This window comes from Nocardioides sp., assembly GCF_035703625.1.
Classification (GTDB): domain Bacteria; phylum Actinomycetota; class Actinomycetes; order Propionibacteriales; family Nocardioidaceae; genus Nocardioides.
This window is the reverse complement of sequence record NZ_DASSXS010000043.1, coordinates 1-43,323: the sequence shown is the minus strand read 5'-3', so window position 1 is coordinate 43,323 and position 43,323 is coordinate 1. Positions and strand designations below refer to the sequence as shown.

At 72.4% G+C, this 43,323-nt stretch carries 38 protein-coding genes, 1 tRNA gene and 1 pseudogene; 26 read left to right on the top strand and 14 right to left on the bottom strand.

The features are described 5' to 3' along the window. The 9 genes from VFN12_RS01995 to VFN12_RS01955 form a co-directional block, all read left to right on the top strand. The coding region (locus tag VFN12_RS01995) for a geranylgeranyl reductase family protein (RefSeq protein WP_325116873.1) at nucleotides 1-1,162 on the top strand (1,162 nt) is incomplete at its 5' end. After that, nucleotides 1,159-1,941, top strand: coding sequence for a lysophospholipid acyltransferase family protein (locus VFN12_RS01990; protein ID WP_325116872.1), 783 nt, complete (start codon nucleotides 1,159-1,161; stop codon nucleotides 1,939-1,941). The genes VFN12_RS01995 and VFN12_RS01990, both read left to right, overlap by 4 nt. Before the next feature lie 4 nt (nucleotides 1,942-1,945). Beyond that, a complete protein-coding gene (locus tag VFN12_RS01985) occupies nucleotides 1,946-2,890 on the top strand; it encodes an NUDIX hydrolase (protein ID WP_325116871.1) in 945 nt (314 codons plus the stop codon). Nucleotides 2,891-2,900: 10 nt separating this feature from the next. Continuing rightward, nucleotides 2,901-4,223 (top strand): hydroxyacid-oxoacid transhydrogenase, encoded by a 1,323-nt coding sequence (locus VFN12_RS01980; protein WP_325116870.1) that lies wholly within the window; start codon nucleotides 2,901-2,903, stop codon nucleotides 4,221-4,223. Nucleotides 4,224-4,247: 24 nt separating this feature from the next. Continuing rightward, the gene (locus tag VFN12_RS01975; protein ID WP_325116869.1) at nucleotides 4,248-7,067 is read left to right on the top strand and encodes an FAD-binding and (Fe-S)-binding domain-containing protein; all 2,820 of its coding nucleotides are present in this window, start codon (nucleotides 4,248-4,250) and stop codon (nucleotides 7,065-7,067) included. Nucleotides 7,068-7,272: 205 nt separating this feature from the next. Continuing rightward, nucleotides 7,273-8,505, top strand: coding sequence for an SAM-dependent methyltransferase (locus tag VFN12_RS01970; protein ID WP_325116868.1), 1,233 nt, complete (start codon nucleotides 7,273-7,275; stop codon nucleotides 8,503-8,505). Then, on the top strand, nucleotides 8,505-9,497 hold the full coding sequence (locus VFN12_RS01965) for a hypothetical protein (RefSeq protein ID WP_325116867.1): 993 nt from the start codon (nucleotides 8,505-8,507) through the stop codon (nucleotides 9,495-9,497). Before VFN12_RS01970 ends, VFN12_RS01965 begins: the two co-directional genes overlap by 1 nt. Before the next feature lie 9 nt (nucleotides 9,498-9,506). Further along, nucleotides 9,507-10,505, top strand: a complete 999-nt coding sequence (locus tag VFN12_RS01960; RefSeq protein WP_325116866.1) for a DNA topoisomerase IB — start codon at nucleotides 9,507-9,509, stop codon at nucleotides 10,503-10,505. 4 nt (nucleotides 10,506-10,509) lie between these two features. Beyond that, on the top strand, nucleotides 10,510-11,022 hold the full coding sequence (locus VFN12_RS01955; RefSeq protein ID WP_325116864.1) for an O-acetyl-ADP-ribose deacetylase: 513 nt from the start codon (nucleotides 10,510-10,512) through the stop codon (nucleotides 11,020-11,022). An 88-nt stretch (nucleotides 11,023-11,110) separates the two neighbouring features. Here the strand turns inward: VFN12_RS01955 and serC are convergent, their stop codons facing one another. After that, entirely contained in the window at nucleotides 11,111-12,238 is a 1,128-nt protein-coding gene (serC, locus tag VFN12_RS01950) for a phosphoserine transaminase (RefSeq protein WP_325116863.1), read from the bottom strand. A gap of 105 nt (nucleotides 12,239-12,343) precedes the next feature. On the opposite strand from serC, the gene VFN12_RS01945 reads away from it, so the two are divergent. Both VFN12_RS01945 and VFN12_RS01940 read left to right on the top strand, forming a co-directional pair. Next, the gene (locus VFN12_RS01945; protein WP_325116861.1) at nucleotides 12,344-12,829 is read left to right on the top strand and encodes a GNAT family N-acetyltransferase; all 486 of its coding nucleotides are present in this window, start codon (nucleotides 12,344-12,346) and stop codon (nucleotides 12,827-12,829) included. Between the two features lie 55 nt (nucleotides 12,830-12,884). Further along, complete coding sequence (locus VFN12_RS01940; protein ID WP_325116860.1) at nucleotides 12,885-13,454, top strand: hypothetical protein; 570 nt, start codon at nucleotides 12,885-12,887, stop codon at nucleotides 13,452-13,454. Here the strand turns inward: VFN12_RS01940 and VFN12_RS01935 are convergent. Next, nucleotides 13,441-14,028, bottom strand: a complete 588-nt coding sequence (locus VFN12_RS01935) for a class I SAM-dependent methyltransferase (protein WP_325116859.1) — start codon at nucleotides 14,026-14,028, stop codon at nucleotides 13,441-13,443. The genes VFN12_RS01940 and VFN12_RS01935 overlap by 14 nt on opposite strands. A gap of 65 nt (nucleotides 14,029-14,093) precedes the next feature. Between VFN12_RS01935 and VFN12_RS01930 the strand changes: the two genes are divergently transcribed. Beyond that, nucleotides 14,094-14,492, top strand: a complete 399-nt coding sequence (locus tag VFN12_RS01930) for a VOC family protein (RefSeq protein ID WP_325116858.1) — start codon at nucleotides 14,094-14,096, stop codon at nucleotides 14,490-14,492. Nucleotides 14,493-14,564: 72 nt separating this feature from the next. Here the strand turns inward: VFN12_RS01930 and VFN12_RS01925 are convergent, their stop codons facing one another. After that, entirely contained in the window at nucleotides 14,565-15,668 is a 1,104-nt protein-coding gene (locus VFN12_RS01925) for a citrate synthase 2 (RefSeq protein WP_325116857.1), read from the bottom strand. A 77-nt stretch (nucleotides 15,669-15,745) separates the two neighbouring features. Between VFN12_RS01925 and pdxH the strand changes: the two genes are divergently transcribed. From pdxH to VFN12_RS01910, 3 genes are all read left to right on the top strand, one after another. Next, nucleotides 15,746-16,381: a pyridoxamine 5'-phosphate oxidase gene (gene pdxH, locus VFN12_RS01920; protein WP_325116856.1), complete on the top strand. Its 636-nt coding sequence runs from the start codon at nucleotides 15,746-15,748 to the stop codon at nucleotides 16,379-16,381. 318 nt (nucleotides 16,382-16,699) lie between these two features. After that, on the top strand, nucleotides 16,700-18,292 hold the full coding sequence (locus VFN12_RS01915; RefSeq protein ID WP_325116855.1) for an MDR family MFS transporter: 1,593 nt from the start codon (nucleotides 16,700-16,702) through the stop codon (nucleotides 18,290-18,292). A gap of 4 nt (nucleotides 18,293-18,296) precedes the next feature. After that, the gene (locus VFN12_RS01910; protein WP_325116854.1) at nucleotides 18,297-18,731 is read left to right on the top strand and encodes a MarR family winged helix-turn-helix transcriptional regulator; all 435 of its coding nucleotides are present in this window, start codon (nucleotides 18,297-18,299) and stop codon (nucleotides 18,729-18,731) included. A gap of 82 nt (nucleotides 18,732-18,813) precedes the next feature. Here VFN12_RS01910 and VFN12_RS01905 read toward each other — a convergent pair whose 3' ends face one another. The 3 genes from VFN12_RS01905 to VFN12_RS01895 all read right to left on the bottom strand — a co-directional run bounded on the left by VFN12_RS01905 (nucleotide 18,814) and on the right by VFN12_RS01895 (nucleotide 22,668). Beyond that, nucleotides 18,814-20,382: a glycoside hydrolase family 13 protein gene (locus VFN12_RS01905; RefSeq protein ID WP_325116853.1), complete on the bottom strand. Its 1,569-nt coding sequence runs from the start codon at nucleotides 20,380-20,382 to the stop codon at nucleotides 18,814-18,816. Nucleotides 20,383-20,484: 102 nt separating this feature from the next. Next, nucleotides 20,485-21,252 (bottom strand): hypothetical protein, encoded by a 768-nt coding sequence (locus VFN12_RS01900; protein ID WP_325116852.1) that lies wholly within the window; start codon nucleotides 21,250-21,252, stop codon nucleotides 20,485-20,487. 63 nt (nucleotides 21,253-21,315) lie between these two features. Then, complete coding sequence (locus VFN12_RS01895) at nucleotides 21,316-22,668, bottom strand: deoxyribodipyrimidine photo-lyase (RefSeq protein ID WP_325116851.1); 1,353 nt, start codon at nucleotides 22,666-22,668, stop codon at nucleotides 21,316-21,318. Between the two features lie 134 nt (nucleotides 22,669-22,802). On the opposite strand from VFN12_RS01895, the gene VFN12_RS01890 reads away from it, so the two are divergent. Next, on the top strand, nucleotides 22,803-23,489 hold the full coding sequence (locus VFN12_RS01890) for a metal-dependent transcriptional regulator (protein WP_325116850.1): 687 nt from the start codon (nucleotides 22,803-22,805) through the stop codon (nucleotides 23,487-23,489). Between the two features lie 12 nt (nucleotides 23,490-23,501). Here VFN12_RS01890 and VFN12_RS01885 read toward each other — a convergent pair whose 3' ends face one another. Further along, entirely contained in the window at nucleotides 23,502-24,335 is an 834-nt protein-coding gene (locus VFN12_RS01885; protein ID WP_325116849.1) for a Sir2 family NAD-dependent protein deacetylase, read from the bottom strand. Beyond that, nucleotides 24,332-24,601 (bottom strand): DUF2277 domain-containing protein, encoded by a 270-nt coding sequence (locus VFN12_RS01880; protein ID WP_325116848.1) that lies wholly within the window; start codon nucleotides 24,599-24,601, stop codon nucleotides 24,332-24,334. Before VFN12_RS01880 ends, VFN12_RS01885 begins: the two co-directional genes overlap by 4 nt. A 100-nt stretch (nucleotides 24,602-24,701) precedes the next feature. Here VFN12_RS01880 and VFN12_RS01875 point away from each other — a divergent pair, with 100 nt between their 5' ends. Further along, entirely contained in the window at nucleotides 24,702-25,877 is a 1,176-nt protein-coding gene (locus tag VFN12_RS01875; protein ID WP_325116847.1) for a saccharopine dehydrogenase family protein, read from the top strand. Nucleotides 25,878-25,970: 93 nt separating this feature from the next. Here the strand turns inward: VFN12_RS01875 and VFN12_RS01870 are convergent, their stop codons facing one another. The 3 genes from VFN12_RS01870 to VFN12_RS01860 all read right to left on the bottom strand — a co-directional run bounded on the left by VFN12_RS01870 (nucleotide 25,971) and on the right by VFN12_RS01860 (nucleotide 28,574). Continuing rightward, entirely contained in the window at nucleotides 25,971-27,479 is a 1,509-nt protein-coding gene (locus tag VFN12_RS01870; protein ID WP_325116846.1) for a S8 family serine peptidase, read from the bottom strand. 130 nt (nucleotides 27,480-27,609) lie between these two features. Then, on the bottom strand, nucleotides 27,610-28,410 hold the full coding sequence (locus tag VFN12_RS01865; protein WP_325116845.1) for a hypothetical protein: 801 nt from the start codon (nucleotides 28,408-28,410) through the stop codon (nucleotides 27,610-27,612). A gap of 91 nt (nucleotides 28,411-28,501) precedes the next feature. Then, nucleotides 28,502-28,574, bottom strand: a tRNA-Arg gene (locus VFN12_RS01860). 117 nt (nucleotides 28,575-28,691) lie between these two features. Here VFN12_RS01860 and ppc point away from each other — a divergent pair. The 9 genes from ppc (at nucleotide 28,692) to VFN12_RS01815 (ending at nucleotide 41,902) form a co-directional block, all read left to right on the top strand. Continuing rightward, entirely contained in the window at nucleotides 28,692-31,385 is a 2,694-nt protein-coding gene (ppc, locus tag VFN12_RS01855) for a phosphoenolpyruvate carboxylase (RefSeq protein WP_325116844.1), read from the top strand. Between the two features lie 97 nt (nucleotides 31,386-31,482). Continuing rightward, the gene (locus VFN12_RS01850) at nucleotides 31,483-32,973 is read left to right on the top strand and encodes an MFS transporter (RefSeq protein ID WP_325116843.1); all 1,491 of its coding nucleotides are present in this window, start codon (nucleotides 31,483-31,485) and stop codon (nucleotides 32,971-32,973) included. 8 nt (nucleotides 32,974-32,981) lie between these two features. Continuing rightward, nucleotides 32,982-35,081: a molybdopterin oxidoreductase family protein gene (locus tag VFN12_RS01845; RefSeq protein WP_325116842.1), complete on the top strand. Its 2,100-nt coding sequence runs from the start codon at nucleotides 32,982-32,984 to the stop codon at nucleotides 35,079-35,081. Next, entirely contained in the window at nucleotides 35,078-36,451 is a 1,374-nt protein-coding gene (locus VFN12_RS01840; protein WP_325116840.1) for an FAD-dependent oxidoreductase, read from the top strand. Before VFN12_RS01845 ends, VFN12_RS01840 begins: the two co-directional genes overlap by 4 nt. Continuing rightward, complete coding sequence (gene nirB, locus VFN12_RS01835; protein WP_325116839.1) at nucleotides 36,448-38,961, top strand: nitrite reductase large subunit NirB; 2,514 nt, start codon at nucleotides 36,448-36,450, stop codon at nucleotides 38,959-38,961. The genes VFN12_RS01840 and nirB overlap by 4 nt, the downstream gene beginning before the upstream one ends. After that, a complete protein-coding gene (gene nirD / locus VFN12_RS01830) occupies nucleotides 38,958-39,296 on the top strand; it encodes a nitrite reductase small subunit NirD (RefSeq protein ID WP_325116838.1) in 339 nt (112 codons plus the stop codon). The genes nirB and nirD overlap by 4 nt, the downstream gene beginning before the upstream one ends. Next, nucleotides 39,297-40,454 (top strand): uroporphyrinogen-III synthase, encoded by a 1,158-nt coding sequence (locus tag VFN12_RS01825; RefSeq protein WP_325116837.1) that lies wholly within the window; start codon nucleotides 39,297-39,299, stop codon nucleotides 40,452-40,454. A 63-nt stretch (nucleotides 40,455-40,517) separates the two neighbouring features. Further along, a complete protein-coding gene (locus tag VFN12_RS01820; RefSeq protein WP_325116874.1) occupies nucleotides 40,518-41,729 on the top strand; it encodes an LCP family protein in 1,212 nt (403 codons plus the stop codon). Continuing rightward, nucleotides 41,726-41,902, top strand: a complete 177-nt coding sequence (locus tag VFN12_RS01815) for a hypothetical protein (RefSeq protein WP_325116836.1) — start codon at nucleotides 41,726-41,728, stop codon at nucleotides 41,900-41,902. Before VFN12_RS01820 ends, VFN12_RS01815 begins: the two co-directional genes overlap by 4 nt. A 7-nt stretch (nucleotides 41,903-41,909) precedes the next feature. On the opposite strand, the gene VFN12_RS01810 is transcribed toward VFN12_RS01815, so the two are convergent. The 3 genes and pseudogenes from VFN12_RS01810 to VFN12_RS01800 form a co-directional block, all read right to left on the bottom strand. Beyond that, nucleotides 41,910-42,299 (bottom strand): MscL family protein, encoded by a 390-nt coding sequence (locus VFN12_RS01810; RefSeq protein ID WP_325116835.1) that lies wholly within the window; start codon nucleotides 42,297-42,299, stop codon nucleotides 41,910-41,912. A 9-nt stretch (nucleotides 42,300-42,308) separates the two neighbouring features. Beyond that, the gene (locus VFN12_RS01805) at nucleotides 42,309-42,947 is read right to left on the bottom strand and encodes an SAF domain-containing protein (protein ID WP_325116834.1); all 639 of its coding nucleotides are present in this window, start codon (nucleotides 42,945-42,947) and stop codon (nucleotides 42,309-42,311) included. Between the two features lie 220 nt (nucleotides 42,948-43,167). Continuing rightward, nucleotides 43,168-43,323, bottom strand: a pseudogene (locus VFN12_RS01800) (FmdB family transcriptional regulator); the annotation flags it as partial.

Below are 43,323 nucleotides of genomic sequence, written 5' to 3'. Positions count from 1 at the left end.
CGCGCGCGCGGGGCTGGACACGCTGCTCGTCGACGCGGCCGTGTTCCCGCGCGACAAGACCTGCGGCGACGGGCTGACCCCGCGGGCCATCCACGAGCTGCAGCTGCTCGGGCTGGAGGACTGGCTGCGGGCCCACACCGTCAACCAGGGACTGCGCGCCCACGGGTTCGGCCAGACGCTGCTCCTGCCCTGGCCGGGCGGCTCGCTACCCGCCTGGGGCTCGGCCGTCGCCCGCACCGAGCTCGACGACCACCTGCGCACCACCGCCATCAAGGCGGGGGCCGACGCGGTCGACGGCGCCCGTGCGGTCGACGTACGCCTGGACGGCGGACGGGTCGCCGCGGTGACCTTCCGCCGTGACGGCGAGGTGTTCGAGGTCTCCTGCCGCCGGCTCGTGGTCGCCGACGGAGTGCGCAGCCCGCTGGGCAAGCTCCTCGGGCGGGAGTGGCACAAGGACACGGTGTACGCCGTCGCGGGCCGCTCCTACCTCGCCTCCACGGAGTCGGACGACCCGTGGATCAGCAGTCACCTCGAGCTGCGCGGTGACGAGGGCGAGCTGCTGTCGGGCTACGGCTGGATCTTCCCGCTCGGGAGCGGTGAGGTGAACCTCGGCGTCGGCACCCTCGCCACGCAAGAGCGCCCCGCCAACATCGCGATCCGGCCGCTCATGCAGCGCTACGCCGACGAGCGCCGGGCCGACTTCGGGCTCAGCGGCGACCTCCGGGCACCGACCTCGGCCCTGCTGCCGATGGGCGGGGCGGTCTCGCAGGTCGCCGGGCCCAACTGGGCGCTGATCGGCGACGCCGCGGCATGTGTCAACCCGCTCAACGGCGAGGGCATCGACTACGGCCTGGAGACCGGTCGACTCGTCGTCGACGTGATGAGCGAGCACCACGACCTGTCGGCGGTGTGGCCCGGCCTGCTCCGCGCGAACTACGGCGAGGCCTTCTCGATCGCCCGGCGGCTGGCCGGCCTGGTCACCTTGCCCGGGGTGCTGCGCACCCTCGGGCCCGCCGGCATGCGGTCGGACTGGCTGATGACCCTGGCCCTGCGCTGGATGGGCAACCTGGTGACCGACGACGACCGCGACCGGGCGGCGCGGGTGTGGCGCTGGGCCGGACGACGCTCGCTGGCACGGGACGCACGGCCGCCCTTCTCGTGAGCGACCTGACCTACCGCGCGGTCATCGCCGCAGGACGCGTCGCGTTGCGCGCGCTCGACGTCGGGGTCAGGGCCGGGGGCGTCGAACACGTGCCCGAGGACGGACCGGCGCTGCTGGTCGCCAACCACGTGTCCTTCCCCGACTTCCTCTTCATCGGGCGGGCGCTGCTGGACCGTCGGCCGTTCGTGCGCTTCATGTGCCGACACGACATCTGGGACGTCAAGGGGGTCGGCCGGGCGATGACGGCGATGCGGCACATCCCGGTCGACCGCACCGCTCCCGCGGCGGCGTACCTCACCGCACGCCGGCTCCTCGCCGACGGAGAAGCGGTCTGCGTGTTCCCCGAGGCCGGCATCTCCGCGGCCTACGTCGTCCGTGCGCTGATGCCCGGCGCCGCCGCGCTCGCCCGTGAGACCGGGGCCCCGCTGGTCCCGGTGACCATCTGGGGCAGCCAGCGGATCTGGGCGCAGAAGCGTGACGCGGCCGACGTCCTCCCGCGTCCCGACCTCACCCGGGGCCGGCTCGTCGACGTCCGCTTCGGCGAGCCGGCGACCGTGGGCGACGCGGACCCGGTCGCCTGGACCCGGGAGCACGGACACCGGATGCAGCGCGAGCTCGAGGCGCTGCAGGCGCTGCCGGAGCACCGGCCCCGCCCGGGCGAGCTCGCGCCGTGGTACCCCGCCCACCTGGGCGGACACGCCCTCGACCGGGCCGCGTCCTTCACGCTCGACGGGTCGCCGCGCTCGGCCGTCGCGCCCGAGTGGGGTCCACTAGGTTGAGGGCGTGGGCAGCCTTCCGAAGCGCCAACGGGTCGCGGCGTACGCCGTGATCCTGCGGGTCGCGTCGTCGGGCCCCGACGCCGAGCAGGAGATCCTGCTGAGCCGGCTGGCGGAGCGGATCACGAGCGACGAGCTCTGGACCCTCCCCGGTGGCGGCCTCGACCACGGCGAGGACCCGCGCGACGCGGTGCTGCGCGAGGTCAAGGAGGAGACCGGGCTCGACGCCGAGGTCGGGGAGACCGCCCGCGTCTACTCCGCCCACCTGCCGGGCGTCTGGAGGGACGGCCGTCGGGTCGACGCGCACGCGCTGCGCATCGTCTACGACGGCTGGGTCGCTCCGGATGCCCCCGAGCCCCGTGTGGTCGAGGTGGACGGCTCGACGGCGGAGGCCGCGTGGCACCGGGTCACCGACGTCGTCGACGGGACCCTGCCGGTGGCACCGCTGGTGCTGGAGGCGCTGGCAGACCACCAGCCGTTCCGTCGGCAGCGGGTCGGTGCCTACGCCCTGGTCCGGCGCGAGTCGAGAGCCGCGGACGGTGAGGGCGACGTGCTGCTCGTGCAGTTCTCGCAGCGGGGCTTCCACACCGGCTCCTGGAGCCTTCCGGGCGGCGGGCTGGGGCACGGCGAGTCGCCCCGTCCCGCGCTGGAGCGCGAGGTGCGGGAGGAGTGCGGGCTGGAGTGTGCGGTCGGCGAGCTGATCGCCGTGCACGACGAGGCGTTCAGCGGCACCGCGCCCTCGGGCCGCTTCGAGGACTTCCACGCCGTGCTGCTGGTCTTCGCCGCGACGGTCGATCCCACGGCCGAGCCCTGGGTGGCCGAGGTGGGCGGCACCACCGAGGCCGTGGCCTGGGTCCCGGTGGCCGACGTGCGGGCCCGGAAGCTGCCGGTGCTCGACGTCGTGCACCACGCCCTGGAGGCAGCAGGCAGGATGGGCACCGACCCGGCGTGAGGAGCCAACCATGAGCGACACCGCACGAGCCGAGAGAGCACGGGCCGAGAGAGCACGGGCCGAGACAACGAGGGCCGAGACCGTCTTCACCTACGGAGCGCCGGCGCTGAAGTTCGGGCCGGGCGCGTCCGCGGAGATCGGCTACGACCTGCTCCAGACGGGAGCCAGACGGGTCCTGCTGGTCACCGACCCCGGTGTGGCCGCCACCGGGCACCCCGCCCGGATCGGCCAGCAGATGGAGCACCGAGGCCTCGAGGTGACGACGTACGACGGCGTCCACGTGGAGCCGACCGACGAGTCGATGGGGGCCGCGGTCGACTTCGCCCGGGAGTCCGGCCCGTTCGACGCGATCGTCGCCGTGGGCGGCGGCTCCGCGATCGACACGGCCAAGGCGGTCAACCTCCTGGTCACCAACCCGGGCGAGCTGATGGACTACATCAACGCACCGGTCGGCGCGGCATCGGCCCCGGTCAACCCGCTGCTGCCCCTGGTCGCGTGCCCGACGACGACCGGCACCGGCAGCGAGAGCACCACGATCTGCGTCCTCGACGTCCTCTCCCTCCAGGTGAAGACCGGGATCAGCCACCCCCGGCTGCGCCCCACCCTCGCCGTCGTCGACCCGACCCTGACCCTGACCCAGCCGGAGATGGTGACCGCCGCGGCGGGCATGGACATCCTCTGCCACGCCCTCGAGAGCTACACCGCGCGCTGGTACGCCGGCTTCGACGCCAAGCAGCCCGAGGAGCGGGTGCCGTACTGCGGAGCCAACCCGATCGCGGACATGTGGTCCGAGCGCGCGATGTCACTTCTCGCCGGGGCGTTCCGGGCCGCGGTGAAGGACGGCTCGGACCCGGCCGCGCGGGAGCAGATGGCCCTCGCCGCGACCTTCGCCGGCCTGGGCTTCGGCAACGCCGGGGTCCACATCCCGCACGCCAACGCCTACCCCATCGCCGGAAGGGTCCGGGACTACCGCCCGCCGGGTTACCCGGAGGGCGAGGCGATCGTCCCGCACGGGATGGCGGTCGCGCTGACCGCTCCCGAGGCGTTCCGGTTCACCTTCGACGCCGCCCCCGAGCGGCACCTGCATGCCGCGCGACTCCTCGACCCCTCCTGTGCCGCGGACGGCCCGGACGCCCTGCCCGGCGTGCTGCTGGACCTGATGCGCGACGTCGGGCTCCCGAGCGGTCTCGCCGAGGTGGGGTACGCCGACTCCGACGTCGACGACCTGGTCGACGGATCCCTCAAGCAGCAGAGGCTGCTCGCCACCGCTCCACGCGAGGTGACGCCCGACGACCTCGCGGGCGTGTTCCGGGGCTCCCTGGAGCTCTGGTGACGGGCCCCGCATGAGGGGCCCGTGGTGACGGCGGACCTGGTCTCGGAGCTCCGTCGCCGAGGGGTGACCGACGTCGACGACTCCGCCCTCTCCCGCGCCCTCTACTCCTCCGACGCCTCGCTCTACCGGGTCGTGCCGCAGGTGGTGGCCCGGCCGCGCCACCCCGACGAGATCGTCGCCGTCCTGGATGCGGCGCGAGCCCTCGGCGTGCCGCTGACCATGCGTGGCGCCGGCACCTCGATCGCGGGAAACGCGGTCGGCCCCGGCATCGTCGTCGACACCGCCCGCCACCTCGACCGGATCGTCTCGCTCGACCCCGAGTCGCGGACGGCCGTCGTCTGGCCCGGTGTCGTCCACGCGTCGCTGACCCGGCAGGCGCTGGCCCACGGCCTGCGGTTCGGGCCCGACCCGTCGACCCACACCCGGTGCACGATCGGCGGGATGATCGGCAACAACGCCTGCGGGTCCCGGGCTTTGGGCTACGGGCGGACCGCCGACAACGTCGCGGCGATGAAGGTGGTCTTCGGGACCGGGGAGGTGGCTGAGACCGGCGGCCCGGTTCCGGCGTTTCCAGGCTCGGGCCCTGGCGGCCCTCGCACCTCAACCACCGGGCTGGCCTCGCTCGTGGACGACGAGCTGGCGCACGTGCGGACGTCGTTCGGGCGGTTCTCCCGGCAGGTCAGTGGCTACTCGTTCGAGCACCTCCTGCCCGAGAACGGCCGCCGGGCGGACCGGTTCCTGGTCGGCTCGGAGGGGACGCTCGGACTCGTCCTCGAGGCGACGGTCGAGCTCGTGCCCGACGACCGGGACCGACGGCTGCTGGTGCTGGGGTACCCGTCGATGGCCGAGGCGGCCGACGCGGTGCCGGGCGTGCTGTCGGCGGCCACCGGCCAGGACGCGCGGGTGATCGCCTGCGAGGGGCTGGACTCGCGCATCGTCGACCTGGTGCGGACCCGCGGTCGAGGTGTGCCGCCGCTGCCCCGTGGCTCCGGATGGCTCTTCGTCGAGGTGGCCGGGGCCGAGGCTCCCGCCGCGGTCGAGTCGATCGTCCGCGATGCCGGTGCGCTGGATCGTCGTCTGGTGGACGACCCGGCCGAGTCGGCGGCGCTGTGGCGGATCCGGGAGGACGGTGCCGGGCTCGCGGCGCGCAGCCTGGACCGGCCGGCGTACTCCGGATGGGAGGACGCGGCCGTTCCACCGGACCGCCTGGGCGCCTGGCTCCGCGAGTTCGACGACCTGCTCGGCCGACACGGCCTCGACGGGGTCCCCTACGGCCACTTCGGCGACGGGTGCGTCCACGTGCGGATCGACTTCGAGTTCGACGACGGCGGACGGCGGTTCCGTGACTTCCTGACCGCGGGAGCCCATGCCCTGAAGCAGTACGGCGGCTCGCTGTCGGGGGAGCACGGCGACGGGCGCGCGCGGTCGGAGCTGCTGCCGCTCATGTACGACGAGCGGTCACTGAGGATGTTCGCGGCCGCCAAGGCGATCTGCGACCCCGGCAACCTGCTCAACCCCGGCGTCCTCGTCGACCCCGCCCCGCTCGACGCCGACCTCCGCCCGCCGCGTCCCCGCGCTCCGGTGCGGACCGCCCTGCGGCTCAGCGAGGACGGCGGCTCCCTCGCGGACGCGGTGCACCGCTGCACCGGTGTCGGCAAGTGCGTGACGCCTGCTCCGGGCGGCGTCATGTGCCCGTCGTGGGTGGCCACCCGTGAGGAGAAGGACTCCACGCGTGGTCGCGCCCGCGTCCTCCAGGAGGCCCTGGACGGCTCGCTCGTGCACGGACTGGACGATCCGGCCGTGCATCAGGCACTCGACCTGTGCCTGGCCTGCAAGGGCTGCGCGTCGGACTGCCCCACCGGCGTGGACATGGGGGCCTACAAGGCCGAGGTGCTGCACCAGAGCTATGCGGGGAGGCGACGCCCCCGCTCCCACTACACGCTGGGCCGGCTGCCGGACTGGGTGCGCCGATCGGCACCTCTGGCCGGGCTCGCGAACCGGACCATGAAGGGACCCGCGGCCGGGCTGGTCAAGGCGGTCGCGGGGATCGACCCCCGGCGATCGATGCCCGAGCTCGCCCGCGACACCCTCCGCCGATCGGCCGGGCACTCGACCTCGGCGCCCGACGTGTGGATCTGGGCCGACACGTTCACCGACCACTTCCTGCCCCGGACGGCGCACGCGGCGACGACGGTCCTCGAGGCGGCCGGCCTCCGGGTCGGCGTGATCCCGGACGACGCCTGCTGCGGACTCACCCTGATCACCACGGGTCAGCTCGACCGGGCCCGGAAGGTCGTCTCCCGGACGGTCGCCACGTTGGCGCCGTACGTCGCCTCCGGCGTCCCCGTCATCGGCCTCGAACCCTCCTGCCTGGCCGCCCTGCGCACCGACGCCGTCGAGCTGACCGCCGACCCGCGCGCGGCCGACGTGGCGTCGGGTGTGTGCACGCTCGCCGAGGTGCTCGGCACGCTGGAGTGGCAGCTGCCCGACCTGTCCGGGCTCGAGGTGGTCGCACAACCGCACTGCCACCACGCCTCGGTGCTCGGGTGGGAGGCCGACGAGCGCCTGCTGACCGGCGCCGGGGCCACGGTCACCCGGGTCCCCGGGTGCTGCGGCCTGGCGGGGAACTTCGGCATGGAGCGTGGCCACTACGACGTCTCCGTGGCGGTCGCGGAGTCGCACCTGCTGCCGGCGGTGCGGTCGAACCCCGGGGCCGTCGTCCTCGCCGACGGCCTCTCCTGCCGGCACCAGCTCGCCGACCTCGCCGGCGTGCCGGCGCTGCACCTCGCCGAGCTGATCGCCTCGCGGCTCGGCGACGATCGCGGCGGAAACGTGGGTGACTGACCGGCGAGCGTCGTCGAGCGCCGCAACGCGGGCCGGCAGCAGGCGACCGGCTCGGGCCGCCGTTCGGGTGCGGAGGCTGCCCTCGTCCCGGGTCACTACGATCGGGGCATGAATCCCCGTCGGCGCCGCCTGGTCATCCCGATGGCGCTGGCCGGACTGATCCTCGTCGTCGTCATCGCGGCCCTCCTCAGGTGAGCGCCTCGCCATGACCGAGCCGCTCCTCCGCGTCCTGACCCGCATGCGCGGGCACCTGCTCGACCCGGACACGCTGGTCCGGGCCGTGGCCTCGGGCCGGCAGAAGGGCCAGCAGCCCCGCTGGCGGCGGGTCGAGCTCCGCTACGTCGACCTCAAGGCCGGCCGGCACCTGCAGGTCACGGCGTACGACGAGCAGCAGGCCCACACCGCCAACCACCCCGGCGGCCAGCCGGCGCGGGAGGTGGTCGACGAGCTGCTGGACGAACCGTTCGGCAACTGGCACGTGGAGACCACCACCGAGATCCACCAGGTCCGGGTGACCAAGAGACTGGAGGCGGTGGTGCACTCCAGTGCGCGGGAGACGGAGGTCGAGGTCGACCGCGACCACGACCGGGAGAAGGACCGGTTGTTGCCGGAGGACGATCCGGTCCTCGTGGCGCTGGGGCTGTCCGACCGGAGCGGGCGGATCAAGCCGAGCCGGCAGGCGAAGTACCGCCAGGTCGAGGAGTTCCTGCGGATCCTCGACATCGGCCTGGGCGAGGCCATCGAGAAGGGGCACCTGCGCAGGCCCACTGCCGACGACCCGCTCCGCGTGGTCGACCTGGGCTGTGGCAACGCCTACCTGACCTTCGCCGCCCACCGGTTTCTCACGCAGGTGCGCGGGATCCCGGTGCGGATGACCGGCGTCGACCAGAAGGAGCAGTCCCGGGACCACAACGCAGCGCTCGCCGCGGAGCTCTCCATCGACGCCGACTTCGTGGTGGGCTCGATCGGCCAGGCCCGCCTCGACCTCGCGCCCGAGGTGGTGCTCGCACTGCACGCCTGCGACACGGCAACCGACGACGCCCTCGCCCGAGCGGTCGAGTGGCAGGCGCCGCTGGTCCTGGCGGCGCCCTGCTGCCACCACGACATCGCCGCCCAGCTCCGGCGCAGCCCCACACCCGAGCCCTACGCGATGCTCACCCGGCACGGCATCCTCCGCGAGCGGTTCGCCGACACCCTGACCGACGCGCTGCGGGCGTCGCTGATGAGACTCCAGGGCTACCGCGTCGAGGTGATGCAGTTCGTCGAGAGCAAGCACACGCCGCGCAACACGATGCTCCGGGCAGTGCGTACTGGAGCGCCGGTCAAGGGCGGCGGCGTCCGCAAGGAGTACGACGACCTCGTGACGACCTGGTCCGTCCGCCCGCGGCTGGCCGAGCTGCTCGGCCAGCCCGAGGACCGGGCGCAGGGCACGGCCTGATGCGCCAGCTGGTCGCTCTCGCGGCCGTGGCGCTGCCGTTCCTGATCGGGACCGCGGCCGCGGCGCCGCCGGACGGGGACCAGGTGGTGTTCCGGTTCCAGGACCCGGAGATCGTGGAGGCCAGCGGGCTGGTGGTCCAGGACGGGCTCTTCCTCACCACCAACGACTCGGGCGACACCGGCAGGGTGTTCGCGGTCGACCGGGCCGGGCAGACGTCCGGGGTCACCGGCTGGGCGGACGCCCCCCAGGATGTCGAGGCGCTGGCCCCGGCGGGTGGGGGCGAGGTCTGGGTCGGCGACATCGGCGACAACGCGGAGGAGCGGGACACGATCCGGGTGACCCGGGTGCCCGTGGCGGCGGGGGACCGGGACGACCCGGGAACGTCGTACGACCTGGTGCTGCCGGGCCCGCCGCGCGACGCCGAGACCCTGCTCAGCCATCCGGAGACCGGACAGCTGTTCGTGGCGACCAAGGACATCTTCGACGCTGCCCTGTTCGCGGCACCGACGGAGCTCTCGCCCGAGGGCCCCAACCGGTTGCGCCGCGTCGGCCCGACGCTCACCTTCGCGACCGACGGCGCGTTCTTCCCGGACGGCAGGCACCTGGTGGTCCGCAACTACGCCGAGGCTGTCGTCTACACCTTCCCCGGGCTCGAGCGAGTGGCCTCGCTGAGGCTCCCCGACCAGCAGCAGGGTGAGGCGATCGCCGTCTCCGCGGACGACCAGGTGTTCGTTACCTCCGAGGGCCGACACCAGGCCGTGATCGAGGTGAGCCTGCCTCAGGCCGTGGGCGAGCGGATCTCATCGTCGCCCACGGATCCGGCCGAGGCGACGACCAGCCCGACGACCAGGCCGCGCAACGAGCTCCCCGAGGAGGCACCCCGACCCAGCCGGGACCCGTGGCAGTGGGCGCTGGGCGCCGGCCTGTTCGTCGTCGCCGTGGTGGTGCTCCTCCTCGCGGTGCGTCCGAACGTGCGTCACCCGCGCGGCTAGCATCACCGCATGCCACGCCTGCGCCGGACGTCTCCCGACGACCCGGGGTGGACCAGGCGGCGGGCCGGGAAGGGCTTCGTCTATCTCGACGAGTCCGGCAAGCGGCTGTCGGCGACGCGCGCGCAGCGGGCCAGGGACCTGGTGATCCCCCCGGCCTGGGAGGACGTGTGGATCACACCCCACGAGAACGGTCACCTGCAGGCGGTCGGGACCGACGAGGCCGGCCGCCGGCAGTACCTCTACCACCCCGACTGGCGCACCCGCCGCGACGCCGCGAAGCATGACCGCGTGCTCCAGTTCGGGCGGGCGCTGAGCCGGGCCCGGGAGAAGGTGCTCACCGACCTGGGCACCGAGGGGATGTCGCTCGAGCGGGCCTGCGCGGTCGCCGTACGCCTGCTCGACCTGGGCTACTTCCGGATCGGCAACGACGTCTACGCCGACAAGCACGGCAGCTTCGGGCTCACCACCCTCGAACGGCAGCACGTGCGCAAGCAGGGCACGGTGATGGTGTTCTGCTTCGTCGGGAAGTCGGGGGTCGAGCACCGGATCGAGATCGACGACCCCGCGACGGTGGCGGCGCTCGAGACGATGCGACGGCGGCGCGGAGGTGACCCGCGACTGCTGGCGTGGAAGGAGGGCCGCTCGTGGCGGAGCCTGGACTCCGCCCGGGTCAACGACTACGTCCGCGAGTCGACCGGGCTGGACGCGACGGCCAAGGACTTCCGCACCTGGCACGCCACCGTGCTGGCCACGGCCGCCCTGGCGGAGACCGACGAGCCGGGGGAGTCGAAGGCGTCCCGCAAGCGTGCGGTGTCGGGCGCGATGAAGGAGGTCGCGGAGTTCCTCGGCAACACACCGGCCCAGGCCCGGGCGTCGTACGTCGACCCGCGGGTGGTCGACGCCTACGAGGAGGGCCGGACCATCCACGGCGCCACCCGCCGGAGCTACGAGAAGGTCGACGAGCGGCAGGCGGCGCTGGAGCGGGCGGTCCTGCGTCTGCTGAAGTAGTGGCATGCAGATCAACCTGGTCGAGGGCGACATCACCACCCAGGACGTCGACGCGGTGGTCAACGCCGCCAACTCCCGGATGCGTGGCGGCGGCGGGGTCGACGGGGCGATCCATCGCGCCGGTGGCCCGGCCGTCCTCGAGGACTGCCGCAAGCGCTTCCCCGACGGGCTGGCCACCGGGGACGCCGGTTGGACCACGGCCGGCGAGATGCCGGCGCGGTGGGTGATCCACGTCGTGGGGCCCAACTACCGGGCCGGGCAGACCGATCGCTCGCTCCTGACGTCCTGCTACTCGCGCGCGCTCGAGGTCGCCGACGAGCTGGGTGCCCGCACCGTCGCGTTCCCGCTGGTCAGCGCCGGGATCTACGGCTGGCCGCTGGACGATGCCGTCGACGCCGCTGTGACGACGCTGCGGGACGCGCGGACCCAGGTCGAGGAGGCACGGATCGTGGCGTTCGGGCGCGACACCGCCGACGCGATCCGGGCCCGGCTGTCACAGTTTCATCAAGGTATGTAGCCGAAACCGCACTCCCCGTGGCGAATTCGGCGAGGGGAGTGCAGGTCGACCTGCATACCTTGATGAAACCCCACCCAGCCGGCGCGGGTCAGAGGCGGTCGACCACGTAGTCGATGCAGCCGGTGAGCGCCTCCACGTCCGCGGGGTCGATCGCCGGGTACATCGCGATCCGCAGCTGGTTGCGTCCCAGCTTGCGGTAGGGCTCGGTGTCGACGACCCCGTTGGCGCGCAGGGTCGCCGCGATGGCCGCGGCGTCGATCGACTCGTCGAAGTCGATCGTCCCGATCACCAGCGAGCGGTGCTCCGGCTCCGCGACGTACGGCGTCGTGTACGACGTCTTGTCGGCCCACCCGTAGAGCGCGTCCGACGAGGCCGTGGTCCGCTCCACCATGCCGGTCAGGCCGCCGTTGGCGTTCATCCAGTCCAGCTGCTCGGCCATCAGGAACAGCGTCGCGACCGAGGGGGTGTTGTAGGTCTGGTTCTTCGCGGAGTTGTCGATGGCGGTCGGCAGGTCGAAGAAGGCCGGGACGTGCCGGCCGGTCGCGGCGATCTCCTCGACCCTGGCCAGCGCGCGCGGCGACATCAGCGCGACCCAGAGACCCCCGTCGGAGGCGAAGCACTTCTGGGGCGCGAAGTAGTAGGCGTCGACCTGGGTCAGGTCCACCGGCAGACCGCCGGCTCCCGACGTGGCGTCGACCAGCACCAGCGCGTCGTCGGCGGCGCCCTCGGGGCGGCGTACCGGCGCCATCACCGCGGTCGAGGTCTCGTTGTGCGCCCAGGCGTAGGCGTCCACGCCCTGCTCGGCGACCGGGTCGGGCCGGGTGCCGGGGTCGGACGTGATGACCGAGGGCTCGGCCAGCCAGGGCGCGGCCGCGGCGGCCTTGGCGAACTTCGACGAGAACTCGCCGAAGGACAGGTGCTGGCTCTTCTCCCGGATCAGGCCGAAGGTCGCGATGTCCCAGAACGCGGTGGCGCCGCCGTTGCCGAGCACCACCTCGTAGCCCTCGGGCAGCGAGAACAGGTCGGCCAGTCCGGACCGCACCCGACCGACGGTGTTCTTCACCGGCGCCTGGCGGTGGGAGGTCCCGAGCAGCGACGTGCCGGTCGCGGCCAGCGCGTCGACGTGGCCGGTCTGGATCTTCGACGGCCCGGCGCCGAAGCGTCCGTCGGCGGGCAGCAGGTCGTTCGGGATCGTGAGGTCTGGGGCGTCGGCCATGGTGCACCCTTCGGGTTGTTGGGGGCGGTGGTGAGATGCGACGACGCTGTCAGCGCCGCCTATTCTGGCAGCCGCCCGGTGGGCGGAGAAATCGAAAGGGCTGGCATGGACATGGAGGTCGTCCGCGTAGGCTTCGGGCACCCGGACGCCCTGGCCCTGATCGCCGCGGTGCAGGGGGAGTACGTCTCGCGCTACGGCGGCGAGGACGAGACCCCGCTCGATCCCACCATGTTCGACCCGCCCCGGGGAAGCTTCTTCGTCGGCTACCTCGACGGCCGCCCGGTTGCCTCGGGCGCCTGGCGGCGGCGTGACGACGTCGAGGCGCTGGGCAGCACGCGCACGGCCGAGATCAAGCGCATGTACGTCGACCCGGCGGTGCGCGGGCAGGGCCTCGCCCGGTCGATGCTCGCCCACCTCGAGCGCACGGCGGCCGAGGCGGGCGCGGCGGTGAGCATCCTCGAGACCGGGATGCGGCAGCCCGAGGCGATCGAGCTCTACCGGTCGGCGGGCTACGTGGAGGTCCCCAAGTTCGGGTTCTACTGCCATGCCCCGCTGTCCCGGTGCTACGGCAAGCGCCTCACCGGAGGTTGATGAAATCTTGCGAATCCCCGGACGTGCCGCCTGACCGCACGTAACCTCCTCCGCCGTGACCAGAATCCTCAGCACCGGACTGTCCGGTACGGCAGCCCTGGCGATGCTGCTCGCCCTGGCCGCGCCCGCATCGGCCCAGGTCGAGGACTACGCGGACTACCAGCCGCAGGAGCGTTGCCGCCCCGCCGCCAAGGCCGGCACGAAGGCCCTGGCGCGTTGGCTGGTACGCAGCGGCGGCGGCGACGGCCCGATCTCCCGCAGGTGCGGGTCCGGCGGGACCTCGGAGCACAAGGAGGGCCGGGCCTTCGACTGGATCCTGGACGCGTCCAGGGCCCGTGACCGCCAGACCGCCCGCGAGTTCCTCGAGCTGGCCTTCGCCACCGACCCGGCGGACAACGAGCACGCCAGGGCGCGGCGCATGGGGATCATGTACATCATCTGGAACGACCACATGTACTCCGCATGGGATCAGTTCCAGCGGGAGGACTACCTCAGCTCCAGCTGCAAGAACCTGCGGAAGTGCTCGAAGACGCTGCGCCACCGCGACCACATGCACATCTCGCTGAGCCGCCGGGGCGGCATGGGGCTGACGAGCTGGTACGAGGGCCGGGTCAGCGACGACTGACCACGAGGTAGCGCTCGTCGTCGATCTTGCGGCCCCAGTACGCCGGGTCGGGCAGCAGCCGGAGCTCGGCCTGCCGGCCGAGTCCCTCGACCAGCTCGAGCGTCTGCGCCGCGGTGAGGCCGGCGCCGGTGGACCAGCTGCCCTCGACCAGGAGCAGCCGGCCTCCGGGCGCGAGCAGGTCGACCCACCGACGCAGCACCGCAGGCCGGTCGGGCAGCGCCCAGAGGACGTGGCGGCACAGCACGGCGTCGTAGCCGGACCGCTGCAGGGGCGGGTCCGCGGCGTCGCCGGCCACGAACCGGGCCCGGTCGCCGGCCTTGGCCTCGGCCCGCCTGAGCATCTCGGGAGAGAAGTCGACGCCGGTGACGTCGTACCCCTCCCCGGCGAGGAGCAGCGGCAGGGTGCCGGTGCCGCAGCCGAGGTCGGCGACCCTGGCCGGGGCGGGCGGCAGGGCCGAGAGCAGGAGGTCGCGCCAGGCCGCGCGGACCTCCGGGTCGCGCAGGCCGTGGTCGGCGGCGTCGTCGAAGGTCTCCGCCTCGTCGTTCCACAGCTCGACCGGATCGGGGGACGTCATGGGGCCACCAAACCAGTGGCCGCCGACGGGTGACGTCACGGGGTTGTCCACCTAGCGTGGACGGCATGATCAACGCCCTGCACACACTCGTGTACGCCGAGGACCCCGACGCCGCCCGGGCGTTCTTCCGGGACGTCCTCCAGTTCCCCGGCATCGACGCCGGCGGCGGGTGGCTGATCTTCCGCACCGGTCCGAGCGAGACCGGGGTGCACCCGTCGTCGTGGGAGCACGAGGGCACGTCGGGCGGTACCGACCAGCGGTTCGACGTCTCGCTGATGTGCGACGACCTCGCGGCGACCATGGGCGAGCTGCGCGGCCGGGGCGCGTCGTTCGAGGGCGAGGTGGCCGAGGAGCCCTGGGGCTCGACCGTCCAGCTCACGGTCCCCGGCGCCGGCCCGATCACCCTCTACCAGCCGAAGTACCCCTCGCCCGCGGTCGAGGAGGACGCGCAGCCGATGTGGTGAGCTGGGCAGCGGCGCGCGAGGCACGAGCGCGTCGAAACCCAGGGGCCAGAGGCAGGGCGGTGAGCGCCCTGGTCATGCCGACCAGGCGTCGTCCCACCCGTCGACGTCGTGCGCCCCGCGCTCGGCCGGCCCGGTGTAGATGGCCGACGGACGGATCAGGCGACCGGTCCGCTTCTGCTCCAGGATGTGGGCCGACCAGCCGCCGGTGCGCGCGCAGGTGAACATCGAGGTGAACATGTGGGCCGGCACCTCGGCGAAGTCGAGCACGATGGCCGCCCAGAACTCCACGTTGGTCTCGAGCACCCGGTCGGGCCGTCGCTCGCGCAGCTCGGCAAGGGCGGCCTTCTCCAGCGCCTCCGCCACCTCGTAGCGCGGCGCGCCGAGCTCGCGCGCCGTCCGGCGCAGGACCCGCGCGCGCGGGTCCTCGGCCCGGTAGACCCGGTGGCCGAAGCCCATCAGCCGCTCACCCTTGTCGAGCAGTCCCTTGACGTACGACGTCGCGTCGCCGCCCTTCTCGACCTCCTCGATCATGCCGAGGACCCGAGACGGCGCACCCCCGTGGAGGGGTCCGCTCATGGCGCCGATCGCGCCGGAGAAGGCCGCGCCGACGTCTGCGCCGGTGGAGGTGATGACCCGGGCGGTGAACGTGGAGGCGTTCATGCCGTGCTCGGCCGCCGACGACCAGTAGGCGTCGATCGCCTTGACGTGGTCGGGGTCGGCCTCGCCCTTCCAGCGGATCAGGAACTTGTCGGCGAGCGTCCCGCCCTCGTCGACCTCGCGCTGGGGGACCACCGGCAGGTGCAGCCCGCGCGCGGCCTGGGCGGCGTACGAGAGCACCATGACCGCGACCCGGCTGAGGTCCTCGCGGGCCTGCTCGTCGGAGATGTCGTAGGTCTGCCGGAAGCCGAACGCCGGCGCGAGCATCGCGATCGCCGCCTGGACGTCGACCCGGATGTCGCCGGTGTGGACCGGGATGTTGTAGGCCTCGGCCGGGGGAAGGCCGGGCCGGTAGGCCCCGTCGATCAGCAGCCCCCAGACGTTCTCGAACGGGACCCGGCCGACGATCTCCTCGATGTCGACCCCGCGATAGCGGAGTGCGGATCCCTCCTTGTCGGGCTCTGCGATCTCGGACTCGAAGGCGATGACGCCCTCGAGACCGTGGTGCACCTCGGTCATGTGGTCCTCCGTCTCGGGCGACCGCGCTGGTCGAACCCTTGGCATTCTGCCGCGCGTCGCGGTCTAGTGTCGACGCCATGGATCTGGCGGCACTGCGCGCGGAGTATGCCTTGGGCGGGTTGCACGAGTCCGACCTGGCCCTCGACCCGGTGACGATGTTCGGGCAGTGGATGGCCGATGCGGCCTCCTCCGGGATGCACGAGCCGAACGCGATGGTGCTGGCCACGGTGTCCCGCGACGGCCTCCCGTCCTCCCGGATGGTGCTGCTCAAGGGCGTCGACGACGGCGGTTTCCGGTTCTTCACCAACCTCGGCTCGCGCAAGGGCACCGAGCTTTCCGCCAACCATCACTGCTCGCTGCTGTTTCCCTGGTATCCGCTCGAACGCCAGGTGCGCGTCGACGGGGTCGCCGAGGAGCTTCCCCGCGCCGACGTGGCGGCGTACTTCGCAACGCGGCCGCGGGGTGCCCAGCTCGGCGCCTGGGCGTCGCACCAGTCGAGCGAGGTGAGCTCGCGCCAGGAGCTCGACGACGCGTTCGCCGCGATGGAGGGACGCTTCCCCGACGAGGTGCCGCTGCCGGACTGGTGGGGCGGGTACGTCGTCGTTCCCGACACCGTGGAGTTCTGGCAGGGCCGACCGGGCAGGATGCACGACCGGCTGGTGTACCGCCGCCGGGCCGGAGGCGGCTGGGCCACCTTCAGGCTCGCCCCCTGAGGCATCGGGCCCTAATTCTCTTGAGCAGAACCGGGCCGCCCCTTACCGTTGTGTCCACACGGGAAAGGAGGTGGTCCGAAGAATGAATTCTTGTTGGACGCGTGAGGTGGCTGCCCGCTAGCAGCTGAGGCTGTCGGCGAATACCAGGCAGCCACCCGACCCGCAGGTGATCCGGTAACCACGTCCACCGGAGGCGACCCCGAGGACTCGTTCCGACGGGCCACACCTGCGGGTCGCCCTATTTCGGGGATTGGGACCGCTGGCCGCCCGCGGATATGGTTGCCTTTGTCAACCATTCCGCCGTCCCAGGGGAGTCCCGTGACCGAGGCGCCCGTCGCCGCCGAGCAGTCCGGCCAGATGACCCACCGCGAGGTCCTCGAGGCGCTCAGTGGCCTGCTCCTCGCGATGTTCGTGGCGATGCTGTCGAGCACGGTCGTCACCAACGCCCTGCCGCGGATCGTGACCGACCTCGACGGCAGCCAGACCGGTTACTCGTGGGTGGTGGTGGCCACGCTGCTCACGATGACCGCCACCACGCCGGTCTGGGGCAAGCTGGCCGACCTGTTCAGCAAGAAGCTGTTGGTGCAGTCCGCCCTGGTCATCTACTCGGCCGGTTCGCTGATCGCCGGGCTCGCCCCCAGCATGGAGGTCCTCATCGGCGCCCGCGCCATCCAGGGCCTCGGCGTCGGCGGCCTGACCGCACTGGTGCAGGTCGTGATCGCCTCGATGGTCAGCCCCCGCGAGCGTGGCCGGTACTCCGGCTACATCGGCGCGACCTTCGCCCTGGCGACCGTGAGCGGCCCGCTGATCGGCGGGCTGATCGTCGACACCCCCGGACTCGGCTGGAGATGGTGCTTCTTCCTCGGCCTCCCGGTCGCGGCGCTCGCGTTCGTCGTACTCCAGAAGACCTTGCACCTGCCCGTACGGCGGCGCGAGGTCCACGTCGACTACCTGGGCGCCACCCTGCTGGTCGCCGGGGTCTCGATCCTGCTGGTCTGGGTCTCCCTGGCCGGAACGTCCTTCGCGTGGGGCTCGGCCACCAGCGCACTCCTCGTGGCCCTCGGGCTGGTCGTCGTCGGTGCTGCCATCTACGTCGAGGCCCGGGTCGCCGTCGAGCCGGTGGTCCCGTTGCGGCTGTTCCGCGACCGCACCACCGCCCTCGCGACCGTGGCCTCGGTCCTGGTGGGCCTCGCGATGTTCGGCTCGACGGTCTACCTCAGCCAGTACTTCCAGCTCTCCCGTGGCATGACCCCCACCATGGCCGGGCTGATGTCGGTCGCGATGGTCGGCGGGCTGCTGGTCTCGAGCATCGTCAGTGGCCGGCTGATCACGCGGACCGGCCGCTGGAAGCGGTTCCTGCTGGGCGGCATGGTGCTGGTGATCGCCGGCCTGTCGCTGCTCGCGCGGATCGACGACACCACCAGCCTCTGGTACGTCGGTGCGGGCATGGCCGTCCTCGGCCTCGGCCTGGGGGCGGTGATGCAGAACCTCGTGCTGTCGGTGCAGAACAACGTGGCCCAGGCCGACCTCGGCGCCGCCAGCTCGCTGGTCGCGTTCTTCCGCTCGATGGGCGGCTCCATCGGGGTCGCGGCCCTGGGTGCGGTGCTCACCCACCAGGTTGCGGACGGGGTCACCGCCGCGCTGTCGCGGCTCGGGATCCCCGCAGGGGCGCACCGCAACGGCACCATCCCCGACGTCTCCTCGCTCGACGAGCCGTTCCGCTCGATCTTCGAGCACGCCTTCGGTGAGGCCACCGGCCACCTGTTCCTGGTGGCGGTGCCGTTCGCGGTGCTGGCCCTGGTCTGCGTGCTGTTCATCGAGGAGGTCCCGTTGCGGACCACGATCCTGCGCGCGGACGAGATCGGGCCGGAGGCGGACCCCGACGCTGCGGTCGGGCGACGCAAGGGGTGAGGACATGACCCGGGCCGAGACCGTCCGTGCGCTCGAGCACGAGGTGGGCGTGCTGATCCGGCGGGTCCGGCGCGCGATCGGGGAGCGGGCCCGGTCCGTGCACCCCGACCTCCAGCCGATGTCGTACCTGATGCTCGCGCACCTCGCCGAGGCCGGGCCCCAGCGATCCTCGGCGCTGGCGGAGACCTTCGGGGTCGACAAGGCCGCCGTCAGCCGCCAGGTCCAGCACCTGGCCGACCTGTCGTTGCTGGACAAGAGGCCTGATCCCGACGACGGTCGGGCCACGCTGCTCTCGCCGAGCAAGGACGCCTGCCGGCGGCTGTCCGACGTCAGGCAGCAGCGTCGCCGCCGTCTCGACGAGCGTCTCGGCGACTGGTCCGACGCCGATCTCGACGATCTGGTCGCTGCACTGGGCCGCTACAACCGCACCCTGGGCTGACGGCGCATTTTCCGATAGTCCGGAACGATCTGCACCCTCGACAGGGGCGAGAGGGTGCGAATCGTTCCGGACTATCGTCGGATCAGCTCAGCCAGGCGGCGGTGTCGGGCGGCAGGACCTTCCCGTCGATCGGGCCGCTGCTGTGCAGCACCTCTCCGGCCGGAAGCTCGACCGGCGTCTCGCCGCAGTTGAGCACCACCGTCAGGGGGCCGCGCCGGAAGGCGAGCACGTCCTCGCCGAGCTCGAACAGCTCCACGACCTGCCCGGCCGGGGTGGCGTGCCGACGCCGGTGGTCGAGCGCGGCGCGGTAGAACGACAGGGTCGAGGTGGGGTCGTCCTGCTGGGCCTCGACCGTGAGCGACTTCCACGCGTCGGGCTGCGGGATCCACGGCTGGTCGGCGCCCGGCCCGAAGCCGAACGGCGGCTCGGCGCCGGACCAGGGGATCGGCACCCGGCAGCCGTCACGCCCCGGTTCGCGGGTGCGGAACCACGCCGGGTCCTGCCGGTGCTCCGGCGCGACGTCGACCTCCTCGAGGCCGAGCTCCTCGCCCTGGTACAGGTAGACCGAACCGGGCAGTGCCAGCATGGTGAGGGTGGCGGCACGCGCCCGCGCGAGTCCGCGCTCGCCACCGCCGTACCGCGTGGGGTGACGGGTGACGTCGTGGTTGCTGAGCACCCAGGTCGGGGACGCCCCGACCGGCTCGGTGGAGGCGAAGGTGCGGCGGATGACCTCGGCGAACTCGGGGGCCGACCAGTCCGCGAGCAGCCAGGAGAAGTTGAACGCCTGGTCGAGCTCGTCGGGACGTACGTACGCCGCCAGTGAGGCGCTGTCGGGGACCCACGCCTCGGCGACCGCCATCCGGTCCGGGCCGAACTCGTCCAGGATCTCGGCCCAGCGGCGGTACACGTCGTGGACCTCCGGCTGGTCCCACATCGGCTCGTCCTCGCCGTAGGCCGAGTCCAGCATCCTCTCGATGCGGCGGACCGTCGGATCCTGCTGGTTGGGCAGGCTCTCCACCTTGTAGAGGCCGTGGGCGACGTCGATCCGGAACCCGTCGACCCCGCGGGCGAGCCAGAAGCGGAGCACGTCCTCGAACATCGCGTGCACCTCGGGGTTGCGCCAGTCGAGGTCGGGCTGGGTGGAGTCGAAGAGGTGCAGGTACCACTGCCCGTCGGGCGTGCGGGTCCACGCCGGACCGCCGAAGACCGACTGCCAGTTGTTGGGCGGGCTGTCGGTCTCGCTGTCGCGGAAGATGTATCGGGCCCGCTCGGGGCTGCCCGGCCCGGCCGCCAGGGCCTCCTGGAACCACTCGTGCTGGTCGGAGGTGTGGTTGGGGACGAGGTCGACGATGACCCGCAGCCCGAGGGCGTGCGCGCGCTCGAGCAGGTTGTCGGCATCGGCGAGCTGGCCGAAGAGGGGTTCCACGTTGCAGTAGTCGGCGACGTCGTACCCGTGGTCGTTCTGGGGCGAGGGGTAGAACGGGGTGATCCAGAGGGCGTCGACGCCGAGGTCGGCCAGGTAGGGCAGCCGGGAGGTGATCCCGGGGAGGTCGCCGATGCCGTCGCCGTCACTGTCGGCGAAGCTGCGGACGTAGACCTGGTAGCAGGCGGCGTCACGCCACCAGCCCGTGCTTTGATCGTTCAAACCCATGGTTTCCATCTTTCAGTCGCGTCCTGACCCGGTCAAATCGCTGACCTATGGATACCGGTGGTTGAGGAGCGAGCGAAGCGAGCGTCTCGAAACCCGGGCGGGTCAGCGGAAGGTGGCGGCATCGACGGTGATCCAGAGGTGCTCGGCCACGGCAATGGCGCGGCCGTCGGCGGCGTAGAGGGTGGACGCGGTCCAGGTCTTGCGACCTTCCGCGCTGCGCCGCTCGCCCACGACCACGTGCTCCTCGCCGATCAGTGGCAGCGTGTGGATGCGGGCGGTCATCCGGGCCAGCACCATCATCCGGTCGGTGAGGTCGCCGGCCCAGCCGCCGATGCAGTCGAGCGCCGCCCAGGCCACCGGCAGCGAGGCCCGGGGCTGGTCGTCGTGGTAGGCGTGCCAGTCCTCGAAGAGGCTCGGGTGCGGGGTCCAGGTGGCCGCCACCCGGGTGGCCCCGCCAGCGGTCGGGACCGGACCGGGGAAGATGCGCAGCCCGTCTCCCTCCTCGCGCTCGGTGCCGCACCCGAAGCAGGAGGGGAACGGGTGCTGCCGCAGTCCGGGGTACGACGCCATCGCGGCCCGGGCCTCGTCCGCCGGAACCGGGTCCACCGGCTCCGGAGCCTGGTCGACGACCTCTGCCCGGGCGACCTCCTGGCCATCGAGGGTGGCGGCGGTGACGCCCCCGTCCTCCGCGACCTCCAGAGGCGTGTCCAGCGGGGGCGGACGGCGAAGGGAGACCGCGATCGTGGGCCAGCGGGCGGCGTGGTCGGCGGGCACGTGGTCGACCAGGGAGGCCAGCGCGCCGGCGGTCCAGCCGCCGTTGCCCGAGGAACGCGGACCGCAGAAGCGGCTGGGGACGATCAGCTCGCGCATTTTCGGATCCTCTCACTCTGTCGGTTTCCCCGGCCCGCCGGGGAAACCGACAGGTGATGTCGCTCAGGTGCGGATCTGCTCCCACCGCCGCAGCGCCTCGCGTCGCTCCTCCGCGTGGTCGACGATCGGCGCCGGATATCCGACCCGGGTGCGGGACTGCCCGTCCGGGTCGTGCGGGTCCGTGCCGGCATCGAGGTCGGCCAGCTCGGGGACCCACCGGCGGACGTAGACGCCCTCGGGGTCGAACTTCCTGCCCTGCGTGGTCGGGTTGAACACCCGGAAGTACGGCGCCGCATCGGTGCCGCAGCCCGCCACCCACTGCCAGCCGTGCTGGTTGGACGCCAGGTCGCCGTCGACCAGCCACTCCAGGAAGTGCCGGGCCCCGTGCTGCCACTCCACGTGCAGGTCCTTGACCAGAAAGCTGGCGACGATCATCCGCACCCGGTTGTGCATCCACCCGGTCGCGCGGAGCTGGCGCATCCCGGCGTCCACGATCGGGTAGCCGGTCCGCCCGTCGCGCCAGGCGTCGAACGCGCCGTCGGGGGCGTCGTACTCCATGGCGGCGTACTCCGGCCGGAGGTACTCACGCGCGGTGTCGGGCCGGTGGAGGAGCACGTCGGCGTAGAACTCCCGCCAGGCGAGCTCCTTGCGGTAGGTCGCCGCGCCGGCGCTGCGCAACGGGGCCAGGTCGGCGAGCATCGTGCGCGGGTGGATCTCGCCCCACTTCAGGTGGACCGACATCCGGGACGTGCCGTCGACGCCGGGGCGGTCCCGGTCGTCGTCGTAGGCCGCCACCCCGTCGTCGAGGAAGGCCCGCCAGCGCCGGAGGGCCGCGCCCTCACCTGCCTCGGGCAGGTCGATGCCCTCCGGCGTCCGTGGCTCGGGGAGCTCGACGGTGCCGTCGGCCTCCAGCCACGTCACCCCCCGGGGAGCCTCGACGGGAGCCCTCCAGCCGTGCTCGGCCCACGCCTTGGAGAAGGGTGTGAAGACCTTGAACGGCTGCCCGCCCTGGTTGGTGACCCTCCCGGGTGCGACGGCGTACGCCGAACCGGTGCGGACCAGGTCGACCTCGCGCTCGGCCAGTGCCGCCTCGACCTCCTGGTCGCGCTGGCGGCCGTAGGGACCGTGGTCGGCCGCCACGTGCACCCGGGTCGCTCCCACGGCCCGGGCGGCCCGCCCGACCACCGTGGCCGGATCGCCGCGGCGTACGTGGAGACGCGTGTTGCGCTGCCGCAGCGCCGAGTCGAGCGACTGCAGGGACGCCGTCAGGTAGGCCCGGCGTGGCGCCCCCGCCGCACCCCACAACCGGGGGTCGATCACGAACAGGGGGAGGACGGCCTCCTCGGCGCAGGCCTCGAGCAGCGCCGGGTTGTCGGCGAGCCGCAGGTCGCGCCGGAACCACATCACCGAGGTCATCGGGGCCCACGCTATCCGGGGCGAGGGCGGCATCGGGTACGCCGACCACCGGGCCGCGCGGACATGGGACAGAATGACCGGGTGAACACCCCACCGAACCGCTCGCTGCGCTCACGCTTCGCCGGGGACCCCAGATGAGCGACCTCATCGACACCACCGAGATGTACCTGCGGACCATCTACGAGCTGGTCGAGGAAGGGATCATCCCGCTGCGGGCCCGGATCGCCGAGCGGCTGCACCAGAGCGGTCCGACGGTCTCCCAGACGGTCGCCCGGATGGAGCGCGACGGCCTCCTCACCGTCGAGGGTGACCGGCACCTCGAGTTCACCGACGAGGGTCTGCGGCTGGCGACCCGGGTGATGCGCAAGCACCGGCTGGCCGAGCGGCTGCTCACCGACGTCATCGGTCTCGACTGGGAGCTCGTGCACGCCGAGGCGTGCCGGTGGGAGCACGTGATGTCCGAGACCGTCGAGCGGCGCCTGGTCGCGCTGCTCGACCATCCGACCGAGTCGCCCTACGGCAACCCCATCCCGGGTCTCGACGAGCTGGGGGAGTCGGAGCTGGGCGAGGAGTTCATGGAGGGCGTCGAGCCGCTGTCCGCGGTCGTGGGTGGCGGCGAGGCCCGGGTCCACGTGCGCCGGATCTCCGAGGAGATGCAGAAGGACGAGACCCTGATGAGCGCCCTTCGCCGGGCCGGCGCGCTGCCGGACAAGACGGTCACCGTCGCACCGACCGCCGAGGGGATCCTGGTCGGCTCGGGTGGGGAGACCGCCGAGATCGTGCTCGAGGCCGCCGACCACATCTTCGTGCGCAAGCTCTGAGCCCCGCGAAATCTAGACCTCGGCCAACGACGTCAGGAACTCGCTGCAGCCCACATCGAGCTTGTACGTCGCCAGCTCGTCGCCACGCGTCTCGCCCCGGTTGACGATCACCACCGGGGTGCCCGCGCGGGCCGCCCGGCGGACGAACCGGAAGCCGCTCATGACCGTCAGTGACGAACCGGCCACCAGCAGCGCGCCACCGGTGGTGGCGAGGTCGTCGACGGCGGCGTAGCACCGCTCGACGCGCTCGGCCGGGACGTTCTCACCGAAGAAGACCACGTCCGGCTTGAGCACCCCGCCGCAGTCCCGGCACCCCGGCACCCGGAACGTGGAGGTGTCGTCGAGCTCGACGTCGCCGTCGGGCCGGACCTGCGCCCCGGCGTGCTGGTCGGCGAAGCCCGGGTTGAGCTCGGCGAGCCTGGCCTGCAGGGCCGCCCGCGGCGACGTCGTGCGGCACCCGAGGCAGACGACCTGGGAGATCCGGCCGTGCAGCGCCACCAGCCGCCGCGAGCCGGCCTGCTCGTGCAGGCCGTCGACGTTCTGGGTGATCAGCAGCTCCGGATCCAGCGCCGCGAGTGCCCGGTGCCCGGCGTTGGGTGCGGCGCCCCGCATCCGGCCCCAGCCGAGGTGGCTGCGCGCCCAGTAGCGCCGCTGCGCGGCGGGGCCGGAGCGGAACTCCGCGATCGTCATCGGCATCCGCGACGGCGAGCCGGGGCCGCGGTAGTCGGGGATGCCGGAGTCGGTCGACAGGCCGGCCCCGGTGAGGACCACCAGGGGTCGCCCGACGAGCAGGTCGAGGGCCTCCTCGACCGAGACCTCACGACGCTCGACCAGGGGGGTGGTCACGCGCCGTACCGCAGGGCCGCCCTGGCCCGCGCCTTCTCGGCCTCCACCTCGCGGTTCTTCGGCGGGGCGCTGGTGACCAGCTCCGCGAGCAGGTGCTGGGTGACGTGCGCGATCTCGTGGACCGCGCGGTCGAACGCCTCCTGGTTGGCGGCCGACGGCTTCGACGAGCCGCTCACCTTGCGGACGAACTGCAGCGCGGCAGCGTTCACCTCGTCGCTGGTGGCGGGTGGATCGAAGTTGTGGAGCGTACGGATGTTGCGGCACATGCCTCGAAAATACGCCAGATGTCGAAATCCTCACCCTGGCTTCCGCCCGGTCCACGGACGCCCGCGGCTGCTCCCGAGCGGTGGGTGCCACGATGGCGGCATGCCCTCCCATGACCGTGAGTTCGACATCGTGCTGTTCGGGGCGACCGGGTTCACCGGTGCGCTCACCGCCGAGTACCTCGCCCGCAACGCCCCGGCCGGTCTCCGCTGGGCGCTCGCCGGCCGCAGCGCCGCCAGGCTGGAGAACGTCCGCGCCGGGCTGGCCGAGATCGATCCCGAGCTCAAGCAGCTCGAGCTGCTGCACGCCGACGTCACCGATCCCGCCTCGCTCGCCGACGTCGCTCGTCGGGCCCGGGTCGTGATCACCACCGTCGGCCCCTACCTCGCCTACGGCGAGCCGCTGGTCGCCGCCTGCGCGGAGGCCGGCACCGACTACGTCGACCTCACCGGCGAGCCGGAGTTCGTCGACCGGATGTACGTCGCCCACCACGCGACCGCCGAGAAGAACGGCGCCCGGATCGTGCACGCGTGCGGCTTCGACTCGGTGCCCCACGACCTGGGTGCGTACTTCACGGTCAAGCAGCTCCCGGCCGACCGCCCGATCACCCTCCGCGGGGTGGTCCGGGCCAGCGGGATGTTCTCCGGCGGTACCTTCCACTCGGCCGTGACGGCGCTCTCCCGCGTCCGGCAGATGAAGGAGGCCGCCGCCGCCCGGCGCCGCGCCGAGCCGCGTCCGGAGGGCCGCTCGTCCCGTGCCGTCGGCGCGAAGCCGCGCCGCGACGAGGTGCTCGGCTACTGGCTGCTGCCGCTGCCCACCATCGACCCGATGGTGGTGGCCAGGAGCGGTGCGGCCCTGCCGTCGTACGGTCCGGACTTCCGCTACTCCCACTTCGCGGGCACCAAGACCCGCCGCTACGCCGCCGGCGGTGCCGTGGCCGTCGCGACGATCGGCGCGGTGGCCCAGGTGAAGCCGCTGCGCAGCCTGCTGCTGGGGCGGGTCAAGCAGGGCGAGGGCCCCGACGAGGCCCGCCGGGACAAGTCGTGGTTCCGGGTCGACTTCGTCGGAACGGCCGGCGGCCAGACCGTGCACACGCGGGTCTCGGGTGGGGACCCGGGCTACGGCGAGACGGCGAAGATGCTGGCCGAGTCCGCCCTCTGCCTCGCCCTCGACGACAACCCACCCACGGCCGGGCAGGTGACGACCGCGCAGGCGATGGGGGAGAACCTCCTGGCGCGGCTCCAGCTGGCCGGGATCCGGTTCGAGGTCGTCGACTGACCGGAGAGGTCACGCACACGCGGGACCGGCCGGCGCCCGTGGTGCCAGTGCACCCGGACGCCGGCCGGCGGACCCCCGTCTCGGGGAGAGCGGTCAGGGGGTGACCGCCTCCAGCGCGTCGATCATGCCCTCGCCTGCGTAGCTGTTGTCCCCGACGGGACCGACGCAGGCCGGGTTGGGCCGGTTCAGCGGGTCGGGCTGCGGCGCCTCGCAGGCCTTGTCGTCGGCCTGCCGCTCGAGAGCCGCTGACAGCTGCGCCGGCGACCACCCGGGGTGCTGGCCGTCGAGCAGGGCCAGCACGCCGGCCACGTGCGGCGTGGCCATCGACGTCCCGTTCTTGAGGCCGTACCCGTTGTCCTTCACGATCGTGGACAGGATCGAGGAGCCGGGAGCGCCGACGTCGATGATGCCCAGGCCACGGTTGGAGAAGTTCGACAGCCAGGTGTCGAGGGTGGTCGAGCTCTTGCGGGCGAACGACGAGACGGTGACGACGCCCGGGAGCTCGGTGGGGATGTCGAAGCAGCCCTCGTTGATGTCGCGCCGGATCGGCGTGCTGTCGTCGGGGCTGGTGGTGTCGACGGTGTTGTTGGTCAGGTCGGTGCGGGCGTTCCCGGCCGCGGCGGCGTGGACGACGCCCTTGCCGGTCGACCACTGCACGGCTCGGTCGACGGCCTCCATGGCGGCGGCCTGGTCGGCCTGGTCGGAGCAGTAGTACATGAACGGGTCGATGTAGTAGCTGTTGTTGGTCACGTCCATGCCCTGCAGGCCCGCCCACATGAAGCCGCAGATGGCGTACTCGGGGTAGATGAAGCCATCGTCGTTGACGACCTTCACCGAGGCCATCCGGGCGTTGGGGGCCACTCCCACGATGCCGGTGCCGTTGCGGGCTGCGGCGATGGTGCCGGCGACGTGGGTGCCGTGATCACTGGTCGTCGGGTGCCACCCGGTCTCGGAACGGTCGACCCGGCCGGCGTCGGTGCAGTTCACGGAGGTGGCCGTGTCGATGTTGGCCGCGAGGTCGGGGTGGTCGGGGTCGATGCCGCTGTCGAGCACGCCGACGAGGACGTCGCGTGAGCCGTCGGTGACCTGGTGGGCCCGGTCGGCCTTGATCACGCGCATGTCCCACTGCTCGCCCTCACGAGGGTCGGCGACGACATCTTCTGTGTCGGTGTTCGCGAACTCGCCCTGGGCGCCGCCGCGGGCGAGTGCCGCGTCGGAGAGACCCGTCGTGGTGCCCGGGGTGCCTTCCTTGACCGCGACCGTGCGGGTCGCGCCGACGGACTCGATCGCTCTGCCGGCCGGGCCGGCGACCACGTCGGTGCGGAAGTCGCTGCTGGTCGAGTGGACGATGATCACGCGGATCTGCGGCCAGTCCTGGACCACGGTGCCCTGGGCGGCGTCGACGGCGCGGTGGGCCTGCCCCCAGTCCGTCCGGCCGTCGCCGACGTTGACGATGTAGGCGCTGATCTGCCCGTCGGGCGTCGCGATCGGCACCGGGGTCGAGTCGCCCTCGGTCGTGAGGGCGGTGGCGCCCGGCGCGAAGCCGGCCACGAGGGCGATGGTGGTGGACAGCCCGATCAGGGCCGTGCGGACATGGGGCATGGGTGTGCTCCTTCTGGTGGTTCATCCCGAGCTGAACGGCCAGGCACCCGGTCGGGCGCGCACGGAGTGACCGCAGCAGGGTCGACCCCATCAGGTGATCCGCGTCACGTCAATGGTCGCGGGTCCGGGTCTAGCACGCGTCGGCGTAGGTCCCCTGGGTGGGCAGCTCGCCGCGCACCGCCTTGTTGCTGGGCGTCCCCAGCGTGAAGTAGCGGACCGTGTCGACCTGCAGCCGGCTCCGGTTCATGGCCTCGCCGGGAACGGCCTGGAGCTGGAGCCGCAGGGTCAGCGGGATGCCCGAGAGTGCCTCGGGCCGGTTCTCGACCGCGCGGGCGGCACCGTCGACGAACCACGCGATGCGCTCGGCGGTGACCTGCACGGCGTAGGTGTGCCAGTAGCCGTTGGTCAGGTTCATCCGGCGCTTGACGCTCGTGAACTCGTGGTCGGGCAGGGATCGGATGTGGAAGCGGGCGGTGTGGTCCACCACGGGACGGAAGCCGGCGAACCCGATGTTCTGGGCGCCACAGTGCTGCTCCGCGCTGTCGGCGGGGACCAGCTCCGCGGCGACGGTGTAGTCGGACCTGCCGGTCTCGAACCGGGTCCCGCGCAACCGGATCTCCCACCGCCCTCGAGCCCGGTCGTGGCCGCGCAGGGTCACGCCGAGGCTGCCTCTCCGGGTGGAGTCGAGCGTGAGCATGCCGTGCTGGGTGAGCGCCGCGCCGTTGCCCTCCACCTCCCACTGGCTGCTGAGCGGCTCGATGAAGTGGTCGACGAAGTCGATGGGGTACCACCAGTACTCGTACGCCGCGAACGTCTTGCCGGGCACCGTCGCCGGGTCGGTCTGCGCCTCGGTGGCGTTCAGCGGCAGCACCAGAAGGGCAGCTGCGGCCACGGCCGCGAGAAAGCGGCAGGTCAGGCGTCTGTTGGACATGGGCACCCCGAGAAGTTCGCGCGTCACTGGTTGAGCACCTCAAGGGTGCAGCAACCTCGGCGTCGCCACCGGAGAATCCGGAAACGGTGGGTGCCCCAGGCAGGAGTCGAACCTGCGACCTTTCGCTTAGGAGGCGGCTGCTCTATCCGCTGAGCTACTGGGGCGTGGCGCGGTACCGGCAGGAGTTTAGGCGAGTCCGGCCGCGGGATACGTTGGCCTCCCACGGCCGAGGCCCGTGGACTCGGGTCGACCAAGGGCAGCCAAGGAACGCGAGGGTGGACATGACGACTTCGTCCGGCTCCTCCGGTACGCCGGACACGGCGCTGCGCAAGGACATCCGGCTGGTCACCACGATCCTCGGCGAGACGCTGTCGCGGACCGAGGGCCAGGAGCTCCTGGACCTGGTGGAGCAGGTGCGCGCCCACTCCAAGGGCGACCGCCTGGAGGACCTGCCCGAGTTCGACCTGGAGACCACCATCAGGTTGGTCCGGGCGTTCACGGCCTACTTCCATCTCGCCAACGTCACCGAGCAGGTGCACCGGGGGCGGACACTCCTGAGGCGGTCCGAGGCCGAGGGCGGCTGGGTGGAGCAGGCCCTCGGCCGCATCGAGAAGGCCGGGGTCGAGGTCGACGACGTCGCGGAGGGGCTGCGACACCTCGCGGTCCGGCCGGTGTTCACCGCGCACCCCACCGAGGTGGCCCGACGGTCGACGATCGACAAGCTGCGCCGGGTCGCCGCCCTGCTCGAGGAGCCGGAGGGACGTCGACGCACCAGGGGCCTGGAGGAGGCCGTCGAGCTGCTCTGGCACACCGACGAGATCCGCGTCGAGCCGCCGGAGCCGATCGACGAGGCGCGCAACATCGTCTACTACCTCGAGGGGCTCTCGGCCGCGGCCGTGCCCGACGTCCTCGACGAGCTGCGGGACCAGCTGGCCGACCGGGGGGTCGAGCTGCCTCCTGACGCTCGCCCCCTGTCCTTCGGCAGCTGGGTGGGCGGTGACCGCGACGGCAACCCCAACGTGACGCCGGAGACCACGCGGGAGGTGCTCCGGCTCCAGGCCACGCACGGGATCCGCATGCTCCAGCGTCAGGTCGACGCGCTGCGTCGCGACCTGTCCATCAGCGAGCAGGTGTCCCGGGTCGATCCCGAGGTCCACGCCCGCGTCGACGAGCTGCTCCCCGGCCTCCCCGAGGTGGAGCCGCGCTACCGGAGACTCAACGCGCAGGAGCCGTACCGGCTCCTCCTCACCTGCGTGCACGTGCGGCTCGCGATCACCGAGCGCCGCATCGCCGCAGGTGAGCCGCACCGGCCGGGTCGTGACTACCGCGACGACACCGAGCTGCTCGACGACCTCCGCCTGCTGCACGGCTCGGTGCTCGCCCACCAGGGCTCCCTGCTGGCCGGTGGCGGCCTCGAACGGCTCATCCGCACCGTGGCCGCCACCGGGCTGGGCCTGGCCACCCTCGACGTGCGCGAGCACGCCCAGAAGCACCATGCCGCGGTGGGGCAGCTGCTCGACCGCCTGGGTGAGCTGCCCGTGCCCTACGCCGAGCTCGACCGGCCGGGGCGGCTGAGGGCCCTGGCCGAGGAGCTGGCCGGACGCCGCCCGCTCGCGTCGCGCCCGCTGCCTCTCGACGAGGAGGCTCGCGTCACCGCGGAGACCTTCGACGTGATCGGCTGGGCCCTGGACACGTTGGGACCTCGCGCCATCGAGAGCTACATCGTGTCGATGACCCGCGACGCCGACGACGTCCTGGCCGCCGTGCTGCTCGCACGCGAGGCCGGTCTCGTGGACCTGGCCGACGACACCGCGCGGATCGGCTTCGTGCCGCTGCTCGAGACGGTGGAGGAGCTCGAACGCACCGAGGAGATCCTCGACGCGCTGTTCCGGGAGCCGACGTACCGCCGGCTGCTGAGCCTGCGCGGGGACGTGCAGGAGGTGATGCTCGGCTACTCCGACTCCAACAAGTCCGGGGGGATCGCCACCTCGCAGTGGCAGATCCAGAAGGCGCAGCGCAGGGCCCGGGACGTGGCTCGCCGCCACGGTGTCCGGCTGCGCTTCTTCCACGGCCGGGGCGGATCGGTGGGCCGCGGTGGCGGACCGACGTACGACGCGATCCTGGCGCTGCCCTCCGGCACCGTCGACGGCGAGGTCAAGGTCACCGAGCAGGGCGAGGTGATCAGCGACAAGTACGCCCTCCCGGTCCTGGCGAGGCAGAACCTCGAGCTGACCCTCGCCGCCACCATCGAGGCGTCGTTGCTGCACCGCATCGACCGCCGTCCGGCCGACCGGGCCCGGAGCTGGGACGAGACGATGGACGAGATCTCCCGGCATGCCCACGACCGCTACTGCGGGCTGGTGGAGCACGAGGGGCTCGCCGACTACTTCTTCGCCGCGACGCCCGTCGACCTGCTGGGGGCCCTCCACATCGGGTCGCGCCCGGCCCACCGGCCGGGTTCCGGCGGCGGTGTCGAGGACCTGCGCGCCATCCCCTGGGTCTTCGGCTGGACCCAGTCCCGCCAGATCGTCCCCGGCTGGTTCGGGGTCGGCAGCGGCCTCGCCGCTGTCGCCGGCTCCTCGGAGGAGCTCGCCGGCATGTACCGCGACTGGGCGTTCTTCCGCACGTTCATCGACAACGTGTCGATGATGCTGGCCAAGACCGACCTCGACATCGCCGAGCGGTACGTCGCCCTGGCGCCCCCGCCGCTGCGTCCTCTCCTGGACGACATCAGGACGGAGTTCCGCCTCACCGTCGATCAGGTGCTCGGGGTCACCGGCGACACCTCGCTGCTCGACCGGGAGCCGACGCTGCGCACCACCCTGGAGATCCGGGAGAACTACCTGGAGCCGCTGCACCACCTGCAGAGCCAGCTGCTGGCGCGTCAGCGGCGGGGCGAGGACGGCCCCCTGCTCGAGCGGGCCCTGCTGCTGACAATCAACGGCATCGCGGCCGGCATGCGCAACACCGGCTGACAGCGGGCGAGGCCCCTGTGAGGCCGTGAGCACAAGTTGACCTCGGTGAGACGACGACCTGTCCTGCCGGACACATCGGCTCCCGAGGATCTCCGGCATGACGCTGACGACCACCTCGACACGAGCCACCGCCCCACGCCGCCGGACCGGGCGGTGGATCGACGACTGGCGTCCCGAGGACCCCGAGCAGTGGGCGAGCAGCGGCCGTCGGATCGCCCGCAGGAACCTGGTCTGGTCGATCTTTGCCGAGCACCTCGGCTTCTCCGTGTGGCTGATCTGGAGCGTCTCGTCGGCGTTCCTGCTCGCCGAGGGGTTCACGTTCACCCCGCAGCAGCTGTTCCTGCTCGTCGCGCTGCCCAACCTGGTCGGTGCGCTGCTCCGGCTGCCCTACACGTTCGCAGTCCCCAGGTTCGGCGGCCGCAACTGGACGATGGCGAGCGCCGCGCTCCTGCTCGTCCCGACGCTGCTGTTCGCGATCGCCGTCCAGGACCCGTCCACGCCGTACTGGGTGTTCTGCCTCATCGCCGCGACCGCGGGCTTCGGCGGCGGCAACTTCGCCAGCTCGATGGCCAACATCAACTTCTTCTACCCGGCCCACCGGAAGGGGACGGCGCTCGGCCTCAACGCGGCCGGCGGAAACCTCGGAGTCTCGCTGGTCCAGCTCCTGCTGCCGGTGGTCGTCGGCGGCGCCGGCATCTTCGGCCTCGTCGAGGCGGCCGACGACGGCATCCACCTCGAACGCGCGGCCTACGTGTACGCCGGCCTGGCGGTCGTCGCGACCCTCGCGGCGTACTTGTTCATGGACAACCTCGCCACGGCGGTCTCGAGGCCGCGCGTTCAGCTGCAGGTGCTCCGGAACCGGCAGACGTGGGTGATGTCGTTCCTCTACATCGGGACCTTCGGCTCCTTCATCGGCTACTCGGCGGCGATGCCGCTGCTGATCAAGCTCAACTTCTGGGTCCCGGAGCCGGCGCCGCTCGGCACGGGGATCTTCTTCGCCTACTACGCGTTCCTGGGCGCCGCCATCGGCTCGGCGACACGTCCTGTCGGCGGCTGGCTGGCCGATCGCCTCGGCGGGGCGCGGGTCACGGTCGGCGCGTTCGCGACGATGATCGTGTTCACGCTCGCGGTGCTCTGGACACTCACCCAGCTGGTCCCGAACCCCACCGCGGACCCGGCCATCGCGATCGCCAACCAGGCGTGGTTCCCGTGGTTCCTCGGGTTCTTCCTGTGCATCTTCGCCGCGACCGGGGTGGGCAACGGGTCGACGTACCGGATGATCCCGGCGATCTGGCGCACCGAGGCCGAGCGGGCGACGACCCCGAACACACCGGGGCGGGAGGCCGCGCTGGGCAGGGCGACCCAGCAGTCCTCCGCCGCGCTGGGCGTCATCGGCGCGGTCGGCGCGATCGGCGGCTTCCTGATCCCCCTGGCCTTCGCGTCGCCGTGGGTCGCTGACCCGCTGACCGCGACCAAGGCCGCGTTCGCGGCATTCGCCGGCTACTACGTCGTCTGCGCGCTGGTGACGTACGCCGTCTTCCTCCGCAGGCCGGCCCGGGCGACCAGCCTCGCCCGAGCCGGCATCTGAGCAGACCCATGACCCGTACCCACTGCCCCTACTGCTCACTGCAGTGCGGCATGACCCTCGAGACCCCGCACCGGGGCGCGCTCGAGGTCGCGCCGTGGCCGGAGTTCCCCGTCAACCGGGGCGCCCTGTGCCGGAAGGGCTGGACGGCGACCGGCCTGCGGGGCAGCCGGGAGCGACTCACGACCCCACTGGTCCGCGACCGCGCCACCGGCGAGCTCAGGGCAGTCGACTGGGACGAGGCCCTCGACCTCGTGGCCGGCCGGCTGGTGGCGCTGCGGCGCGACCACGGCCCGGACTCGGTGGCGGTGTTCGGGGGCGGGGGCCTGACCAACGAGAAGGCCTACGCGCTGGGCAAGTTCGCCCGCGCCGTCCTCGGCACCAGCCAGGTCGACTACAACGGCCGCTGGTGCATGTCGTCGGCGGCGTCGGCATCCCACCGGGCGTTCGGGATCGACCGTGGCCTGCCCTTCCCCCTGGCCGATGTCGAGGACACGGAGGTCCTCGTGCTGGTCGGCTCCAACCTCGCCGAGACCATGCCGCCGGCCGCACGTCACCTCGACCGGCTCCGCGAGCGCGGCGGCCGGGTCGTCGTGATCGACCCCCGGCGCACCCCGACCGCCGATCGGGCCGACGTGGTCGTCCAGCCACTGCCGGGCACCGACCTCGCCGTGGCGCTCGGTCTGCTCCACCTCCTCGCTGCCGCCGGCGCGGTCGACGAGCACTACGTCGCCACCCGCACCACCGGCTTCGAGGACGTACGCCGGTCCCTGGCGGCCTGGTGGCCGGAGCGGGTGGAGCGGGTCAGCGGAGTCTCGGCCGGAGAGCTGCGCGATCTCGCCGGGCTGCTGGCCGGGGCCGAGCGGGTGATGGTCCTGACCGCCCGCGGCGCCGAGCAGCACAGCTCGGGCACCGACACCGTGTCGGCCTGGATCAACCTCACGCTCGCCCTCGGCATGTGCGGCAAGTCCGGAGCCGGCTACGGCTGCCTGACTGGCCAGGGCAACGGTCAGGGAGGCCGCGAGCACGGGCAGAAGGCCGACCAGCTGCCCGGCTACCGGCTGATCGACGACCCGGTGGCCCGAGACCACGTCGCTCGGGTCTGGGGCGTCGAGGCCGGGTCGCTGCCCGGCCGGGGCCGCTCGGCGTACGAGCTGCTCGACGCGCTCGGGACGCGCGAGGGACCTCGCGCCCTGCTCGTGCACGGGAGCAACATCGTCGTCTCCGCCCCGAACGCCGGCCACGTCGCCGAGCGGCTCGCCGCCCTGGACCTGCTCGTGGTGGCCGACCTGGTGATGTCGGAGACCGCCGCCGTGGCCGACGTCGTCCTGCCGGTGACCCAGTGGGCCGAGGAGACCGGCACGATGACCAACCTCGAGGGCAGGGTGATCCTGCGCGAGCGCGCGGTGGTCCCGCCACCTGGGGTCCGCACCGACCTCGAGGTGCTGGCAGGGCTGGCGGAGCGCCTCGGTCGCCCGGGCACGATCGGGACTGACCCGGAGGCCGTGTTCGCCGAGCTCGGCCGGGCCTCGGCCGGCGGATCCGCGGACTACGCCGGCATCGACTACCACCGCATCCGCGACGAGTACGGCGTCTTCTGGCCCTGCCCGTCCGCGGACCACCCGGGCACACCGCGGCTGTTCGCCGACCGCTTCCCCACGCCCGACGGACGGGCCCGCTGCGTCGTGGTCGAGCACCACGGTCCCGCGGAGGTCGTCAGCGACGACTACCCCCTCCACCTCACGACCGGCCGGGTGCTGGCGCAGTACCAGTCCGGGGCCCAGACCCGCCGGGTCCGGGACCTGCCCGACAGCGGCCCCTTCGTCGAGCTGCATCCACAGCTCGCCGACCGGATCGGGGCGAGAGACGGCGAACCGGTCGTGGTCGTCACCCGGCGGGGCGAGCTCGAGGCCCCGGCCAGTGTCGTCGACACGATCCGCCCGGACACGGTGTTCGTGCCGTTCCACTGGGTCGGCGCCAACCGGTTGACCAACGATGCCCTCGACCCGACCAGCCGGATGCCGGAGTTCAAGGCCTGCGCGGCGAGGATCAGCACGGCCCGCGACCGGGTCGCGACCCCCGGAACCCGGCTGGTGGGGGCGGCGCGATGAGCACCCCCCGCCGTGTGGTGGTCGTCGGCGCCGGCATGGCCGCCGTACGCCTCGCCGACGGCCTGGCCGGCCGCGCGCAGGTCACGCTGCTCGGCGAGGAGCCCCACCCGCCGTACAACCGCATCCTGCTCTCCGCGGTGCTCGAGGGCACGCACGCCGTCGACGACATCTCGCTGCGCGTGCCCGACCATGTCGACGTCCGCCTCGGGGCCCGCGCCGCGCAGATCCACCGCGCGGAGCGCGAGGTCGAGCTCGTCGACGGCCGCCGCGTCCCCTACGACACGCTCGTCCTCGCCACCGGGTCGATCCCCACCCTTCCGCCGATCCGGGGGCTGGTCCGCGTGGACGGCCGGCTGGACGAGAGGGTGCACGCGTTCCGCAGTCTCGACGACTGCCTCCGCCTCGACGCCGCTGTGCCCGGCGCCCGCGCAGCGGTGGTGGTCGGCGGAGGTCTGCTGGGGCTCCAGGTGGCTCGGGCCCTCAGCGTCCGCGGGCTCGACACCGAAGTCGTGGAGGGCGGCGAACACCTGCTCCGCAGCCAGGTCGACGGGAAGGCGGGCCGGATCCTCGCCCGGGACCTCAGACGTCTCGGCACGACCGTGTACACCGGTGCCCGGGCGGTGCGTCTCACCGACGAGGGGCTGGTCCTCGACAACGGGTTCACGCTCGACACCGACCTCGTGGTGCTCACCTCGGGCGGCCGTCCCTCCACCGCGCTGGCCCGCCGTGCCGGGCTCACCGTCCGGCGCGGAGTCGTCGTCGACGACGGCCTTGCCTCGGTCGACGACCCCGTCGTCCACGCGATCGGCGACTGCGCCGAGCACGGCGGCCGGACCACCGGCTTCGTCCCGCCCGCGTGGGAGCAGGCAGGCATCCTGGCCGATCGTCTCGCCGGCAGCCGGGCGACGTACGCCGGCAGCCGCACGGTGGCCCGCCTCAGGGCGAGCGGGCTCGACGTGGCGGTGCTCGGCGACCCGGAGCACATCGGCGGTGACGTGGTCGAGGTCACCAACCCCGTCCTCGGCTCGCATCGCAAGCTCGTCGTCCGCGACGGGGTGATCGTGGGGGCCACGCTCGTCGGCGACCTCTCGCAGATCGGGCTGATCACCCAGTACTACGACCGCGGCACCGTGCTGGCCCAGACCGAGCCCGGAGCGCTGCTCATGGCCGAGCGGCCCAGTCGACCGTCGACACTGCCCGACGACGCCGAGGTCTGCGCCTGCGCGGGCGTCACCGCGGGCCGGGTCCGGGCCTGCACCTCCCTCGAGGACGTCCGCGCCTCGACGCACGCCACCACGGGCTGCGGCGGCTGCGCCGACTCGGTCCGCTCCCTGCTCGCCTCCCGCACCCTGGAAGGAATCACACCATGAGTCCCCACCTCCGCAGGCAGCTCGTCGTCGTCGGTCACGGCATGGTCGGACACCGCTTCGTGCAGGCCGCCGTCGAGCGCGGACTCACCGAGACCCACGACATCGTGGTGGTCGGCGAGGAGCCGCGACCGGCGTACGACCGGGTCGCGCTCACGTCCTACTTCGAGGTCGGTGCCGACGCCCTCTCACTGCTCCCGAACGGTTCGTACGACGACCCCCGGGTCCGCCTCGTGCTGGGCACCGCGGTCACGAGCTTCGACACCGCCGGGCAGACCGTCCTGCTCGCGGACGGGGAGGTGCTGGCCTACGACGAGCTGGTGCTCGCGACCGGCGCCACGCCGTTCGTGCCACCGGTGCCCGGCCACGATCTTCCCGGGTGCTTCGTCTACCGCACCATCGAGGACCTCGAGGCGATCCGCGACGCGGCGTCCACGGCGACGACCGGTGCGGTCGTCGGCGGTGGCCTGCTCGGCCTCGAGGCCGCGAACGCGCTGCACCAGCTCGGTCTCGACACGCAGGTCGTGGAGATGGCACCCCGCCTGATGCCGGTGCAGGTCGACGACGCCGGAGGTGCCACCCTGGCCCGGCACGTCGAGGCGCTCGGCCTCACCGTGCACACGGGAGCGGCGACCGAGCGAGTGCTCGGCCGGGACCGCGCGGCCGGCCTGGCGCTGCGCGACGCCGACCCGGTGGACGCCGAGGTCGTCGTCTTCTCCGCCGGCATCCGCCCCCGCGACGCGCTGGCCCGCACCGCCGGGCTCGCCCTGGCCGAGCGCGGCGGTGTGCTCGTCGACGAACGGTGCCGCACCTCCTGCGCCAACGTCTGGGCGATCGGGGAGTGCGCGGCACCGGCCGGCCGGATGTACGGCCTGGTCGCTCCGGGATACGCCATGGCCGAGGTCGCCGTCGATGCGCTGCTCGGCGGACCTGGCACCTTCACGGACGCCGACACGTCCACGAAGCTCAAGCTGCTCGGGGTCGACGTCGCGTCCTTCGGCGACGCCCACGCGGCGACGGAGGGCTCGCTGGAGCTGGTCTTCGCCGACGCCGTCGCCGGGGTGTACAAGAAGCTGGTCATCTCCGAGGACGGCCGGCGCCTGCTCGGCGGCGTCCTGGTCGGCGACGCCACGGCGTACGGCGTCCTCCGCCCGATGGTCGCCAGCGGCATCGAGCTGCCGGACAATCCCGAGCAGCTGATCCTCCCGCCGAGCGGCGGCGCCGACCTCGGGCTCCCGGACGACGCCGTCGTCTGCTCGTGCAACAACGTCTCCAAGGCAGACATCGTCGAGGCTGCCGGCCAGGAAACCGACACCCGTGCCGGCAGCACCTGCGGCTCCTGCAAGCCGGTCGTGAAGAAGATCGTCGAGGATTACTTCGCCGCCCAGGGGCGGGCCGTCGACCGCAGTCTCTGCGAGCACTTCCCGTGGACCCGGCAGGAGCTGTTCGACCTGGTGGCCGTGCATGGCTACACGAGCTTCGACCAGGTCGTCGAGGCCCACGGCACCGGCCGGGGCTGCGACGTCTGCAAGCCGACGCTGGCCTCGATCCTCGCCAGCCTGATCGGGGGACAGGTGCTGGACGGCGCAACCCGTGCACTGCAGGACACCAACGACGCCTACCTGGCCAACCTCCAGCGCAACGGGACCTACTCGGTCGTCCCGAGGATCCCGGGCGGCGAGATCACGCCCGACAAGCTGATCGTCATCGGCGAGGTGGCCCGCGACTTCGGGCTCTACACCAAGATCACCGGTGGCCAGCGCATCGACCTGTTCGGGGCCCGGATGGAGGAGCTGCCGGAGATCTGGCGACGACTGGTCGATGCGGGCTTCGAGTCCGGCCACGCCTCCGGCAAGGCGCTGCGCACGGTGAAGTCCTGCGTCGGCTCGACCTGGTGCCGGTACGGCGTGCAGGACTCCGTCGGCCTCGCCATCGACCTGGAGCTCCGCTATCGCGGCCTCCGCTCGCCGCACAAGCTCAAGGGCGGCGTCAGTGGCTGCGCCCGTGAGTGTGCCGAGGCGCGGGGCAAGGACTTCGGCGTGATCGCGACCGAGCAGGGCTGGAACCTCTACGTCGGCGGCAACGGCGGCGCGACACCGGCGCACGCGCGGCTGCTGGCCGGCGACCTCGACACCGGGACGCTGGTCCGCTACCTCGACCGGTTCCTCATGTACTACATCCGCACCGCCGACCGGCTCCAGCGGACCGCGCCGTGGATCGACTCCCTCGACGGCGGTCTCGACCGCGTGCGTGAGGTGGTGGTCGAGGACGCGCTGGGGCTCGGCTCGGAGCTCGAGGCGGCGATGGCTCGTCACGTCGAGCACTACCGCGACGAGTGGGCCGACACCCTGCGCGACCCGGAGAAGCTGGCGCGCTTCGTCTCGTTCGTCAACGCGCCCGACACGCCCGACCCGCACATCTCGTTCCGGGCCGAGCGTGACCAGTCGGTCCCCGCCGAACCCGGTGGCCCGGTGGCCCTGGGAGCGAGCATCCCCGTGGGAGCACCCCGGTGACCCCGACCGTGACTGTCGTCTGCCGGCTCGCCGACCTCGAGGTCGAGGTGGGTGTCGCGGCCCTGGTGGAGGGGGAGGCGATCGCAATCTTCAGGACCCACGACGGCAACATCCACGCAATCTCCAACTACGACCCTTGTGCGCAGGCGTCGGTGCTGTCCCGCGGGATCGTCGGTACACGGGGCGAGATCCCGTTCGTGGCATCGCCGATGCACAAGCAGGCGTTCGACCTGCGGACGGGACAGTGCCTCGACGACGCGGCGATCCGGATCCCGACGTACGACGTCGCGGTCACCGACGGCCTGGTCATGGTCGGTGGCCGCCAGGAGGGCTAGATGGACGACCGGCCGCTCGCTGGCTACCGGATCGGCGTGACGGCCGCTCGCAAGGTCGAGGAACAGGTGGCCCTGCTCGAGCGCCGTGGCGCCCGCGTGGAACGTGCGCCGGCGCTCTCGCTCAACCCGAACCACGTCGACGACGAGGCCCTCCGCGCCGCGACCGAGTGCGTCGTGTCGCGGCCGGTGGACCTGTTCCTTGCGACCACCGGCATCGGGATGAAGACGTGGTTCGCTGCCTGCGAGCGGTGGGGAGTGCTCGACGACCTGGTGGCGTCGATCGGATCGGCGGAGATCCTCGCGCGCGGCCCGAAGAGCGTCGGCGCACTTCGCAGCCGCGGGCTGCGGGAGGTCTGGGCACCGCCGTCGGAGTGCTTCGAGGACGTCCTCGAGCACCTGCGCGGGCGGGACCTCGCCGGCCTGCGGATCGTGGTCCAGGAGCACGGCCAGTCGCTGTCGATGGTCGCCCACGCGCTGCGACGCCGGGGGGCCGACGTCACGACGGTGACGGTCTACCGGGTGGCGAGCGCCGAGGACCCGGAACCGGTGTTCAGGCTGGTCGACCTGATCGCCGACCGGGCCCTGGACGCGGTGACCTTCACCTCCGCTCCGGCGGTGGCCGCGCTGATGGAGGCGGCCGGGGTGACAGGTCGGCGGGACGAGGTGGTCAGCGCCTTCCAGTCCGATGCGGTGGCGGCGTGCGTCGGCCCGGTGACGGCGGCCGCGTTCGAGCCCTGGGGAGTGCCGACGATCTTCCCGGAGCGGTCTCGGCTGGTGGCAATGGTCAAGCAGCTGGGCACCGAGCTGCCCTCGCGCCGCGAGGGAGTGGCGATCGAGCTCGTGGATGGCCGTCAGCTGCTGCTGCACGGCGACGAGGTCCTGCTCGACGGGATCGCGGTGAAGCTCTCACCCGCGCCCGCGGCCGTCCTCTCGGCGCTCGTGGCCAACCCCGGCAGCGTCGTCGCGCGTCGAGCGCTGCTCGCCATGCTTCCGAGCGGCCAGGCCGGGTCCGAGCACGCGGTGGAGATGGCCGTCGCACGCCTGCGGGCGGCCGTCGGCACGCGGACCGTCCAGACGGTGGTCAAACGGGGTTATCGGCTGCACGTCCAGTTGCGCCCGGAGGCGCGGCATTTGGACGAAATTGGGTACGAAGCGTGATACTGGAGGCTTCGGGGGTGGTGTTTCCACCCCCTCTGCATGTTTCCGATCCCCGAGGTGCCCATGCCCGAACACGCCGCGCGCACGCAGTCGCAGGAGCCTCCTGCGCCGAAGCGGCGCGGCAAGGCGCCCCGCAAGAACACCATCGGACGCGTGCTCCTGGCGAGCGCGGTGGTGCTCGCCCTCGCGACCGGTCTCGGCGTGGTCTACCTCTACCGCCATCTCAGCGGCAACCTCAACGTCGTCGACGTCACCTCCCAGCTGGGCTCCGACCGCCCCGAGAAGCAGGAGGCCGCTGGACCCCAGGAGCCGCTCAACATCCTGGTGATGGGCTCCGACGACCGCGACGCGGCCGGAAACAACATCGACAACCAGGAGCTCGGCAGCACCGACCGCTCCGACACCACCATCCTCATGCACCTGTCGGCGGACCGGAAGCGCGCCTACGGCGTCAGCATCCCCCGCGACTCGCTCGTGACCAGGCCCACCTGCAAGACCGAGGACGGGGAGTCCATCCCCGGCGGCACCGATGTCATGTGGAACGAGGCGTTCGCCCTCGGCGGACCGGCGTGCACGATCCGGCAGTTCGAGAAGACGACCGGTGTCTTCGTCGACCACTACGTCGTCATCGACTTCGCCGGCTTCGAGGGCATGGTCAACGCCATCGACGGCGTCCCCGTCTGCATCCCCGAGGACATCGTGGACCCCGCGCACGGCATCAACATCCCGTCCGGCACCCGCGAGGTCGAGGGACGGGAGGCCCTGAACTACGTCCGGGCGCGCTACACCCTCGGCGACGGATCCGACATCAGCCGGATTGCGCGCCAGCAGGCGTTCATCGCATCCATGGCCAACAAGGTGATCTCGGCCGGCACCCTCGCCCGCGTCGACCGGCTGGTCGGCTTCCTCGACGCCGCGACCAAGTCGCTGCAGGTCGACCCTGGCCTCGACAACGTCATCAAGATCGCCAAGATGGGCGTCGGCTTCCAGGGCATCGGCCTGGAGAACATCCAGTTCGTCACGGTGCCCTTCGAGTACGACCAGCGGCCCGAGTACAGCGGCCGGGTCTCCTGGCTGCCCCAGCAGTCCCAGGATCTGTGGTCCAAGATTGCCGCCGACGAGCCGCTGACCAAGCGCCTGACCAGTGACGCGATCAGCGCGGCCAAGCCCACCGGGTCGGAGTCGAAGAAGAAGAACGGGTCGTCCTCGAAGCCGTCCCCGGCGGTGTCGCCTGAGGAGGCAGCGGAGGCCGAGGCGAACGGGCTGTGCGCATGACGTCCGCCGGCCCCCGGCCGGACGAGTCACCCGACGAGCGACGTCGCAGGATCGCAGCCGTGTTCGGCGAGGTGCTGCCGGACACGACCGCGGACGAACGGGACCCCGAGGCACCCGACGACCGGGACGGCGACAGCTGGCTGCGCGCCCAGGTGCCGCCGCACCACGGCTGAGCGGTCGTCAGACTCCGGCGCCCGGACCGCTCGACGTACCGCCCCGCTGGCCGGCGAGCAGGTCGCGGATCTGGGTCAGCAGCTCCACGTCGGCAGGCGTGCCGGGCTCGTCGGCCGGGAAGTACCGCTCCTTCGCCTTCGTGTACGGCATCACGATGAAGAAGTAGACGACTGCGGCCATGATCAGGAACGAGATCACTGCGGTGATCCAGGCGCCGACCGAGACGCCCCCGGGCGCGTAGCTGGAAAAGTCCGGTTGGCCTCCGACCTTGCCGATGATGTCCATGATCAGGGCGACGGTCGCCGTGACCACCGCGGCGAAGGCGAGGCCCATGATGAACGCCACGGCGAGCTCGATCAGGTTGCCCTTGAGGATGAAGTTCTTGAATCCAGTCATGGGTGAACGCTAGTGGGCGAACGCGTAGGTCAGGAAGAGTCGCACGCTGGCGTCGGCCAGCCTGGTCACGTCGGCAGGATCGGCTCCCACCACCACCAGCTCGCCCGGCTGGGCGGAGCCGGCGGAGTCCGCGGACGGACGAGGGAGGGCCAGGACCGGGACGCCGGTGGCCACCACGGACGCGCCGGAGCCCTGAGGATCGGTACCGATCAGGTCGATCCGGTCACCGACCTCGAGCAACGCCACCATCCCGGCGTCGGGCAGGCGGACGGGTACGGCGGTGAGCCCGGGATCGCCGGCGGTCAGCGCCGGTCCCACCAGCCGCACGTCGGTGACCGGCTCGCCCCGGCCGACGGGTGCGGCCAGGGTGCGGCCGACGACGTCGCGGGCGGCGCCGCTCGGGACCGAGCCCGGCGCGAAGTCGACCTCCACCAGGTCGTCGCCGTCGAGCACCTCGCCGGCCGGCAGGTCGCGGGCGGCGGTGAGCACCCCCACCGCGGGCTGCGGCGGTGCGGTGGCCGACTCCACGACGGCCGCCACGGCGACGCCGGCCAGCAGGGCGGCGAGCAGCCGACGCCTGGCCAGCACGACGCGGCGTAGCCGACGCCAGGCGCTGGCGAGGCGGGTCGGACGGGAGAGCGGGACCATGGCCCGACGCTAGGAGAGATCGGCACCCGCTGCCGGCGTCATCCACAGGTCCCGCCCACGTGACGTCGAGTCGGCGCTACTGCTGAGGCCTGGGACGTCGAGTCGGCGCAAACGCTGAGGCCTGGGACGTCGAGTCGGCGCAAACGCTGAGGCCCGGGACGCCGAGTCGGCGCCAGCGCCTCCCCCGCTCGCTCCGCCGGCACTGACGCCGACTCGGCTGTCAGTTGCTCGCGGTTTCCTTGGGCTTGCTCGCCGCTGAGGTCTCCGACTTCGTGGAGCTGTCTCCCGACTCCTTCTTAGAGCCCGACTCAGTCTTCTGGGGCGAGCGCGAGTCGGTGCGGTAGAAGCCGGAGCCCTTGAACACCACGCCCACGGC

Bases quoted from the DNA above. Each gene is read 5' to 3' on its own strand.
- VFN12_RS01925 (WP_325116857.1), bottom strand. From the start codon at position 15,668: ATGACCGAGGTGCACCACGGTCTCGAGGGCGTCATCGCCTTCGAGTCC.
- VFN12_RS01865 (WP_325116845.1), bottom strand. From the start codon at position 28,410: ATGTCCAACAGACGCCTGACCTGCCGCTTTCTCGCGGCCGTGGCCGCA.
- VFN12_RS01970 (WP_325116868.1), top strand. From the start codon at position 7,273: ATGACCGAGCCGCTCCTCCGCGTCCTGACCCGCATGCGCGGGCACCTG.
- VFN12_RS01820 (WP_325116874.1), top strand. From the start codon at position 40,518: ATGCCCGAACACGCCGCGCGCACGCAGTCGCAGGAGCCTCCTGCGCCG.
- VFN12_RS01825 (WP_325116837.1), top strand. From the start codon at position 39,297: ATGGACGACCGGCCGCTCGCTGGCTACCGGATCGGCGTGACGGCCGCT.
- VFN12_RS01895 (WP_325116851.1), bottom strand. From the start codon at position 22,668: ATGACCTCGGTGATGTGGTTCCGGCGCGACCTGCGGCTCGCCGACAAC.
- ppc (WP_325116844.1), top strand. From the start codon at position 28,692: ATGACGACTTCGTCCGGCTCCTCCGGTACGCCGGACACGGCGCTGCGC.
- VFN12_RS01870 (WP_325116846.1), bottom strand. From the start codon at position 27,479: ATGCCCCATGTCCGCACGGCCCTGATCGGGCTGTCCACCACCATCGCC.
- VFN12_RS01845 (WP_325116842.1), top strand. From the start codon at position 32,982: ATGACCCGTACCCACTGCCCCTACTGCTCACTGCAGTGCGGCATGACC.
- VFN12_RS01905 (WP_325116853.1), bottom strand. From the start codon at position 20,382: ATGGGTTTGAACGATCAAAGCACGGGCTGGTGGCGTGACGCCGCCTGC.
- VFN12_RS01875 (WP_325116847.1), top strand. From the start codon at position 24,702: ATGCCCTCCCATGACCGTGAGTTCGACATCGTGCTGTTCGGGGCGACC.
- VFN12_RS01930 (WP_325116858.1), top strand. From the start codon at position 14,094: ATGATCAACGCCCTGCACACACTCGTGTACGCCGAGGACCCCGACGCC.
- VFN12_RS01900 (WP_325116852.1), bottom strand. From the start codon at position 21,252: ATGCGCGAGCTGATCGTCCCCAGCCGCTTCTGCGGTCCGCGTTCCTCG.
- VFN12_RS01840 (WP_325116840.1), top strand. From the start codon at position 35,078: ATGAGCACCCCCCGCCGTGTGGTGGTCGTCGGCGCCGGCATGGCCGCC.
- VFN12_RS01945 (WP_325116861.1), top strand. From the start codon at position 12,344: ATGGACATGGAGGTCGTCCGCGTAGGCTTCGGGCACCCGGACGCCCTG.
- VFN12_RS01980 (WP_325116870.1), top strand. From the start codon at position 2,901: ATGAGCGACACCGCACGAGCCGAGAGAGCACGGGCCGAGAGAGCACGG.
- VFN12_RS01935 (WP_325116859.1), bottom strand. From the start codon at position 14,028: ATGACGTCCCCCGATCCGGTCGAGCTGTGGAACGACGAGGCGGAGACC.
- VFN12_RS01850 (WP_325116843.1), top strand. From the start codon at position 31,483: ATGACGCTGACGACCACCTCGACACGAGCCACCGCCCCACGCCGCCGG.
- nirB (WP_325116839.1), top strand. From the start codon at position 36,448: ATGAGTCCCCACCTCCGCAGGCAGCTCGTCGTCGTCGGTCACGGCATG.
- VFN12_RS01960 (WP_325116866.1), top strand. From the start codon at position 9,507: ATGCCACGCCTGCGCCGGACGTCTCCCGACGACCCGGGGTGGACCAGG.
- VFN12_RS01910 (WP_325116854.1), top strand. From the start codon at position 18,297: ATGACCCGGGCCGAGACCGTCCGTGCGCTCGAGCACGAGGTGGGCGTG.
- pdxH (WP_325116856.1), top strand. From the start codon at position 15,746: ATGGATCTGGCGGCACTGCGCGCGGAGTATGCCTTGGGCGGGTTGCAC.
- VFN12_RS01880 (WP_325116848.1), bottom strand. From the start codon at position 24,601: ATGTGCCGCAACATCCGTACGCTCCACAACTTCGATCCACCCGCCACC.
- VFN12_RS01890 (WP_325116850.1), top strand. From the start codon at position 22,803: ATGAGCGACCTCATCGACACCACCGAGATGTACCTGCGGACCATCTAC.
- VFN12_RS01815 (WP_325116836.1), top strand. From the start codon at position 41,726: ATGACGTCCGCCGGCCCCCGGCCGGACGAGTCACCCGACGAGCGACGT.
- VFN12_RS01810 (WP_325116835.1), bottom strand. From the start codon at position 42,299: ATGACTGGATTCAAGAACTTCATCCTCAAGGGCAACCTGATCGAGCTC.
- VFN12_RS01965 (WP_325116867.1), top strand. From the start codon at position 8,505: ATGCGCCAGCTGGTCGCTCTCGCGGCCGTGGCGCTGCCGTTCCTGATC.
- VFN12_RS01955 (WP_325116864.1), top strand. From the start codon at position 10,510: ATGCAGATCAACCTGGTCGAGGGCGACATCACCACCCAGGACGTCGAC.
- serC (WP_325116863.1), bottom strand. From the start codon at position 12,238: ATGGCCGACGCCCCAGACCTCACGATCCCGAACGACCTGCTGCCCGCC.
- VFN12_RS01805 (WP_325116834.1), bottom strand. From the start codon at position 42,947: ATGGTCCCGCTCTCCCGTCCGACCCGCCTCGCCAGCGCCTGGCGTCGG.